Here is a 57671-nt window from a genome sequence, read left to right on the forward strand (position 1 = left end):
TCTTCGCCTCGAGGTCGGCGCCGAGGGACCGGGCGAGCTCGGCGTGGCGCTGGAGCGCCTTGGGGACGGTGGTCTGCGCGGCCCACAGGGCGACGCTCGGGGCCAGCTTGAGGATCTTGTCCTTGGACTGGTCCGGCACGTACCAGAGGGCGTCCTTCTCCCACATGGCGGTGACCAGCAGATCCGGCGCGAGCGCCGCGTACTTCTCTATGTTGAACTCGCCCCAGACGTTGCCGAGGATCTCGACCTTGGTGATGTCGAGATCTCCGGCCTGGACGTCGGGCTTGCCGTCGGTGGTCTTCGTCGGGCCGAAGACGCCCTTGACCTCGACGCCGTAGTCGAACAGAGCGGCGGCGGTACCGGTGAAGGCGACGATGTTCTTCGGGGTGGCCTTCGCCTCGGCCTTCTGGCTGCGGTCGTCCGTGAAGGACCAGGGGCCGGACTTCTTCCCGGCGTTCTTGTCCGCGGCATCGGTCCTGCTGTCGTCCTTGCCGCAGGCGGCGAGCGCGGCGCCCAGCCCGAGAGCGCCGCCTGCGGCGAGCAGACCGCGACGAGTGAGATGGGAAGCTCGGGCGTTGGGCATGATGATGTCCGCTTTCGTACGTGCCGATTCGGCCAGTGGGCAGGTTTGAAGGTAGGTTAGCCTAACCTCAGTAACTGTCCAGAGAGTGCCCGCGGGGACGGCCCCGGCCGCGGGACACGACCGGTACGTGAAGCCGGACACGCGACTGCGCGCGGCCCCGTCAGGATGCCGCGCGCAGTCTTGGTGCGTCTCAGCCGGTGAGGCCCAACTCCCGGGCGATCAGCATCCGCTGGACCTCGCTCGTGCCCTCGCCGATCTCCAGGATCTTGGAGTCCCGCCACATACGGGCCACCGGGTACTCGTTCATGAAGCCGTACCCGCCGTGGATCTGCGTGGCCTCACGGGCGTTGTCCACGGCCACGGTGGACGAGTACAGCTTGGCGAGCGCCGCCTCCTTCTTGAACGGCTCGCCCTGCACCAGCCGCGACGCCGCGTCACGCCAGCCGACGCGTGCCATGTGCGCCCGCATCTCCATGTCCGCGATCTTGAACTGGATGGCCTGGTTGGCACCGATCGGCCGCCCGAACGCATGCCGCTCATGGGCGTACTTCACCGACTCGTCCACACAGCCCTGGGCGAGACCGGTCGCCAGCGCCGAGATCGCGATCCGGCCCTCGTCCAGGATGCGCAGGAACTGGGCGTACCCACGGCCCTCCTCACCGAGCAGGTTCGCCACCGGAACGCGGACGTCGGAGAAGGACAGCTCACGGGTGTCCGACGCGTTCCACCCCACCTTGGAGTAGGGCGCGGCGACCGTGAAGCCGGGGGTGCCGGAGGGGACGATGATCGAGGAGATCAGCGGGCTGCCGTCGGCCGTGCGGCCGGTGACCGCGGTGACCGTGACCAGGCCCGTGATGTCCGTACCGGAGTTGGTGATGAAGCACTTGGAGCCGTTGATCACCCACTCGTCGCCGTCGCGGACGGCCGTCGTCCGCGTGCCGCCCGCGTCCGAGCCGGCGCCCGGCTCGGTCAGCCCGAAGGCGCCGAGCAGCTCGCCCGAGCACAGCCGGGGCAGCCACTCCCGCTTCTGCTCCTCGGTGCCGAAGCGGTAGACGGGCATCGCGCCGAGCGAGACACCCGCCTCCAGGGTGATGGCCACGGACGAGTCGACGCGGGCCAGCTCCTCGAGGGCGATACCGAGGGCGAGATAGTCGCCGCCCATACCGCCGTACTCCTCGGGGAAGGGCAGTCCGAACAGGCCCATGCGGCCCATCTCACGGACGATCTCGTACGGGAACTCATGGCGCTCGTAGAAGTCGCCGATCTTCGGGGCGATCACATCGTGCGCGAACTGCTCGACCGTACGGCGGAGTTCCTCGTGTTCGGCGGAGAGCCGGTGGTCCAGGGACATGGGAGTCACTCCTTGTGGGAGAGGGCACGGACGGTACGGGAGGGGCTGGGGCGCCCCAGCTGTTCGGCCATCCACGCGCTCGTGGCGGTGAGCCGGCCGAGGTCGACCCCTGTTTCGATGCCGAGGCCGTGGAGCATCCACACGAGGTCTTCGGTGGCGAGGTTTCCGGTCGCGCTCCTGGCATACGGGCAGCCGCCGAGGCCGCCCGCCGATGCGTCGACGACGCTCACTCCGTGCCGCAGCGCGGCAAGCGTGTTCGAGAGCGCCTGACCGTAGGTGTCGTGGAAATGCACGGCGATCGTGCGTGTCGGCACGCCCGCTTCGTTCAGTGCGGTGAGCAGGGCGGAGACATGACCGGGGGTGGCGACGCCGATCGTGTCGCCGAGGCTCAGCTCGTCACAGCCCATGTCCGCCAAGTGCTTGGTGACCCGGACGACCTGCTCGATCGGGACCGCGCCCTCCCAGGGGTCGCCGAAGCACATGCTCAGATAGCCGCGCACCCTCAGGCCCTGCTCGACCGCCCGTATGACGACCGGCTCGAACATGGCGAGCGCCTCGTCGACCGTGCGGTTGAGATTGGCCTTGGCGAACGACTCCGTGGCGCTGGCGAAGACGGCGACCTCGCGGGCGCCGAGCGCGAGGGCCCGGTCCAGGCCGCGCTCGTTCGGCACCAGGACGGGAAGCCGTACCCCGAGGTCCCGCACGAGCGGGAACAGCTGCTCCGCATCCGCCAGTTGGGGCACCCACTTGGGGTGCACGAAACTGGTCGCCTCGATGGTGGTCAGGCCGGCGTCGGCGAGGCGGCGGACGAACTCGGCCTTCACCTCGGTCGGCACGACCGACTTCTCGTTCTGCAGGCCGTCGCGGGCGCCGACCTCGTGGATGCGCACCCGGGCGGGCAGGCCGCTGTCGGGCACGACCATGGGCAGCGTCGTCACTTCTCCTCCTCGCTTTCGGCGGGGCCGTGGGCGGGGTCCTCGTCCGGGGTGACCACGGCGAGCACCTGGTCCATGGCGACCGTGGTGCCGGCGGTGACATCGAGCTCGGTGACGGTCCCGGCGTGCGGGGCGGAGATGACGTGCTCCATCTTCATCGCCTCCACGACCAGCAGACTCTGCCCGGCGGCCACCGCGTCGCCGACGGCCACCTTGACGACGGTCACCGTCCCCGGCATGGGCGCCGCGAGCGTGTCGACGCCCGAGCGCGCCGCCCCGCTCAGGGCGGCCTCGACCGGGTCGAAGTCCATGACGTGCCAGCTGTCGCCGTCCCGGCCCAGCCAGTGGCCGGCCCGGTGGAAGGTGTGGGTGACGCCGTGCAGCTCGACGCCGACCCGGTCGCCTGTGACCCGGGACGCCGCTCCCGGCCGTGCCGTGTGCGTCACGGGCTCGGCTCCCGGTACGCGCAACGAGAAGGAGGGCGGGGCCGCTTCGCCGCCCATCCGCCAGCCGCTCGGCACCGAGAACGGGTCCGTCCAGCCGCCGGAGCCGTCGGCCGGACGGGGCTCGAGCTCCGCCTGCCGGACCGCCGCCGCCGCCTCGTACACCTCGTCCGGCACGTCGGCGGGGACCAGTCCGTCGGCCTCCCGCTCGACCAGGCCCGTGTCCAGCTCACCCGAAACGACCGCCGGGTGGGCCAGCAGCCGGCGCAGGAAGCCCGCGTTGGTCGGGACGCCGAGCGTCACCGTGTCCGACAGTGCGGCGCGCAGTTTGCGCAGGGCGGTCGCGCGATCGGGGCCGTACGCGATGACCTTCGACAGCATCGGGTCGTACAGACTGCCGACCTCCGAGCCCTCGGTGAGGCCCGAGTCGGTGCGCACGCCGTCGCCCTGCGGCTCGTGGAGCCTGAGAACGGTGCCGCCGGAGGGGAGGAAGTGGCGGGACCCGTCTTTGACGAGCACAGTCTCGGCGCAGATACGGGCCTCGATCGCGTGACCCGTGAGCGTGATGTCGTCCTGGGCGAACGGCAGTTTCTCACCGGCCGCGACACGCAGCTGCCACTCCACCAGGTCCAGGCCCGTGATGAGCTCCGTGACCGGGTGCTCCACCTGGAGACGGGTGTTCATCTCCATGAAGAAGTACTGCGACGGGTCCGTGCCCGGGACGATGAACTCCACCGTGCCCGCACCGCGGTAGCCGCAGGAGCGCGCCGCCTGTACGGCCGCCTCGCCCATCGCCGCGCGCGTCGCGTCGTCCAGAAGGACGCTCGGCGCCTCCTCGATGATCTTCTGGTGGCGGCGCTGGAGCGAGCACTCGCGCTCGCCGAGATGGACCACATTGCCGTGGCCGTCGGCCAGTACCTGGATCTCGATGTGGCGGGGGCGGTCGATCCAGCGCTCGACGAGGAGCGTGTCGTCACCGAAGGACGCCCGGGCCTCGCGCCGCGCCGCCGCGATCTCCTCGAGCAGCGCGGACTCCAGGCGGGTCAGGCGCATGCCCTTGCCGCCGCCGCCCGCGGAGGGCTTCAGCAGCACCGGCATGCCGATCTCGCGGGCGGCCGCGGCCAGTTCGTCATCGGTGAGACCGCTGCCCGAGGAGCCGGGGACCACCGGGACACCGGCCGCCTGCACCGTCTCCTTGGCGCGGATCTTGTCGCCCATCAGCGCGATGGCGGAGGCGGGCGGACCGATGAAGACCAGGCCGGCCTCGGTGCACGCGTTCGCGAAGCCCGCGTTCTCCGCGAGGAAGCCGTAGCCGGGGTGCACGGCCTGGGCGCCGGTGCGCACCGCCGCGTCCAGCAGGCGCTCGACGGACAGATAGCTCTCGGCGGCCGGGGCGGGGCCGATCCGGACGGCCGTGTCCGCCTCGCGCACATGGCGGGCGTCGGCGTCCGCGTCACTGAACACGGCGACGGAGCGGACGCCCAGCGTCCGCAGGGTGCGGATGACCCGTACGGCGATCTCGCCACGGTTGGCGACAAGAACGGTGTCGAACATGGATTGAAGTCCCTCACATCCGGAAGACGCCGAAGCCGGGCTGTGTGTGATCCCTTTGGCCCAGCGGGGCATTGGCGCACGAGGTCAGGGCCAGACCCAGCACCTGGCGGGTCTCCAGCGGGTCGATCACGCCGTCGTCCCACAGCCGCGCCGTCGCGTAGTAGGCGTTGCCCTGGGTCTCGTACTGCGCGCGGATGGGGTCCTTGAACGCTTCCTCCGCCTCGGCGGGCCACTGCTCGCCGCGCCCCTCGAGCTGGTCACGCTTGACCGTGGCCAGCACGGACGCTGCCTGCTCGCCGCCCATCACCGAGATCTTGGCGTTCGGCCACATCCACAGGAAGCGGGGGCTGTAGGCGCGGCCGCACATGGAGTAGTTCCCCGCGCCGTACGAACCGCCGACGACCACCGTCAGCTTCGGCACCCGGGTGCAGGCCACCGCCGTGACCATCTTGGCGCCGTGCTTCGCGATGCCGCCGGCCTCGTAGTCCTTGCCGACCATGAAGCCCGAGATGTTCTGAAGGAACAGCAGCGGGATGCCACGCTGGTCGCACAACTCGATGAAGTGCGCGCCCTTCTGGGCGGATTCGGCGAACAGGATGCCGTTGTTGGCGACGATGCCGACCGGGTGGCCGTGGATCCGGGCGAAACCGGTGACCAGGGTCTGCCCGAACTCGGACTTGAACTCGGCGAACCGGGAGCCGTCGGTGATCCGGGCGATCACCTCCCGCACGTCGTACGGCGTGCGCGAGTCCACCGGCACCGCGCCGTACAGCCCGGCCGGGTCGACCTTGGGCTCCTCGGCAGGCTCGACGGACCAGGGCAGCGGACCGCGCTCGGGGAGGGTCGCGACGATGTTGCGCACGATGCGCAGGGCGTGGGCGTCGTTCTCCGCGAGGTGGTCGGTGACACCGGAGACACGGGAGTGGACCTCGCCGCCCCCGAGCTCCTCGGCGGTGACGACCTCGCCGGTCGCGGCCTTCACCAGGGGCGGCCCGCCGAGGAAGATCGTGCCCTGGTTGCGGACGATCACGGCCTCGTCGCTCATCGCCGGGACGTACGCGCCACCGGCGGTGCACGAGCCGAGTACCGCCGCGATCTGGGGGATACCGGCGCCTGACATCCGTGCCTGGTTGTAGAAGATCCGGCCGAAGTGCTCGCGGTCGGGGAAGACCTCGTCCTGCATGGGCAGGAAGGCGCCGCCGGAGTCGACGAGATAGACGCAGGGCAGGCGGTTCTCCAGGGCCACCTCCTGGGCGCGGAGGTGCTTCTTGACCGTCATCGGGTAGTAGGTGCCGCCCTTGACGGTGGCGTCGTTGGCGACGACGACCACTTCGCGGCCGCTGACCCGGCCGATACCGGCGATCACGCCGGCGGCCGGTGCCTGCCCCTCGTACATCCCCTCGGCCGCGAGGGGGGCGAGCTCGAGGAAGGGCGAACCGGGATCGAGAAGGGTGTCCACGCGCTCGCGCGGCAGAAGCTTCCCGCGCGCGGTGTGCCTGGCGCGGGCCTTCTCCCCACCGCCGAGGCGGGCCGCCGCGAGGCGGGATCGCAGGCCGTCGGCGAGCTCCTGATGTGCCGCCTCGTTGGCCTGCCAGGCCTGGGACGCCGGATCCGCGGCGCTCGCCAGTACTGGTGCCTGCTGCATCGCTCGAGCTCCCTTGCTCGGTTAATGAGCGTTAACGTGTTTCCCTTAGGTTAACGACCGCTAACAGCCCTGTCTAGAATGAATTCCCATGAGCACCAGGACCTCGGCCCCGACGCGCCGTGAGCAGATCCTCAGGGAGGCCGCGCGCCTCTTCGCCGAGCGCGGTTTCCACGGGGTGGGCGTCGACGAGATAGGCGCGGCGGTCGGCATCAGCGGCCCCGGCCTGTACCGCCACTTCGCGGGCAAGGACGCGATGCTCGCCGAACTGCTGGTGGGTATCAGCGAGCGGCTGCTGAGCGGCGGCCGGCTGCGGGTGGAGGAGGCGGCCACGGACCCCGAGGCGGTGCTGGCGTCCCTGATCGACGGCCACATCGACTTCGCGCTCGACGACCGTCCGCTGATCACGCTCCACGACCGGGAACTGGACCGGCTGCGGGACAGCGACCGCAAGCTGGTGCGTCAGCTGCAGCGGCAGTACGTGGAGCTGTGGGTCACGGTGGTGGGCGACCTTCATCCGGAGGTTCCCCAATCCGAGGCCCGCGCGGCGGTCCACGCGGTGTTCGGCCTCCTGAACTCGACCCCGCACCTGGGCACCACGGACGGCCTCCCGAGCCGGACGGCCGCCGAAACGCTGCTGCGCCGCCTGGCCCACGGGGCGTTCGCGTCCCTCACGCGCTGACCGGATCCCGTGGGGAGGCGGGCGCATTTCCGTCTCCCCGCTGCTGCCGGCACCCGGCGTGCTCCCCGACGATCAGGACCCGGGACCGCCGTCGTCCGCGCCACGCCGGCGCTGGTAAGGCGCGCTGCCCGGGCCCGGTTTCCGCACGATGACTTGCACCAGTCCGCCGGTCGACCTGCACCACCCCCTGCCCGACGGCTCCCGGCTCGAACAGCCCGGGCAGCCGGCCGAGCTGCTCGATGCACACCCCCGTGTCGTCGCCGTGCTCACCGGCGTCCTCGTCGTGCTCGGTGTCCGGACGGCCGCTGCATGACCGCCGAAGGTGCGGTCGGCCGGGGGAGCGGCGGGCGTGACGCGTCCCACCGTTCGGGAAGGTGCGTACTCTGCGCGCACCTGGCGGCACAATGGGCTCATGTCGATACCCAGCCGTGCCGCCCTTGTCGATCATCTCGTCCGCTCACGTATCGCCGGAGACGTCGCGACACCCCGCGACAACAACCTCTCCCACTACCGCAAGCTCGCCAACGGCGACCGCCACTACTGGCTGGGGCTGGAGCTCGGGGACCGGTGGACCGACGAGCAGGACGTACTGGCCGTGATGGCCGAGCGGTGCGGGGTCAGCGACGATCCCGAGCATCGGTACGGGCAGGACACGATCGACCCGGAGCTGACCGTCGACGCTCTGGAGCGGATGGCGGCGCGGCTGCGCAAGGCCGCCGCCGGGCAGGAGCGCGTGCTGTTCGCGACCGGGCATCCCGGGGGGCTGCTGGATGTGCACCGGCAGACCGCCGCCGCGCTGCGGGCCGCCGGGTGCGAGATCGTACGGATCCCGGGCGGGCTGACCGCCGACGAGGGCATGGTCTTCCAGTTCGCCGACGTCGCCGTGCTGGAGCGCGGCGCGACCTTGTGGCACACCCATTCGCCCGCGCCCATGGCCGCGATCCTGGACGGGCTGGAGCGTGAGGGCAGACCACAGCCGGATCTCGTCGTCGCCGACCACGGATGGGCCGGCTGCGCGGGGCAGCGCGGTCTGGATTCCGTCGGGTACGCGGACAGCAACGACCCCGCGCTGTTCATCGGCGAGGCCGAGGGGACCCTCCAGGTGACGGTCCCGCTCGACGACCATGTCACCGACCCGCGCTTCTACGACCCCATGACGGCCTACCTGCTGGACGCGGCGGGACTCAGCTCCTCCGAGTGACCCATGGGGGACGTCACTCGGAAGGGCTCACCCCCGCCGCATGGGCGGGCTTGCTCCTGACGGCGGTCCGCACGTCGGCCGGACCGCCCACTCGCCCTCTGCCGAGGCGGCGAGGGCTGAGCGACCGCGATGCCACCGCCACGGCCCGGTAGCGGCTCAGTAACGGCGACGGTCCCGGTGCTCTGTACGATTCCGGCGGGCCACACCGCCCGGGCGCAGACGGTGTGTCACCCGGGCGGCGGTCCGGGCCGCGTCGTATGCCGATTCATCGGTGTACGACGGTTCCTCCTCGGCCGGTGGCACCGCATACGAATCCCCTTCGCGGGCGAGCCCGGCGGCCCGTGCAGCGAAGTCCCGGAAGTTCGGTCGAGCCCCGGGTATCCCGGTGGGCGCTTGTGGCGTCCTAGGATCTGCATCCAGGCTCGCAGTCCCAGGCACCACATCGCTCACACCACAGGACGACCTTTGCTCTACGACTTGAGGCCGCCGGTGCGTGTGCTCGTCGTCGACGACGAGGAGCTCGTACGCGCCGCACTGCAGCGCATCCTCGACGCCGCCGACGCGATCACGGTCGTGGGGACCTGCGACGGCCCCGACGCGGTCGACGCGGTCCGGCGGCTCGCCCCCGACGTGGTGCTGCTGGACATCGACATGCCGTCCGTCGGCGGCCTGGACGTGCTGCGCCGCCTGCGCGCTCTTTCCCGGCCGCCCGTCGTGGCCATGCTCACCGCCCTCGACCGGGCCGACCACGTCGAGCGCACGCTGCGGGGCGGTGCCTCCGGGTTTCTGCTCAAGAGCACCGAGCCGCGGCTGTTCGTCGACGCCGTGCGGCTGCTCGCAGCAGGTGGCGTCATCTGCACACCGCCAGGCAGCGCGGCCGTCCTCGCCCGGTACGCCGGCTCGGCGCCGACGCCCGCCCCCGACGCGTCCGACGGGCTGGCAGGGCTCACCGACCGCGAACGCGAGGTGCTCGTTCTGATCGCGGCCGGACTGCCCAACACCGACATAGCCACCCACCTCGGCATGGGCGTGACCACGGTCAAGACCCACATCGGGGCGCTGAAGCGGAAGCTCGCCGTCACCAGTCGGGTGGGCCTGGCCACCGTGGTCCACCGATCCGCTGCCGGGCAAGGTTCAGGATGACCGCCCGCCGCTGGGCGGTCGAAGCGCTTGTCGTCGCCGTCGCCGCCGTCGAGGCACTGGCGACCCGGCACTGGCTGGAGGACCGGATGTTCGCCGGCGCGCTCGTCGTTGCGGTCGTCCTCGTCCTGCGCAGGCGCTTCCCCCGGACAGTTCTCGCTCTCACGCTGCCCACCCTCGCCACCGGCGTGCTGTGGCTGCCCGCGATGTGCGCGCTGCACGCACTCGCCGCCTCCGAGCGCCGTCGAGGCGAGGTGATCGCCGGGTCGGCCGCCGTCGCGGTCGTCGCCTTCGTCCCGTGGCGGGACCTCGGCGGATACGCCTGGACGCTCCCTGACACCACCCTCGGCGTCCTGCTGGCCGGGCTGCTCGCGGTCGCCCCCGCGGCGCTCGGCGCTCTCGGCCGGGCGCGCTCGGAACTCGCCGCCCGCCTCGCCGACCTGGCGCTCTCCCGGGAACGCGAGCGCCGGTACGCCGCTGAACAGGCCGCGCTGAGGGAGCGTGAACGGCTGGCCCGGGACGTCCACGACACCGCGGCCCACCACCTCAGCCTCATCAGCCTTCGCTGCACCGCACTCGCCGCGGCGGCGGAGAACTCCCCCGGCTTCCGCCTGGAGGCCGAGGCGCTTGGCGAGCTGAGCAGGCACGCATCGGCCGGCCTGCGCCAGGCGATCCGCCACGAGACACCGGGCCTGGCGCAGCTCCCCGAACTTGTCGTGGCCGCGGGCGACGGCGTACGCGCGGACCTCGCCCGAGTGGACCTCGCGGACTGCCCGCCGGAGATCCAGCACACCGCGTACCGCATCGTCCAGGAGGCACTGACGAACGTGCGCCGGCACGCGCCGGGTGCCCGGGCCGATGTCGCGGTGCGCTACACACCTGACGCCCTGCACATCTGCGTCCACAACGGGCCACCGTCCGTGCCCGGTCCACGCCCCGAACTCGGGGGCGGCCAGGGTCTTCCGGGGCTCAGGGTCCGCACGGCGGCCCTCGGCGGCACCCTCACCACGGCCCCGAGGCCGGACGGTGGCTTCACCCTCGAGGCGGTGCTGCCGTTGCCGACGCCGGCCTCCTGGTGATCAGCGCGCACCCGCTGCTGCCTGGTCTCGCGATGGCCTGTCAGCCGCGCCACCGGCCGCGCACGACGCAGTACGCGCCGCCCGCCAGGAGCCCGAACTCCGCGCAGCGCAGCGCGATCTGCGGCGCGTGGCCTCCGCGGCCCGCGACCTCCACCTGCTCGGTGACGAGCACGGCGAAGGTCGGACGGCGGCGCCGAGCACGCATGTCGGTTGCCCGAGCGTCAGGACGAGGCGTGCGGGACGCGGACCACGCCTTCCTGGATCACGGAGATCGCGAGCTGCCCGTCCTGGGTGTAGATCCGTGCCTGGCCCAGGCCCCGGCCGCCCGACGACGACGGCGACTCCTGGTCGTACAGCAGCCATTCGTCCGCCCGGAAGGGCCTGTGGAACCACATGGCGTGGTCCAGTGACGCGCCGACCACATCGCCGACCGTCCAGCCGCCCCGGCCGTGCGCGAGCAGCACCGAGTCCAGCAGGGTCATGTCGGAGACATAGGTCGCCAGACAGACGTGCAGCAGCGGGTCGTCGGCGAGCTTGCCCTGGGTGCGGAACCAGACCTGCGAGCGCGGCTCGCGCGGCGTGCCGAAGTCGCCGAACGGCGGGGTGTCCACATAGCGCAGATCGACCGCGGCCCGCGCCTCCAGCATCCGGTCCACCATGCGCGGGTCGGCGAAACGGTCGGCGTACCGCGGCAGGAGCTCGGCCGCCGTCGGCAGCGTCTCCGGGGCGGGCGCGGGCGGCATGTCCGCCTGGTGCTCGAGGCCTTCCTCGTACGTCTGGAAGGAAGCCGAGAGATGGAAGATCGGCGCACCGTGCTGCACGGCCACGACCCGGCGCGTGGTGAAGGAGCGGCCGTCCCGGATGCGGTCGACCGTGTAGACGATCGGCGCGCCCGGGTCGCCCATGCGCAGGAAGTACGCGTGCAGTGAGTGGGCCGTACGGTCCTCGGGGACGGTGCGGCCCGCGGCCACCAGTGCCTGGGCCGCCACCTGCCCGCCGAAGACCCGAGGGACGACGGCGGAGCGGGAGCGGCCCCGGAAGATGTTCTGCTCGATCTGCTCCAGGTCGAGCAGATCGAGCAGATCGTCAAGTGCTGTGCTCATGGAAGGAACGTACTGAGTTCCGCTTACAGGCCCATGTCCTTGGCGATGATCGACTTCATGACCTCGCTGGTGCCGCCGTAGATCCGGTTGACGCGGTTGTCGGCGTAGAGGCGGGCGATCGGGTACTCGTTCATGTAGCCGTAGCCGCCGTGCAGCTGCAGGCACCGGTCGATGACGCGGTGGGCGACCTCGGTGCAGAACAGCTTCGCGGACGCGGCCTCGGCAGGCGTCAGCTCACCGGCGTCCAGGGCCTCCAGCGCGCGGTCGGCCACGGCCTCGGCGGCGTCCACCTCGGCCTGGCAGGCGGCCAGCTCGAACTTGGTGTTCTGGAAGTGCGCGACCGGCTTGCCGAAGACCGTGCGGTCCTGCACGTACTGCTGGGCGAACCGGACGGCCGCCTTGGCCTGTGCGTACGCGCCGAACGCGATGCCCCAGCGCTCGGAGGGCAGGTTCGCGCCGAGGTAGTAGAAGCCCTTGTTCTCCTCGCCGAGCAGGTCCTCGACCGGGACCTTGACGTCGACGAAGGCCAGCTCGGCGGTGTCGGAGGTCTTCAGGCCGAGCTTGTCCAGCTTGCGGCCGACGGAGTAGCCCGCGGACTTGGTGTCCACGGCGAACAGGGAGATGCCGAAGCGGCGGTCGTCCTCGCGCGGCGCGGAGGTACGGGCACACACGACGACACGGTCGGCGTGCACACCGCCGGTGATGAAGGTCTTGGCGCCGTTGAGGACGTAGTGCGTGCCGTCGTCCGAGAGCTTGGCCGTGGTCTTCATGCCCGCGACGTCGGAGCCGGTGCCCGGCTCGGTCATCGCCAGCGCCCACATCTCCTCGCCGGTGACGAACTTGGGCAGGTAGCGCTTCTTCTGCTCGTCGTTGGCGAGCAGCTGGATGTAGGGCAGGCCCAGCAGCACGTGCACGCCGGAGCCGCCGAAGTTGACGCCCGCGCGGGCGGTCTCCTCGTACATCACGGCCTCGTACTTGTGCGACTCGATGCCGGCGCCGCCGAACTCCTCCTCGACCCGGATGCCGAAGACGCCCAGCTCACCGAGCTTGTAGTAGAAATCGCGGGGCGCCTGGCCGGCCGCGAACCACTCGTCGTAGACCGGAACGACCTCGGCCTCGATGAAGGCCCGGATGGTCTCCCGGAACGCCTCGTGGTCCTCGTTGAAAACGGTACGGCGCACGGACGCCTCCTCGTGACTGTGTGGATACGCTGCGATGTCTAAGCGCTTGCTCAGCAGAAGTTACCGGGTGGTCACCAGGGCTGTCCAGATTCCGATGCGGTCGCGCTCGTCACAGGCGACCCCTCGCGATCACTGCCCGCGCAGCGCGAGCGCTGTCCAGGGGTGACAAGGGGCACGCTCGTGGGCCCCGGTGGGAAGAAGTCGGGTGACCACCATCGCCGCTGACCGTGTCCCACAGGCCCTCGCGAGCGCGACCGGCTTGCCGTTCGGCGGCCTGGCGCTGAGTGTGCGTGTCAGTGCCCGCCACAAGTGCTTCGCGGGTGGGCCGGGACTGGGCGAGCGGCCGACGCCCGGGCACGCTGCGGGCTTCCGGCGGTTGCTGGGGCAGGCGCGCGGAGTGCCCCCATCGGCTGAGGCATGAGCCCAGGGCGGGCCTGAGGACGTTGGGTTCGGGTCAGGCCGTGATTGCCGGGGGCGGGGGTCCCTGTGGCTCGTCCGCCTCGTATGCGCCGAGCGCGGCCTGGCGGAGTTCCAGCAGGTCGGCGAGGTCCTCGGGACGCAGGTGGTCCTGGGACAGCTTCACAGTGGCCGCGCCCTCCAGCCGGGCCCATGCCGCGCGGGCGCGCTTGTTGCCCAGGCAGCGTCTGCCGCTGCGGAGGAAGCCCGCGCCCGCCCCGAAGCTCGCGGAGGCCAGGGCGATCAGGGCCGCGGGGATGCGGGCGTCGGCCGTGGCCAGGCCCGCGGCTCCGGCGATGCCGGCGAGGAGGGCGGCGGGGAAGCCCAGGGCTATGTCGGCCTTGGCCCAGAAGTCGGCCCGCCGGTGGGCAAGAGCGTGCATACGGGCCGCTTCTTCGCGCAGTCGCTTGATCTCGGCTCGCAGCAAGAGCGAGGGCTCATCCGTGGGGACGGGTGCGGAACCGTCGGCGATGGTGGCCATGCAGAGATTCAACACCCCTGATGGATGAGGGCACTTGTGGTCGCCGTGACAGTTTTCGGGAGCGGCGGTGGTGGAGTTCCTACGGATGGATGCACGTCCCGGTACTTCACCTGTACCGCAGCGCGAACCAGAGCTCCATCCGCGCGTCCGGGTCGTCCAGATCGTCGTCCAGGAGAGCCGCGCATCGGGCGATGCGCTGGCGCACCGTGTTGCGGTGGACCTCCAGCGCCGTGGCGGTGCGGTCCCAACTGCCGTGCAGGGACAGCCAGGTGTGCAGGGTCTCGATGAGCGCGGGGGAGTCGCGCAGGGGTGCGAGGCGCAGCCGCGCCTCGTCCGGGGAGGGCAGCCCGGTCAGGGTGGTCTCCCGGTGTCCGACCACATCGGCCCGGGTAGCGGCCGCCCGGCGCACCGCCCGCGCGGCCTGGGTGTCGGCGGCGGCCAGCTCGTCGGGCCCCGCGGGGGCGCTCACCCCCAGCGCCCAGCCCGGCTGCGCGGCCACGTCGCGGCCGGCCGGGAGCAGGATCCGTACGTCACCGTCCGCGTCCGGGTCGACGAGCGCGCTGCCGAGCGCGGCGCCGAGCGCCGCGGCGGCGAACGGGGTGCCGCGGCCGCCGCGCGCATGGACCACGGTCCACGGGCCGGGGCCGAGCAGCTCGGCGGCCTCGGCGGGGCTCGCGCCGAGCAGCAGCCGTACGAGCGCGGTGCTGCGGTCGGTGGCCTCGGTGCCCTGATGCGGGGCGGTGAGCAGGGAGAGAAGGACGACGGCGACCCCGGCGACGGTGTGATCCCCGGCTTCCCGCGCGGGTGCGGCGAGCCCGAGCACCAGCCCCTGGTTACCGCCGAGGGCGTACGCGGCGAGGTGGGTGACGGAGGGCGCCCCGGACCCGGTCGCGCCTGCGGTGGTCCGGGGCGGGGTCCCGGTGGAGGTCCCGGCGTTCCCGGCGTGGGACGCGGGCCCGGCGGACGGCTCGGTCCCCGACGCGGACCCCGTTGCGGCGCCCTCCGCCGGGGTCGACGTCCCGGCCGCTCCCGGCGAGGTCACCGTGTCCGTAGCCGACGACGGTGCCGGGCGGGGTGCCGGTCCCTGACCGGCCGGGGAGTCCGCCGACTGCGAGGGGTTCACCACCCGGGCCAGGCGAGCGATGCCCGCCACCGCCTCGGGGGTCTGCGCGCGGCCCGCCGCATGGAGCTGGGTGCCGTCCGGGCCGAGCAGGACCGCCCAGCCCTCCAGCCGTGCCGCCAGCTGGTGCAGCACCGCCGGGACCGGGTCCGGCCGGGCAGCCGCGGCGGCAAGGCCCTGCTGGGCCTGGGTCACCCGGCGCAGTTCGCGGTGCCGGGCCTCCGCCATCAGCCGCCACACTGCACGTGCGACCGCGGTGAACGTCGTCCGCGCCGGCACCTCGATCAGCGGCAGCCCATGCCGGTCGCACGCCTCGATCAGTTCGGCCGGCACCGTGTCGTGCACCGGCGCCACCCCGAAGCCGAGCGCCGCCGCACCCGCCTGCACGATGCGCGAAACGTAGCGGTCGGGGTCCTTCAGCAGGACGCCCGCGCTCAGCAGAAGCTCACCGCCGAGCAGATACGGATAGGGATCCGCCATTTCGGACGTATGCACCATATGGATGACCACTTCGTCCCCGTCCCGCGGGCCGGCGATCCGGCGCAGTCCGAGTTCCGGGCCGGCCAGCAGCGAAGCCAGCGGGATCGGTGGGGTGGGCGGGGCTGCTGTGGGCTCCGGCATGGACGATCCATCCATTGACGTGGTGAAGAGTAGATAAAACGTACACTTCTACGTCGCTTTCAGGCCACCTACCGTCGGTGCCCAACAGCAGTGCTCACGCACTGGTCCGAGGACCCGGGGGACGAGACGAAAGGAATGCCGATGGCTGTCGACTATGCAGTGATCGTCGTCTATCTGGCCGGCATGCTCGGCATGGGCTGGTGGGGCATGCGCCGCGCCAAGTCCAAGAGTGAGTTCCTGGTGGCGGGCCGCCGGCTCGGCCCCTGGATGTACTCCGGCACGATGGCCGCCATCGTCCTCGGCGGTGCATCCACCATCGGCGGCGTCGGCCTCGGCTACAAGTACGGCCTCTCCGGCGCCTGGATGGTCTTCACCATCGGTCTGGGCCTGCTCGCACTGAGCGTCTTCTTCTCCGCGCGCATCGCCCGGCTGAAGGTCTACACCGTCTCCGAGATGCTCGACCTGCGCTACGGCGGCAAGGCCGGACTGATCACCGGTGTCGTGATGTGGGCGTACACCCTGATGCTCGCGGTCACCTCGACCCTCGCGTACGCCACGATCTTCGACGTCCTCTTCGACATGCAGAAGCCCGTCGCGATCATCCTCGGCGGCTCGATCGTCGTCGCCTACTCCACGCTCGGCGGCATGTGGTCGATCACCATCACCGACATGGTGCAGTTCGTCGTCAAGACGGTCGGTGTGCTGCTCCTGCTGCTGCCCATCGCCGTGATCAAGGCCGGCGGCTTCGCCGAGATGAAGGCCCAGCTGCCCACCGAGTACTTCACCCCGCTCGGCATCGGCGGCGAGACGATCTTCACCTATGTCCTCATCTACACCTTCGGCATGCTGATCGGGCAGGACATCTGGCAGCGCGTGTTCACCGCGCGCAGCGACCGCACGGCCAAGTGGGGCGGCACCGTCGCCGGTACGTACTGCCTGGTGTACGCGCTCGCCGGCGCCGTCATCGGCACCGCGGCCAAGGTCCTCTACCCGAAGCTCCCCAACGCGGACGACGCCTTCGCCACCATCGTCAAGGACGAACTCCCCATGGGTGTCCGGGGCCTGGTCCTGGCCGCCGCGCTCGCCGCGGTGATGTCCACCTCCTCCGGCGCCCTGATCGCCTGCGCCACCGTCGCCAACAACGACATCTGGGCGCGCCTGCGCGGCGCCGTCACCCCCCGGGCCGACGGCCGGGAGCACGACGAGGTCAAGGGCAACCGGGCCTTCATCCTGCTGATGGGCATCGCCGTCATCTGCATCGCGATCGCGCTCAACAACGTGATCGAGGCGCTGACCGTCGCCTACAACCTGCTCGTCGGCGGACTGCTGGTCCCGATCCTCGGCGGACTGCTCTGGAAGCGCGGCACCGTGTACGGCGCGCTGTCCGCCGTCGTCGCCGGCGGCCTCGCGGTCATCGGCCTGATGTGGAAGTACGGCATCCTCGCCAACGAGCCTGTCTACTACGGCCTGCTCCTGTCCCTCGCCGCGTACGTGGTCGTCAGCCTGGCCACCCGCCCGACGGACGAGGCGGTCCTCGCCCACTGGCGCGAGCGCCTCGCGGGACGCGGCCATGAGGCGGACGCCGAGGACGAGGCCCGGCTCGAGGGCGCGGGCGAGCCCGCCGCCGTGCAGAGCTAAAGTCGTAAAACGCATCGAAGTGTAGGAAGAAGGAAATTCACATGAGCAGCAACGACACGCCGCGCGGTCCGATCGACTCGTCCCGTGTCCCGCGGTACGCCGGACCCGCGACGTTCGCCCGGCTGCCCAGGCTCGACGAGGTCGGCACCACCGACGTCGCCGTGGTCGGCGTTCCCTTCGACGCCGGGGTCTCCTACCGTCCCGGTGCGCGCTTCGGCGGCAATGCGATCCGCGAGGCGTCGAGGCTCCTGCGCCCGTACAACCCGGCGCAGGACGCCTCGCCCTTCGCACTCGCCCAGGTGGCGGACGCGGGCGACATCGCGGCCAACCCGTTCAACATCAATGAGGCCGTCGAGACCATCGAGGCCGCGGCCGACGATCTCCTCGGCACCGGCGCCCGGCTGATGACGCTCGGCGGCGACCACACCATCGCGCTGCCGCTGCTGCGCTCGGTCGCCAAGAAGCACGGCCCGGTCGCCCTGCTGCACTTCGACGCCCATCTCGACACCTGGGACACGTACTTCGGTGCCGAGTACACCCACGGCACGCCCTTCCGGCGCGCGGTGGAGGAGGGCATCCTCGACACCGAGGCGCTCTCCCACGTCGGTATCCGCGGGCCGCTCTACGGCAAGCAGGACCTGACCGACGACGAGAAGATGGGCTTCGGCATCGTGACCTCGGCGGACGTCTACCGCCGTGGCGCCGACGAGGTCGCCGACCAGCTGCGCCGGCGCATCGGCGACCGCCCCCTCTACATCTCCATCGACATCGACTGCCTCGACCCGGCCCACGCCCCGGGCACCGGTACCCCCGAGGCGGGCGGCATGACCTCCCGGGAGCTCCTGGAGATCCTGCGCGGTCTGGCCTCCTGCAACCTCGTCTCGGCGGACGTCGTCGAGGTCGCCCCGGCCTACGACCACGCGGAGATCACCTCGGTCGCCGCGTCCCACACGGCGTACGAGCTGACCACGATCATGTCCCGCCAGATCGCCGCGGCGCGTGAGACGGGCGGGGCCAAGTGACGCACGACCACGACCTCGTACTGCGCCCCACCGAGGCACAGACCGCGGCGGCACTCGCCCCGCCGGCCGGCCGCAACGGCGGCGACCTGGTCGTCGAGACCCTCGAAGGCCTCGGCGCGACCACCATCTTCGGCCTTCCCGGCCAGCACGCGCTCGGCATGTTCGACGCCCTGCGCCGCTCGCAGCTCGACTACGTCGGGCTGCGGGTCGAGAACAACGCGGGCTTCGCCGCCGACGCCTACGGGCGGATCACCGGCCAGGCCGCCCCGCTGCTGCTGTCCACCGGACCCGGTGCGCTCATGTCGCTGGCCGCGCTGCAGGAGGCGGCCGCCGCCTCCGCGCCCGTGCTCGCCATCGGCAGCCAGGTCCCCACCGCGGGGCTGGGCGGCGGCCGACACGGTTACCTGCACGAACTGCGCGACCAGCAGGCCTCGTTCCGCGACATCGTGAAGTCCGTGCACACCGTGCGCACCGCCTCCCAGATTCCCTCGGCGATCGCCGCGGCCTGGGAATCGGCGCTCACCGCCCCGCACGGGCCGGTCTGGATCGAGATCCCGCAGGACGTCCTGCTGGCCGAGACGACCCTGCCCGTCGTCACGGCCATGGACGCGACCCCGGACGAGGTCGTACCGCGCCCCGAACTGACCGCGGTCGCAGCCCATCTGCTGTCCAACGCCTCCCGGCCGGTGATCATCGCGGGCGGCGGGGTCGTACGCTCCGACGCGGCCGGCAAGCTGCTCGCGCTCGCCGAGAAGATCGACGCGCCGGTCGTCACCACCTTCGGCGGCAAGGGCGCGTTCCCCTGGGAGCACCCGCTGTCCCTCCAGTCCTGGCTGGAGGACCGTCACACCACGGACTTCCTCGAGGCGGCGGACGTGCTGCTCGTGGTCGGCTCGGGCCTGGGCGAACTGTCCTCGAACTACCACACGTTCGCCCCGCGCGGCCGGGTCGTCCAGATCGAGGCGGACCTCGGCAAGCTGGAGTCCAACCACGCGGGCCTCGGCATCCACGCCGACGCGCGCCTTGCGCTGTCGGCACTGCTGGAGACGGTCGAGGCACGCGAGGACGCGACGGCGGCCGATGCCGTACGTGACGTGCTCGCCAAGGTCCGGGACCGTATCCGGTCCCAGGACCTCACTCTGGAACAGCGGGTGCTGGCCTCGGTCCGCGAGGCCCTGCCGGACACGGCCCCCAGCTTCTGGGACATGACGATCCTGGCGTACTGGGCCTGGTCGGCGTTCGACGCCCGCCACCCGAACACGATGCACTCCGCCCAGGGCGCCGGTGGCCTCGGCTACGGCTTCCCGGCGGCGCTGGGCGCGGCCGCGGCCGACCGCACGCGTCCGGTGCTCGCGGTCTCCGGCGACGGCGGAGCGATGTACTCGATCGCCGAGCTCGCCACGGCCCGCCAGTACGACCTGCCGGTCACCTGGCTGATCGTGGACGACGGCGGCTACGGCATCCTGCGCGAGTACATGACGGACACGTTCGGCGAGGCGACGGCGACGGAACTGTCCCGCCCGGACTTCGTCGCGCTCGCCGAGTCCTTCGGCGTCCCGGCGACGCGCACGAGCGTCGAGACGCTGACGGAGGACCTGGAGAAGGCCTTCGCCGAGCCCGGCCCGTCGGTCGTCGTGCTCCCGGCGCTGCTGCGGATGTTCGCCCCGACGCATGTGTGACCCCCGGGGCGCTGTGACCACCTGACCGCCCGGCCCCGCCGTTTCTCCCCCGGGACGGCGGGGCCGGGCTCTTTTCAGCCGGGTCGGACGGCCTCCACGACGGTGGTATCGGCGAACGAGTGATGTTCGTGCGAGACGACCCATCGGCCCTGCTCCTTGCGCAGCCCGACGGTGAGCCGCAGGCGCTGCTCCGGGTGCTCGGCGAGCTCCTGCGGAGTCCCGCAGCGCAGCAGGGCATGGGCGAAAGCGATGTCGTCGCCCGCGGTGACCTCGAGGGACAGGATCTCGAACGAGGCACCCTGCGCCTGCCAAGCGAAGAAGGGCGGCCACGTCTCGCGGTAGGCGTCGCTGCCGCGGACACCCTCGTGGGGCGGCGGTACGTCGAACATCACGATGTCGTCGGCGTGATCCGCCAGGACCCCGTCCAGGTCGCCCTTGTGGACCGCTGTGGCCCACTGCTCGATCAAGGTCCGGATCTGTTCTTCGTCGCCGGCCATGGCTCCCACTCCCATCCTTGTCGGGTACAGGGGAGACTCCCTTCCCCACCGGAAGTCATCGCCGAACGGTCACCGGTCCCTCCACTCGCCCCCGATGTCGTCGGGATCCACCCCCCGCTGCGCGCGGCGAGCGCGGGCACGTCCCCGCCCTGCGCGGCCGGCCGGTCCTAGACCTGACTGTCCAGACGCCGGTCGACAGCAGGCAGGTGGGAGACGACATTCGCGTAGAAGCGGTCCACCGCGTCGTCGACACTGCGGATGAATCCCGATTCCGCGCTGCCGCGAGTCGCGCCCATGCCCTTGAGCAGGGAAAGCCGAAAGCCGGTGATGCGCGAACCGTCCCTCGGGAGCATGTCGGCCGGTTCGGGGCGCAGCCGCTCCAGGGTGCCGCGCGGTCCCCTGCCGTCCTCGACGAGAGTCTGCACATGAAGGTCCGCCGGTGCCTCGGCGAGCAGGCGGAGCAGGCGCTTGGCCGAGGTGAGGGGATAACTGCCCGCCGGAGCCTGGACGTCGACGGACGTGCGCAGTTTGCTGGTCCTCAGGTCGGCCACGATCCCGAGGACGCCGGGCGTGCCGTCGATGCGCAATTCCGCCGCCAGCCGGCCCTCCTCGCACAGCTGGTCGGCGAGCGCCACCCGACGGGTGTGCGGATCGGTGCCGCGCTTGGCGCGCTGTACCGGCAGGGCCTTCTGGCCGAGCTCGCCGCCCAGGCGAAGGCACACCTGCCGGATGAGCCTCTCCCAGCTTTCCACGACCTCCACCGCACGCCGGTCGCCCTGGCAGAGTGTCTCCGTCTCGATGCCGTTGCGTACCGGCACCCAGGCCGGGCCCATGTTCTGGAAACCGTGGCAGCCGGAGTTCTCGTGCTGGAGGTAGTGGAGGAGCTCCTGCAGAAGCCACGCATGGGCTGCGTTGCCGACGCCCTCGTGGCTGATCAGCATCTGTGCCTGATGGGTGACCTCGGCCCAGGACAGGTGCCACAGGCTGACCTTGTGCTTGCGCCGGCCGTCGGTCTTGACGTCGACCAGCGGACTGCCCTCGAGGGCAACGTCGTTGGAGAGCGTGATCACCACCTCGTAGCCGCGGCGGGCGGCGATGTCCATGTAGTTCTGGACCTGCTCAGGACGCAGCTGGTTTCCGTTGGTCTTCGTCTCGACCAGAGCGGTCCACAGCTTGCCCGCCCGCTCTACCCTGATCACACCGTCCGGACGCTTGGGGGAGTCTCCGTGCGGCAACGTGACCTCGACGAACGTCTGCATGCGTCCCGCGGGCGCCCCGAAGGCGGCTGTGAGCCGACGCCCGAACTCAGGCACCTCGGCCATCACGGAGAGCAGAACGGACGTGGCCCTGAGTTCCCTTTCCCTGTCGCTTTTGAGTGACGGCGCGGGAAAGAGCCGCGCAGGCCTCCAGGAATCGTTCTCCGCGAGAGACGGTCTGGCCGACCTGGGCAGCGTGATCTTCTTCTTCGCGGTACGAGGTCTGTGGGCCCGAGCCGGCGTCGTCTTCGGCGGCGGCTGGGCGGGGGCGGTCTGCGGGGACCGGACGGCCTGGGCGGGGACGGACACCGCAGACGGGACGGTGGAGGGACAGGTGGACTCCGCCTCGGGCGTCCGGTCCGGCCCGGCAGGTACCTGACCCGTCTCGGTCCCGGCTTCACCTTCGACTTCGGCCTCGCCTTCGTCGACGTCGATCCCGAAGTCCGTAGCCAGTCCCGCCAACCCGGTCTCGTAGCCCTGCCCGATCGCCCGGAACTTCCACTCGTCGGCCCGCCGGTACAGCTCGCCGAAGATGAAGGCGCTCTCCACACCCGCGTCGGTGATGGAGAACCCGAGCAGGGCCTCGCCCGTGCGATCGGTGACGGTGACCCGCAGGTCGTCCAACTGCCCGAAGGTGGAGCCGCCGTACTGACTCGCGGCCACGACGATGCGCTCGACATCCGACGGTACCGCGGTCAGATCGAGGCTGATGCGGTCCTCGTTGCCGCTGTCGGTCGGCTTCTTGCCCAGCAACTGCACGCTGCCGTCCGGCGCGGCGGGATGGTTGTAGAAGAAGAAGTCCGCGTCGCTGCGCACTTTGCCCTTGCCGTCCAGCAGAAGTACGGACACATCGGCGTCGCCGTCCCCTGCGGCGCTGCTCCAGCGCAGACTGACGATCACGGCACCGGCGTCATCACTCAGGGCCGCCAGGCCGACATTGGCACCCTTGGCCATTTCATGCATGCAGTCCCCCAGACATGCAGCCGTATCAGGGCACGCCAAAGCGGCCGCAACACGTCGATCTGTGACGTAGGTCGCACTCTGAGTGCGCACGAAGTGAACCGTAGCGCTCAAAGCCGGTGTCGGAGGAGGTGATGTGAAGACTCGGTTGAATAAGGGACGACAGTGCACTCGTCACTCGAACGTGCGCACGCTTCTCTCGGTCGTAGGACCCGAGACCCGTATTTGTTGCGGAGGGATGAAATCCGCATCCCGCGTGGTTGGTGCCTTCCGTAGATCAGAATCAACGGGGAGGCCCACGTGGTGGCGGCGGCAGAGCAAGGGTGGGCGCGACGGCTGTCCGGTTACGCCTGGCGGTACCGGCGCAATGTGGTGCTCGCGCTGGGGTCGTCCCTCGCCGGGATGGCCGTCATGGCACTCGTACCGCTGATCACCAAGGTCGTCATCGACGACGTCATCGGGGGCGGCTCCCAGCCGCTCGCCGTGTGGACCGGCCTGCTCATCGCGGGCGCCCTCGCCGTCTACGTCCTCACCTACGTGCGCCGCTACTACGGCGGACGTCTCGCGCTCGACGTCCAGCACGACCTGCGCACCGACATGTACCGCACCATCACCCGGCTCGACGGGCGGCGGCAGGACGAACTCTCCACCGGGCAGGTCGTCGGGCGGGCCACCAGCGATCTGCAGCTCATCCAGGGGCTGCTCTTCATGCTCCCGATGACCATCGGGAACGTCCTCCTCTTCCTCATCTCCCTTGCCATCATGGCGTGGCTGTCCCTGCCACTGACCCTGATCGCCCTCGCCGTCGCCCCCGCCCTCTGGTTCATCGCCAAGCACAGCCGCGTCCGGCTGCACCCCGCCACCTGGTACGCGCAGAGCCAGGCCGCCGCCGTGGCGAGCGTCGTCGACGGCGCCGTCGCCGGCGTGCGGGTGGTCAAGGGGTTCGGGCAGGAGGAGCAGGAGACCGGGAAGCTCAGGGAGGTCGGGCGCAAGCTGTTCGCGGGGCGGCTGCGGACCATTCGGCTCAACGCCAGGTACACCCCGGCCCTGCAGGCCGTACCCGCTCTCGGTCAGGTCGCCATGCTCGCGCTCGGCGGCTGGCTGGCCACCCGCGGACAGATCACCCTCGGTACGTTCGTCGCCTTCTCCACCTATCTCGCCCAGCTCGTCGGGCCGGTCCGGATGCTCGCCGTGGTGCTGACCGTCGGGCAGCAGGCCCGGGCGGGCGTGGAGCGGGTCCTGGAGCTCATCGACACCGAGCCGACCCTGCGGGAGGGGACCAAGGAGCTTCCCGCGGACGCCGAGGCGACCGTCGAGTTCGACGACGTGAGCTTCGCGTACGAGGACGGGCGGCCCGTCCTCGACGGGTTCTCGCTCGAGATCCGGCCCGGTGAGACCATCGCCGTCGTCGGGTCCTCCGGCAGCGGCAAGTCCACGGTCTCGCTGCTGCTGCCACGCTTCTACGACGTCACCCACGGTGCGGTCCTCGTCGGCGGCCACGATGTGCGCGAGCTGACCTTCGACTCGCTGCGGGCCGCCATCGGCCTCGTGCCGGAGGACAGCTTCCTGTTCTCCGACACCGTGCGCGCCAACATCGCGTACGGAAAGCCCGGCGCCACGCAGGACGAGATCGAGACCGCGGCCCGCGCCGCCCAGGCGGATCGTTTCATCGCCGAGCTGCCGGACGGCTACGACACCAAGGTGGGCGAGCACGGGCTCACCCTCTCCGGCGGCCAGCGCCAGCGCGTCGCCCTGGCCCGCGCGATCCTCACCGACCCCCGGCTGCTGCTCCTCGACGACGCGACCTCCGCCGTCGACGCCCGTGTCGAGCACGAGATCCACGAAGCCCTCAAGCAGGTGATGGCCGGCCGTACGACCCTGCTGATCGCCCACCGCCGCTCCACGCTCGGCCTCGCCGACCGCATCGCCGTCCTGGACGGCGGCCGGCTCGCCGACATCGGCACCCACGAGGAGCTGGAGCGCCGCTCCGCCCTGTACCGGAGGCTGCTGACCGACCCGGACGAGCTGGGCGGCGTATCGCCCGGCCACACCGTGGCGCGCTCCGCCCCCGAGCCGGACGAGGAGCGCACCGTACGGGAGGAGCTGGACGTCGAGTTCGACGTCGAGCGCGGCATCTCCCCGCGGTTGTGGGTACGGGACGAGGACGCGCGCGAGTCCGAGGCGCCCGGCGCCACCCCCGAACTGCTGGCCCAGGTCGAGGCGTTGCCTCCGGCCACCGACACCCCCGACATCGACGAGGCCCGCGCCCTGCGCGTCGACCACGACGGCGCGCACGGCGAAGGCGGACGCCTGCGCCGTCTGCTGCGCGGCTTCGGGCTGCCGCTGCTGGTCAGCCTGCTGCTCGTGGCGGTCGACGCGGGCATGGGGCTGCTGCTGCCCATACTGATCCGGCACGGCATCGACGACGGCGTCGAGCAGGCGGCGCTCGGCGCGGTGTGGGCGGCGTCCGCCCTCGCGCTGGTCACCGTCGTCGTCCAGTGGGCGGGACAGATCGGCGCGATGCGGATGACCGGCCGCACCGGTGAACGGGTCCTGTACTCCCTGCGCCTGAAGATCTTCGCGCAGCTCCAGCGGCTGGGGCTCGACTACTACGAGCGCGAGCTCACGGGCCGGATCATGACCCGGATGACGACGGACGTGGACGCCCTGTCGACATTCCTGCAGACGGGCCTGGTCACCGCGTTCGTCTCGGTCGTCACCTTCTTCGGCATCATGGTCGCCCTCGTCGTCATCGACGTACAGCTGGCGCTGGTGGTGTTCGCGACGCTGCCCGTCCTGATCGTGGGCACCTACTTCTTCCGCAAGCAGAGCGTGAAGGCGTACGAGCTGGCCCGCGAGCGCATCAGCGCCGTCAACGCCGACCTGCAGGAGTCCGTGTCCGGGCTGCTGATCGTGCAGGCGTTCCGCCGTGAGCGCGACGGCGTGGACCACTACGCCGCGGGGAGCGACAGCTACCGCCGGGCCCGGGTGCGCGGCCAGTGGCTGATCTCCGTCTACTTCCCCTTCGTCCAACTGCTGGCGTCGGTGGCCGCGGCGGCCGTGCTGATCGTCGGCGCGGGCCGTATCGAGGCGGGCACGCTGACCACCGGCGCGCTGGTCGCCTATCTCCTCTACATCGATCTGTTCTTCGCGCCCGTGCAGCAGCTCTCTCAGGTCTTCGACGGCTACCAGCAGGCGGCAGTCTCGCTGGGACGCGTCCAGGAACTCCTGCAGGAGCCCACGTCGACCGCCGCCGCGAAGCAGCCGCGCGAGGTGCGGAAACTGCGCGGAGAGATCGCCTTCGAGGACATCTCCTTCGCCTACGGGGCGGAGGAAGAGGCGCTCACCGGTATCGACCTGCACATCCCGGCCGGTCAGACCGTCGCCTTCGTCGGCGAGACCGGCGCGGGCAAGTCGACATTGGTGAAGCTGGTGGCCCGGTTCTACGACCCGACGAGCGGCCGGGTCACGGCCGACGGCACGGACCTGCGCGAGCTGGACCTCGCGGCCTACCGGCACCGGCTCGGCGTCGTTCCCCAGGAGGCGTACCTCTTCCCCGGACCGGTGCGCGACGCCATCGCCTACGGCCGGCCCGGCGCGAGCGACGCCGAGGTGGAGGCCGCGGCCCGCGCGGTCGGCGCGCACGACATGATCGCCACCCTCGACGGCGGCTACCTGCACGAGGTCTCCGAGCGCGGCCGCAACCTCTCGGCGGGCCAGCGCCAGCTGATCGCCCTGGCCCGGGCCGAGCTCGTCGATCCGGACATCCTGCTGCTCGACGAGGCGACCGCGGCGCTGGATCTCTCCACCGAGGCCCAGGTCAACCAGGCCACCGACCGGCTGACCGGCCGGCGCACCACGCTGGTCGTCGCACACCGGCTGACCACGGCCGCCCGCGCCGACCGGGTCGTGGTGATGGACCACGGCCGGGTGGTGGAGGACGGCACCCATGACGAGCTGCTGGAGCAGGGCGGCCGGTACGCCCTGCTGTGGCGCACGTTCATCGGGATAGGGGAGGACGAGCCGGCCGCGGTGTGACGGGCCGGCGTGGCGGGCGTGACGCCTGGGGCGTGAGCGGCGACTGCCGTACAACCATCCGAGCAGGGCGCGTGTCTCACGCGCGGAACCGGTTTCACCGGAGTTCGCCGTCCGTTCGCCGGCGCCTTACCTCGAGGGACCCACATGCCCCCCACCACTTCCGGCCGCCGCGTGCTTCGCAGGACCGTCGGCGCGGTCAGCGTCTTCGCCCTGCTCGGACTGGGCGGCACGCCGGCCCTCGCCGAAGAGGCCGGGCCGGATCTGGCCGTCGGGCGGATGACCGCGCCCACGGGAGTGAAGCCGGGCACCAGCTTCGACGTGCCGGTGACCTTCACGAACAAGGGCACCGGGGCGGCGGACGGGGTCTGGGTCTCCTTCGCCATGAGTCAGGGACTGGGCGGGGCGCGGAAGTACTCCAACTGCCTGTACTACGACGTGCCTTCGTTCGACGAGCAGCCGGAGTGGAGCGGGGTGCACTGCAGGTTCGACCAAGCGGTGGAGCCCGGCAAGGTGTACGCGCTCGCGGAGCCGCTGACGGTGGACGCCCTGAACAACGCCCTTGACGAATCGGTCGGCGTGACGGTCTCCGTCGAGAACCCCTTCAACCCCGACTGGGAAGGCCCTCATGTGCCGGGCAACGGGCCGGAGCTCAACCTGACCGAGCAGCAGGATGCAGCCCTCGCCGACCAGGCGAACGACCCTGACCATGCCACCTCGATGCGGGTGGACGTGGCGAACACGGCCGACTTCGGTGTCGAGGCGCCCCAGGTCCGCGCCCGTGTCGGGCAGACGGTCACCGCCGACGTGAAGTTCGCCAACGGGGGCCCGGCATGGGTACGGCAGGAGATCTCCGCGGGGCGGGTCGACGTGCGGTTCCCGGCCGGTACGACCGTGGTGTCCGCGCCCGGATCCTGCACGTCCGACGAGCCGCGGCACCACATCTGCGGTCCCTACGACGCCTGGGTCGACGAGCAAGGCAAGTGGTCCTACACGTTCCGCGTGAAGATCGACACGTTCGTGGCGGGCGCAGAGGGCAAGGCGTCGCTCATGGGAGCCCCGTGGCCGTTCGACAAGAACGCGGCGAACGACACGGCGAAGATCGTGTTCGAGAACTCCGCGGACACCACGGCGGGCGGCGGTTCGGGCTCAGCCTCCGGCGGTTCCGACGGCGAGACCTCGGGCGGGTCCGGCGGTGGCTCGGGCTCCCCGTCGACGGGCGGTTCGGGTTCGTCGTCGGCCGGTGGTGCAGGTTCGTCGACCGGCGGTACGGGTGCGGCGGCGGCCGGCGGCAACCTGGCCTCCACCGGCTCCGGCCCGGCCCTGCCGATCGCGGGTGCGGCGGCCACCGCAGTGGCCGTGGGCGGCGGCGTGGTTCTCGTGATGCGCAGGCGGCGGCCCCAGGGCTAGGCGAGCGTGGCGTTCTTCCCCCGGCGCGCTCGCGCCGCCGGGAAGAACGCAGCAGCCGTGCAACCTTTCGGCACCTGCAGATGTCTCCGTTCCGCAAGCGCTTTCCCGGACGGTTCCGTCCGTTTTCCCCGCGCCTCACAGAGGGATTCCTACATGCCCATCGCCCTGCCCGGCCGTCGCACCTCCCGCACTGCCGTCGGCGCCCTGAGCGCCGCGGCCCTGATTGCACTGGGAGCCGCGTCCACCGCTGTTGCCGAAGAGGCCGCCCCGGAGCCGGCCCTCGGGCAGATCGCTCCGATCGACGGCGTGAAGCCGGGCAGCAGCTTCGAGGTGCCGGTCACGGTCACGAACAAGGGCACGCAGGCCGCGGACAAGGTCTGGGTCGTCTACGGCGTCACCCAGGGACTCGACTACGCCGAACTTCCCTCCAACTGCCAGTCCCACCAAGTCCCTTCGTACGACGAGATGATGCCCAAGTGGAACGCGGTCTGCGTCTTCGACCAGGCGGTGGAGCCCGGTGTCGTCTACGCGCCCGAGAAGCCCCTGACGGTCAACGCCCTGGACCGTGCGCTCTACGACGATCTGCGCGTGACCGTCTGGGGCTACGACCCGCCGCTGGACGACGCCGCCACGACGCCCGTGCGGGGAACCGCACCGGCGGTGAAGCTGGTCGAGCGGCCCGGCGGGAGCGATGCCGCCAAGTCTGCCGTCGACGTGCCGGTCACCACCGTCAACACCGCCGATTTCCAGGTGACGGGAGCCCAGCTGAAGGGCCGCGTCGGCGACACGGTCACCCTGCAGGTGAAGTTCACCAACGCCGGTCCGGCCTGGGTGCTGCGCAAGTGGGAGGATCCGCGCCTGCGCGTCCTGATCACGCCTCCCGCCGGAACCTCGGTCGTGAAGTCCAACGAGTACTGCAACGACAAGGCCGAGCCCGGGACGTACAGCTGCGCTCCCAGCAGCCAGCTCTGGGTGAACGAGAACGAGCGTGCGACCTACACCTTCAAGCTGAAGATCGACAAGCGGGTTCCGGGTGCCAAGGGCTCGGTCACGTTCGGCGACGCGGCACGGCCGTTCGACACGGACAAGGCGAACGACCAGGCCGAGATCACGCTCGATGTGACGGACGACGGGGCGTCCACCGGTGGCTCGGGCGGATCCACGGGTGGTTCGGGCGGCTCCACCACCGGTGGTTCCGGGTCCACCGGTGCCTCGGGCTCCTCGTCGACCGGCGGTTCGGGTTCGTCCTCGACCGGTGGTGCGGGTTCGTCGACCGGCGGTACGGGTGCGGCGACGACCGGCGGCAACCTGGCCTCCACCGGTTCCGACTCGACTCTGCCGTTCGCGGGTGCGGCGGCCGCGGCGGTGGCCGCGGGTGCGGGTGCCGTCTTCGTGGTGCGCCGCCGTTCGGCCCAGCGGTAGAGGCGACGTGCACGGGGCGGGTGCCGGGCAGCTGCCACGGCACAGGCCCGTGCCGTGGCCCGGTGGTGGTGTGACCGCGACCGTTCCCGCTGGTGAAGCGCCCCGTCTGCCGTGTGCCCGTGCGTCCCCGTGGGGGGCGCGCGTGTGCGCCGATGTGATCCGCCCCGCACCGTCGCAACCATTCGCACGCCGGGCGCGTCGTACGCATGTACGGGAAGTGGCAGTAGCGTCGCGGTGGCAACGGGGGAGCAGGCGTGTTCGGTGGGGCGGGGAACACGGGGAAGGTGCGACCGGGCCGCGCGTGCGCGCGCCTGCTCGCCATGCTGACGGCGGTCGCCGCGTTCACCCTGGCCGGTCCCGGACTCCAGCAGGCCGACGCCGCCGCCCCCTGCGCGGGGAGGCTGGTGAAGACCGTCCGCTTCGCCACCGGCGAGCTGCGCGTCTACGAGAACGGCCAGTACGCCTGCGCCGTCACGTTCGCCAAGAACCCCGGCGCCAGGCGGCAGATGTCCATCTCCCTCCAGGCCCGCGGCGGCCGCCCGGCCGTCGACAGGGGGAGGTTCCGCCGCCAGGCCGGGCCCGTCACCGTGCACGCGCTCAACCGCTGTGTACGGGCCACGGGTTCCGTCTCCGGCACCTCGCGCTCGACCGGCTGGATCCTGTGCTGAGCCGGTGCTGAGCCTGCCCAGGACATACCCCGCAGCCAACTGGGTCTGGCGGTACGTGCATTGACCCCGCTAGGTTCGCCGCGGACCGCTTGATCTAGGGGAGGGTGAATGCGCAAGGCGCTCAGATGGCTGCTCGCGCTCGTGGTGCTCATAGGCACCGTCAGCGCAGCCGGGGCCACGGCAGGTGCGGCTACCGCCGCAGAGCCGACGACCGGCACGGACATCAAGGACCGGATCCTGGCAGTACCGGGCATGAGCCTCCTAGAGGAGAAGCCGTATCCGGGTTACCGATTCTTCGTCCTCAACTACACACAGCCGGTCGACCACCGGCACCCGGGCAAGGGAACGTTCCAGCAGCGGATCACCCTGCTGCACAAGGACACCAGCCGCCCCACCGTCTTCTTCACCTCCGGCTACAACGTGAGCACCACGCCGCGGCGCAGTGAGCCCACGACGATCATCGACGGCAACCAGGTCTCCCTGGAGTACCGTTTCTTCACGCCTTCCCGGCCCGCCCCCGCGGACTGGTCCAAGCTGGACATCTGGCAGGCCGCCAGCGACCAGCACCGGGTCTTCACGGCCCTGAAGACGATCTACGCCAAGAAGTGGCTCTCCACCGGAGGCTCCAAGGGCGGTATGACCGCCACGTACTTCGAGCGCTTCTACCCGCGTGACATGGACGGCGTCGTCGCGTACGTCGCGCCGAACGACGTGGTGAACAACGAGGACTCGGCGTACGACCGGTTCTTCGAGACCGTGGGAACCAAGGAGTGCCGCGACAAACTGAACGCGGTGCAGCGCGAGGCCCTGGTGCGCCGCGCGCCGCTGGAGGCCATGTACGAGAAGTACGTGGCGGACGGCGCCTACACCTTCAAGACGGTCGGCTCGCTCGACAGGGCGTACGAGGCTGTCGTCCTCGACTACGTCTGGGCCTTCTGGCAGTACAGCCTGGTCGCCGACTGCGACGCGATCCCCGCCGCCAAGACCGCGACGGACCAGGAGATCTGGGACAGCATCGACGCGATCTCCGGCTTCTCCTTCTACACGGACCAGGGTCTGGGGACGTACACGCCGTACTACTACCAGGCGGGTACCGAACTGGGATCACCCGACATCGAGCAGCCGCACCTCAAGGGGCTGAGCCGCTACGGGTACCAGCCGCCGCGGAACTTCGTGCCGCGTGACATCCCCATGCGCTTCAAGCCGTGGGTGATGAAGGACGTCGACAACTGGGTGCGCCACAACGCCGACCGGATGATGTTCGTCTACGGGCAGAACGACCCGTGGGGCGCCGAGCGCTTCCGCCTCGGCAAGGGCGTCCGCGACGCCTACGTCTACACCGCGCCCGGCGGCAACCACGGCGCGAACGTCAACGGACTGGCGGCCGACGAGAAGGCCAAGGCGACCGCCACGATCCTGAAGTGGGCGGGCGTGGCCCCGGCCGCCGTGCAGGACGACCCGGCGAAGGCGAAGCCGCTGGCCAGGTCCGACGCGAAGCTCGACAAGCGGGACCTCGAGCGCGAGCCGATGCTGCGCCCGTAACACCATCGGCAGTCCGCGCAGCGGGGGCTGGTCCCGCCGGTTCGCATCCGGCGGGTCCGGCCCCTCGCGCATGTGTCGGGATCCCGGCGCCAAGACCCCCTAGTACGACAGCCCGTGCCCGATCGGGTACAGCACCTGCGACGGGTCGTCCGCGCGCTGTACCGGCACCGGCAGCCGGCCCCGGGGAGCCGCGGCGCCCGAGATCACCCGGGCCGCGGCGCGCAGTTCGACATCGGTCCAGGAGTAGCTCGCCAGGGCCGCGCCGACGCCGCCGAGCCAGGCGATGTCGTACGGATTGCGGATCGCGAGCGCGACCACCGGCACCCCGGTCGCGACCAGCCGGTCCACCAGCGTGCGCTGGGAGCCGGCCGCCGAGACGTTGTACGTGCCGACGACCACCACGTCCTTGCCCCTCGCCGCGGCTACCGCCTCCTCGATCTTCGCGCCGGTCGGCGCGGTGCCGGTGGACAGCGCGGACGCGGTGAAGCCCAGTTCGGCGAACGCGGTCGCAAGGACTGTGGTCGGCGGGCCGGTCGTACCGGTGGGCGAGGCCGGGTCGGCGCCGACGACCAGGAGGTCGGTCCGGCTGCGGCGGCTGAGCGGCAGCAGCCCGTCGGGGTTGGTCAGCAGCGTCGTCGTCCCCTCGGCGATCCGGTCCGCGGCGGCGAGATGGGCGCGGGCGCCGACCGTGCGCTCCACTCCCCGGTGCGAGACGAACGGGTCGCGGAACAGCCCGAGTTTCTCCTTGAGGATCAGGATGCGCAGGATCGATTCGTCGATGCGCGCCGTGCTCAGCTCACCGCTCTTGACCGCGTCGAGCACCCCGTTCCAGGCGACGGGCAGGTCGGGCGGGTTGAGCAGTTGGTCCACGCCTGCCAGCAGGGCCAGAACCGGCACCCGGTGGTCGCCGTACTTGTCCCGTACGCCCTGCATGTTGAGAGCGTCGGTGACGACCACCCCGTCGTAGCCCAACTCCTCGCGCAGAATCCCGGTGAGGATCGGGCGGGAGAGCGTGGCCGGGTCGTTGCTCGGATCCAGCGCCGGGAACTGGATGTGCGCCGTCATGATCGAGTCGACTCCGGCGGCGATCGCGGCCCGGAACGGCGGCGCGTCGATCTCCTCCCACTGTGCCCGGGTGTGGGTGATCACCGGGATGCCGGTGTGGCTGTCGACGGTGGTGTCGCCATGCCCGGGGAAATGCTTGGAGGTCGCCGCGATACCGGCGCACTGATACCCCTTGACCTGGGCGGCGACCATCCGGGCGACGGCGTTCGGGTCGGCGCCGAAGGACCGTACGCCGATGACCGGGTTGGCCGGGTTCACGTTGACGTCGGCGACCGGGGCGTAGTTCTGCACGATGCCCATCGCGGCCAGCTCGGCGCCGGCGAGCTGCGCCGCCATCCGGGCCGCGGAACGGGACGCGCCCGCGCCCAGCGCCATCGCGCCGGGTACCAGGGTGGCGGGTCTGCCGACGCGGGCGACGATGCCGTGCTCCTGATCGGTGGAGATCAGCAGCGGTACGGGGGTGGGCTGGGTGAGCCCGGCCCGCTGGATGCCGTTGGACAGATCGGCGATCTGGTGCGGGTCACGGGTGTTGTGCGCCCAGGCGAAGTAGATGATGCCGCCGACGTGGTACTCAGAGACGAGTTCGGCCGCGGTGCGGACGCCCATCTCCTTGAGGTTCAGATCGGCGTCCGCCTGGTCCGGGTCGGTGGCGGAGTGCCCGTACACCCGCATCACGAAGAGCTGGCCGACCTTCTCCTCCGGGCTCATCCGGGAGATGAGCCGCAGGAGCCGTTCGCGCTGGGCGGGGCGGGCGGAGAGGGCGGCTGCGGGCGATGCCGCGGCGACCGCGCCTGCGGCGACGGCGGTCGCGCCGAGGAGGGTGCGTCTGGAGAGGTTCCGGTCGTGCACTGGTGCTCCTTCCGGCCTTGCTCGACAAGGGAATTGAAGGAAACTTCCAAAGTCACACGGATATCCGGAAAGTAACTGCCAGGTCAAGGGTGTGGCACCGAAATGGGGCCCTGGCGCGCAGAAACGTCACTGGGACGGCGGGGGTACCCCTCGGGGGCGTGGTGTCGGTCCGGCGGCGTCGGTGCGCGGCGGCACTGCTGGTGCCGGGTGGTACCGGCGTCATTGCCGGGGCGGCCGCACGGCGGGGACAGTACGGCCGCGGGAGGCGGCGGCAGTGGCCCGGACCTGACGTTCTAGGGTTGGTCCTCCGGCTGACCAACGGGGGAGTCATCGTGTCCACGCCGCCCATGGAGCACGTCTGGCACGCGCCGACCGAAGTCGAACAGCGGCTGTACGACGCCAGGATGCGGGGGGACTGGGCCGCGTACTTCGACGTGCTCGCGGGCACCTACCTCTACCACGCCCTTCCGCGCGACGTGGCGGACGCGGGCAAGTCCGAGCATGCTCCCTACTGGAGCCCCGTGACCGGCACCTGGTGCTTCGCCTACTTCACGCAGGGTGTGCTGCCGGTGCCACAGCCCGATCCCGTCTTCCGCTGCGTCACGTTCGAACGTGTCGTCGAGGAGTGGGGCAACGACAGCCGCTGGCTGGCGGTCAACCCCGGCACGCCGTGCGAGGCGTACTTCCCGGCAACCCCGCAGACCCTGCATCTGTGGAGACAGCACGCGCAGCGCATCTCGTCCTCCCAGGCCGGGGCGCTGCGTACGCTGCGGGTGGGAGGGCCGCTCCAGGGACCTGTTGCCCGGGGACTCGCCTGCGGCGCGCAACTCGCCGTCTTCAGAGGTGATCTGTGGAACGAGCTCGCTCATCACGGACGCGGCTTTGTGCGAATGCGGCACATGGTGGCCGAGTCATGGGGTATCGAAAACGTCGAGGACTGGAAGCGGATCCAGGAGGCCATGCTGGGCGGCCGGTGCGTGAGCCGTGTCTGGGAGTTCGTGCTGTCCGTCCGCCAGGCGATGGCGCGCGAGTACGGAGGGACGGTCGATCCGGCCCACTGGCGTGAGACCGCGGCGCACGTCATGCGCCGCAACGCCGAACCGGGGACCGTACCCGACGCCGGTATCAACGGGGTGCAGCAGCTCATCGGGCGCATCACCCGCTACGAGGCCCGGTTCCGCGCGGACGGGATCCTCGCCGAGGGGCGCCAGGTCCGCTCGGTGCTGGCCTGGGACTACGGCCGCGCGGTCAACATGGCCCGCTGGGGCGTGGCCGCCCGGTTCTGCGAGGTGGCCGAGGCCGAACGTGCCGTGGTCCGTGCAGGCGAGGTCAGCCAGGTCACCTACCGCTCGTGGGAGGACTTCGGCGCAGGCTACGCGCTCGGCCGGTGTCTCCACTTCGACGAGGAGGAGTTCGGGATCTGGTACACGGAGATGGTCGACATCCACAGGATCCTGACCACGGACCCGGAGAGCCCCTGGCTCACGGTCCCGTGGCGCTAGCGGGGCCCGTCAGACGAGCCCGAGCAGATGCTCCCGGCCCGCCACCAGCAGGCCCGGCAGCTCGGCCGCCTCCGGGTGCCAGCGCTTCTCGTACTCCCAGCAGACCCAGCTGTCCTCGTCCAGGAGCCCGAGACACGGGGCGAGAGGCAGCGCCCCCTCCCCGAGCGGCAACGGCGTGAGGTCCTCGTGTGACGCCACGTCCTTGACCTGTACGTATCCCAGGTACGGGCCCAGCGCCGCCCGCGTCACCGCGGGTTCCTCGTCGCCGAGCCAGGTGTGCAGCACGTCCCACAGTCCACCCAGATGCTTGTGGCCGACCGTGCCGAGGATGCGCGAGACATCCGCGCCGGTGCGGTGCGAGTCGTGTGTCTCCACCAGCAGCTGTACGCCGAATTCCGCCGCGGTCTCCGCGGCCACCCCGAGCCGGCGGGCCGCGATCGCATCGGCGTCGGCCGGATCCTGGTTCCCGCCGCCGGGAAAGACACGGACGTAGGACGCCCCCACGTCGCGTGCCAGCCGCAGCAGTTCGTCGAGCTCCGCCTCCACCGGGCCGTCGTCGCCCGCCGCCGCGGCCCGCGTGCACCCGGCGACCGAGAGGATCTCGATTCCCGCGCGCTCGAACTCCATCGCCACCGCGGCTCGTTCACGCATGCCGAGGAGCGGGTGTAGGGGCTCCTCCGGATGTGCTCGCAGCTCCACGCCCTCGTATCCGGTGTCCGCCGCGAGCGCGGCCACCTCTGCGACGGGCATGGCGGGTACACCCAGCGTCGAGAACGCCAACCTCACGTGACCGTTCCTTCCTGGAGGGGAAGCCGCCAGTCCTGGCCGACCAGATCCACTCCGTAGGAGCGGTGCGGCTTCTCGGCGACGAGCGTGAACCCGGCCCGCTCGTAGATGCGGCGGGCCCCGGCCAGTACGTCATTGGTCCACAGCACCATGTCCCGGTACCCCGCATCGCGCGCGAAATCCACGGCGGTGCGCACCAGCCGGTCGCCGAGGCCGTGCCCGCGTGCCTCCGGCTCGACGAGCAGCAGCCGCAGCCGCGCGGTGGCGGGTGCGTCGTCACGTACGCATATGACCGAGCCCACCGCCCGCCCGTCCAGCTCGGCGATCCAGGCCCGCTCAAGATGCGGGTCGTGGTCCTGGGCGAAGTCCGCAACGATCCGGGCGACGAGGCCCTCGAAGTCGGCGTTCCACCCGTATTCGGCGGCGTACAACGCGCCGTGCCGCTGCACGATCCACCCCAGGTCCCCGGCTGCGGGCTCACGCAGCACAGGCTCTTCGCGGCGCGCCGCCGGCCGGTACTCGGTGAGAACCTCACGGACCGTACGCAGCGCCGCGGTGAGCCGCTCCCGCTCGCCGTCCGGCACCCCGTCCAGCAGGGTGCCGACCGCCTGCCGCGACCGCTCGTCCAGCAGCGCCGCGGCCTCCCGTCCCTGTGCGGTGAGTGTGATCCGCTGCCGTCGCGGGTCCACTTGCGACGGCGCCCGCTCCACCAGCCCCTCCCGTTCGAACTTGGCGAGCAGCCGGCTGAGGTACCCGGCGTCGAGCGACAACTCGGTCCGCAGATCGGCGGCGTCGGTACGGGGGCTGTGGGCGAGTTCGTACAGGACCCGGGACTCGGTGAGGGTGTACGGGGTGTAGAGGTGCTTGCCGTAGTCGAGCGCGCCGATGAGGTTGGTGTAGAAGCGGTTGAAGGCGCGGATCTCATGGATGGGCATGATGGGCTCCGAGCGGTTCCTCTGACTGAGTCAACGCTATGGCGCTCGATGCCGTGGGGCAAGGGCAAGGGCAAGGGCAGCGGCCCGACGCCCACGGACCTCGATCGGACCGAGCCCGGGAAAGGCCGCACCCCGGGGCTTTGCGCCCCGGCCGGGGCGCGAGCAGCGCGAGGCCGAGTGGCGGGCACGCCGCGTACACCGGCCGGGGCCGCCCGGGGGACATGCCCGTGGGGGTCAGTGAACCCGCGGTGGGGCCGTCGATTCGCGGGACATCAGTTCCGCGGGGATCGTCGCGAAGCCCCCCGGCGGCGGTGCCTCGTTGCCCATCGCCAGGCGCCCGGCCCGGGCGCCCGCTTCGAACAGGGGGAGGCGGACCGTCGTCAGGGACGGGACCGCGTCGAGTGAGAAGGGCAGATCGTCGAAGCCGGCCACCGAGACGTCGGCGGGGATGCGCAGGCCCTGGTCGCGCAGCGCCGCGCACGCGCCGAGCGCGACCGTGTCGTTGGCGGCGGCGATCGCCGTCAGTCCCGGGTCCCGGCGCAGCAGTTCCAGGGTGGCCTCGTAGCCGGAGCGGCGGTCGTAGGGGCCGTGCACCGTCAGCCGTTCCTGGCCGGCGTCGCCGCCCGGGCCCGCCGCGGCCATCGCAGCCCGGTGGCCCTCCAGCCGGTGCCGGGTCGTGGTGCGCTCCGCGGGGCCGGCGATGTATCCGATCCTGCGGTGGCCGAGCGCGATCAGGTGCTCGGTCAGCCGCCGTCCGCCGCCCCGGTTGTCGAAGGCGATCGTGGCGACGATCGCGTCGCCGGCCGGCAGCGGCGGCCGCCCGCACAGCACCACCCGCGTGCCCGCGGCCGCGAGCTTCGACAGTTTCGCGCTCATCGTCGCGATGTGGTCCGGGTCCTCGACCGCGCCGCCGGTCAGTACCACGGCCGCGGCGCGCTGGCGCTGCAGCAGCGTGAGGTAGTTCAGTTCGCGCCTCGGCGAGCCCCCGGTGTTGCAGACGACGGCCAGCTTCTCGCCGCGAGCCCGCCCGGTCCCCTCGTACCTGCCGATCTCGGTCTGCGCGGCCCCGGCCACGATCCCGAAAAAGGGGTCGGCGATGTCGTTGACGAGGATGCCGACCAGGTCGGAGGTGGCCGCGGCCAGCGAGCTCGCCGGGCCGTTCAGTACGTAGTCGAGCTCGTCCACCGCCTGCAGGACCCGCTCGCGGGTCGATGCGGCGACCGGGTAGTTGCCGTTCAGCACGCGGGAGACGGTGGCCGGGGACACCCGGGCGCGGGCGGCCACATCCGCCAGGGTGACTGTCATCGCTTTCCTCCGCGGGAGATGAAAACCGGCCAGTGCTCCGGGTCGCTGTCGGCAGGCTAGCCTCCTACCGGGCGGAAAGCGCCTTCTACCCCCAAATCGCTGGAACTCGGGCGCCGGGACGCCGTCGGCCAGGCGGCTCTCTCGCGGGGCCGGAGCGACGGGCTGCATCCATGCGCTCCAACTGGCCGACCGGACCACGCCGTTGCCCTCCGGCGTGCTCAACGGGCCCCGGCCGATGAAAAAAATTACTTCCCGAAGTCGTGCAACCCTTTCCGGGTGACGGGAGTCGTATGTGTCATCAAGGCCCTGGGGGAGATCTGGGGGGATCTGAAAGGGCCTTGAGGGTGGGGGATGCGTGGGGCCCGGTCATCGACCGGGCCCCCATTGCACGCGGGCCTTGTCCTCGGACGAGGCGTCCCCCGGTCCACCGACGAGGTGCCCCGGCGCGGTTGCCCGGTTGTGCGGTTGTCCACAGGTGCTCCGCGCTGTCGGACCCCGGCGGTAGCGTCGGGTCATGTCCAATCTGGCGGTCCTCGAAGGCGTTCTCGAGCGGATCACGTACGCCAACGAGGAGAACGGGTACACGGTCGCGCGCGTCGACACCGGTCGCGGCAGCGATCTGCTGACCGTGGTCGGCGCGCTGCTCGGTGCCCAGGTGGGCGAGTCGCTGCGCATGGAGGGCCGTTGGGGCTCCCACCCGCAGTACGGCAAGCAGTTCACGGTGGAGAACTACACGACGGTGCTGCCCGCCACCATCCAGGGCATCCGCCGCTATCTCGGCTCCGGACTGATCAAGGGTATCGGCCCGAAGATCGCCGAGCGGATCGTGGATCACTTCGGCATCGACACCCTCGACATCATCGAGCAGCAGCCGAAGAAGCTCGTCGAGGTGCCCGGTCTCGGCCCCAAGCGGACCAGGATGATCGGCGCCGCGTGGGAGGAGCAGAAGGCCATCAAGGAGGTCATGATCTTCCTCCAGGGCGTCGGTGTCTCCACCTCCATCGCGGTGCGCATCTACAAGAAGTACGAGGACGCCTCCATCTCGGTGGTCAAGAACCAGCCGTACCGCCTGGCCGCCGATGTGTGGGGCATCGGATTCCTGACCGCCGACAAGATCGCCCAGGCGGTCGGCATACCGCACGACAGCCCCGAGCGGGTCAAGGCGGGCCTGCAGTACGCCTTGTCGCAGTCCACCGACCAGGGGCACTGCTTCCTGCCCGAGGAGCAGCTGATCGCGGATGCGGTGAAGCTGCTCCAGGTGGACACCGGCCTTGTCATCGAGTGCCTTGCCGAGCTCGCGGGCGAGGAGGAGGGCGTCGTACGGGAGAGTGTTCCGGGCCCGGACGGTGGGGAGCCGGTCACGGCCGTCTATCTGGTGCCGTTCCACCGTGCGGAGATCTCGCTCGCCGGCCAGCTGCGCAGGCTGCTGCGGGCGGACGAGGACCGGATGCCGGCCTTCCATGACGTCGCCTGGGACAAGGCCTTGGCCTGGCTGGCCGAGCGTACGGGCGCGAAGCTCGCGCCCGAGCAGGAGGCGGCGGTCCGCCTTGCGCTCACCACCAAGGTCGCCGTGCTCACCGGAGGGCCGGGCTGCGGCAAGTCGTTCACGGTCCGCTCGATCGTGGAGCTGGCGCACGCCAAGAAGGCCAAGGTGGTGCTCGCGGCCCCGACCGGCCGTGCGGCCAAGCGGCTGGCCGAGCTGACCGGGGCCGAGGCCTCCACGGTGCACCGGCTGCTGGAACTGAAGCCGGGAGGTGACGCGGCCTTCGACCGGGACCGGCCGCTGGAAGCCGACCTGGTCGTGGTCGACGAGGCGTCCATGCTCGACCTTCTGCTGGCGAACAAACTGGTGAAAGCCGTGGCACCCGGCGCGCACCTGCTGCTGGTGGGGGATGTGGACCAGCTGCCGAGCGTCGGCGCGGGTGAGGTGCTGCGGGATCTGCTCGCGGACGGCGGGCCGGTGCCCAGCGTCCGGCTGACCCGTATCTTCCGCCAGGCCCAGCAGTCCGGCGTGGTGACCAATGCCCACCGGATCAACTCCGGCCTGCAGCCGATCACTTCGGGCCTCGCCGACTTCTTCCACTTCGTGGAGGAGGAGACCGAGGACGCGGGAGTGCTCACGGTGGACGTCGCGGCCCGTCGTATTCCGGCGAAATTCGGGCTGGACCCGCGGCGCGATGTGCAGGTGCTCGCCCCCATGCACCGCGGCCCGGCCGGCGCCGGCACGCTCAACGGGCTGCTCCAGCAGGCGATCACGCCTGCGCGACCCGACCTGCCCGAGAAGCGGGTCGGCGGCCGTGTCTTTCGCGTAGGCGACAAGGTCACCCAGATCCGCAACAACTATGACAAGGGGCGCAACGGCGTCTTCAACGGCACGGTCGGCGTCGTCACCTCGCTCCAGCCGGACGACCAGCGGCTGACGGTGCTCACCGACGAGGACGAGGAGGTGCCGTACGACTTCGACGAGCTGGACGAGCTGGCCCATGCGTACGCCGTGACGATCCACCGTTCCCAGGGCAGCGAGTATCCGGCCGTGGTGATCCCTGTCACCACCGGGGCCTGGATGATGCTCCAGCGCAACCTCCTCTACACGGCCGTGACACGGGCGAAGAAACTGGTCGTGCTGGTGGGCTCCCGCAAGGCGATAGGCCAGGCGGTGCGCACCGTTTCCGCAGGCAGACGCTTTACCGCCCTTGATCACCGGCTCGGCGGGTGACGCCGTCATGTCCTCCGGCAGCCGGATTCCCCCGGCCGCGGGACCATGGAGGAACCGCCTCTCACCGGGCCGTGGATGATCACGGCAGTGACCCTTGGCGGTTGCTCTGAGTGGCGGGTTTCCATCGGCCGGGTGGGAAACCGGACCCCGGCTTCCAGAACCTGGGCGAAGGGGGCAAGATGAGCAGGTTGGCGGCACTGAGTGCCGCCAATAGGCCCAATGGTCGACCCCGAGTGCACTCTCCTGAGCCAAATGGGGGATGGTAGAGACAGTCAGGGCACCTCGAAGTAGAGGCACTACGTCGGTGAGGGATGACGTGAGCGACAACTCTGTAGTACTGCGGTACGCGGACGGTGAATACACCTACCCGGTGGTCGACAGCACCGTCGGTGACAAGGGCTTCGACATCGGGAAGCTCCGAGCCCAGACCGGTCTGGTGACCCTGGACAGTGGTTACGGCAACACCGCCGCCTATAAATCCGCGATCACCTACCTCGACGGCGAGCAGGGCATTCTGCGCTACCGCGGCTACCCGATCGAGCAGCTGGCCGAGCATTCCACCTTCCTCGAGGTGGCGTATCTGCTGATCAACGGCGAGCTTCCGACGGTCGACGAGCTTGCGGCCTTCAAGGGTGAGATCACCCAGCACACCCTGCTGCACGAGGACGTCAAGCGGTTCTTCGGCGGCTTCCCGCGCGACGCGCACCCGATGGCCATGCTGTCCTCGGTGGTCAGCGCGCTGTCGACCTTCTACCAGGACAGCCACAACCCGTTCGACGAGAAGCAGCGCCACCTCTCCACGGTCCGGCTGCTCGCCAAGCTTCCGACGATCGCGGCGTACGCGTACAAGAAGTCGATCGGCCACCCCTTCGTCTACCCGCGCAACGACCTCGGGTACGTCGAGAACTTCCTGCGGATGACCTTCTCGGTCCCGGCGCAGGAGTACGAGCTGGACCCGGTGGTGGTCTCGGCGCTCGACAAGCTGCTGATCCTGCACGCGGACCACGAGCAGAACTGCTCGACCTCCACCGTGCGTCTGGTCGGCTCCTCCCAGGCGAACATGTTCGCCTCGATCTCGGCCGGCATCAGCGCCCTGTGGGGCCCGCTGCACGGTGGCGCCAACCAGTCGGTGCTGGAGATGCTCGAGGGCATCCAGGCCAACGGCGGCGACGTGGACTCCTTCATCCGCAAGGTGAAGAACAAGGAGGACGGCGTCCGTCTGATGGGCTTCGGCCACCGCGTCTACAAGAGCTTCGACCCGCGGGCGAAGATCATCAAGGCGGCGGCGCACGATGTCCTCTCGGCGCTCGGCAAGTCCGACGAGCTGCTCGACATCGCGCTCAAGCTGGAGGAGCACGCGCTCTCCGACGACTACTTCGTCTCGCGCAACCTCTACCCGAACGTGGACTTCTACACGGGTCTCATCTACCGCGCCATGGGCTTCCCGACCGAGATGTTCACCGTGCTGTTCGCTCTCGGCCGCCTCCCGGGCTGGATCGCCCAGTGGCACGAGATGATCAAGGAGCCGGGGTCCCGTATCGGCCGCCCGCGCCAGATCTACACCGGCGAGGTCCTGCGCGACTTCGTCCCGGTCGAGGCCCGCTGACCTCGTCCGTCCCGGCTCGCCGATACGGCGTACCGAACTCGCTGCCTCGGCCGGTTCCCGGCCGGGGCTCGCTGTTCGCGGACATCGCGTCCGAGGAGCCTCCACAGCGGAAAGCGCCCCGCTGCCGATCCCCCCACGGGTCGGCGGGCGGGGCGCTTCCCATTTCCCCGGAGCGGATTCCCCCCACGGGATCCGGCCGGGCGTCTGCTGGGCTGCAGAAGCTCCTCACGCGGTCTGCCGGGGTACGTACGTACGGGAGGGCCGCTCAAAGCTCCCCGGGCACGTGCCCCGGCCAACGCTTGCCTGGGACGTCCCCCAAGACATCCCATGAACGTCCCCCAAGACGTTCTGGCATCGCCCACTTAGACTCGCGAGGAGCCTTAATGGTTACCCCTAAATATCTGTGATCTAGGTCTCCTTGTGAAGGTCTTGTGACCTATCTGTAGTCACAAAAAGGAGCGGACGTGCAGGCCGTTCGACACCACAAATGCGGACGAAAAGGCTCTGGTCAATCCGGTGATCATGGGGTTGAGCAGGCATGATGCCGCCAGAGGCAGTGCGGCGACGTTGTAGCCGAACGCCCAGAAAAGATTGCCCTTGATCGTGGCCGGAGTCCGCTGTGCGAGACGGATCGCGTCGGCGGCGACCCTCGGATCACCTCGCACGAGCGTCGGATCACCCGCTTCGGTGGCCGCATCCGTGCCCCGTACCCATGGCCGGACCAGGTCCGCGGCGGCCGGTGCGACCGCGTCGTTCACATCATCACCGATCATGGCGACGCTGCGGCCATCGGCCTGCAGGCGCCGGACGGCGACGAGGGGGCCGGGCCGTACGGAACCGGTATCGGAGCGGTCGTGCACGGCACGGCCCGGGTTCCCGGAGCCCGCGGTGTTCAGACGGGGGAGACCAGCTCGTACCCGGCCTCGTCGACGGCGGCGCGCACTTCGGCCTCGTCGAGGGGGGCGTCGGAGACCACGGTCACCAGACCGGTCGCGGCCACGGCCTCGACCGAGGTGACGCCGGAGATTTCGGAGATCTCGCTGCCGACGGCGCCTTCGCAGTGGCCGCAGGTCATGCCGGTCACCTGATAGACGGTGGTGATGCCGCCGGTCTGCACGTCGGCGGCGCTGTCGTGGCAGGAGCCGTTGGACGAGCAGCAGGAGCCGGTCGCATCCACGGTCTCGGTCTCGATCTTCGTCTCGGCGGTCATCGCGCTCTCCTCGGCTTCTGCAGGACGTACGAAGTCATGGTGCATCAGTGAGCCGTGGGAGCGCCGCGGCCTTATACCCCTAGGGGGTATCAATGGGAGAAGGGATGCGGGGCCGTGCGCGCGGAGGGGTGCGAGGAGGGAGCCAGAACGTCGCAGAGGACCGGGTCCAGGTAGCGGAACATGACCTGCTTCAGCTCCCGGATGTACGCCTCCCGCTCGGCGCCCTCATGGGCGAGGATCACGTCGAGGCCGGCCTTGAAGATCGTGAAGATCATGGTCGACACCCGGGTGATCTCGTCGGGCGGCGCGTCGGGCAGGTAGCCCGCGAGGAGCGTCTCGATCCGCTCGAGCATTCCCAGGTGGACGGTCGTGAACTCCTCGGTGATCTGGCCCGGGATGTCGGGGCCGTGCATCAGGACGGCGAAGGCCGGGTTCTCCTCGTTGAAGGCGATCAGCGGGTCGAGTACGGCGTCCAGCAGCTGTTCGAGCGGGAGCTCGAGGCCGGCGGCGGCCAGGGCCGCGCCGTGGGACTCGCGCCACTGGTCGAGCAGGCGGCCGCCGAGCTCGACGGCGATGGCCTCCTTGTTCGGGAAGAACTGGTAGAGCGTGCCGGGGGAGACCCCGGCCTCGCGGGCGATGGCGTTGGTGCTGGCCGAGGTGTAGCCGGACGTGCAGAAGACGTTGGCGGCGGCGGCGAGGAGCTGTGCGATGCGGCGCTCGCCGCGGGCCTGACGGCGGCGCGGCCTGGCGGGGGCGGCGGCGCCCTCGACGGGCTCGGCGCGCTTGGTGCTGCGGCGGTTCGCGGTGGGCTCCGGCTTCGTGGGCTCCGGCTTCGTGGGCTCCGGCACGTGAATTCCCCAGCTTCCTGGCGCGGTTGACAAACACGAGTGGTCGCTCGCATTCTGGGTCAATGCGAGTGATGGCTCGTGTTTGCCAGTCTATGGCAATGGTCGGCCCATGCTGCCTGCCGGAAGTCGGCGCATGGACCACGGTGAAGGGGACGCCGCACCATGTCCGAAGTCAACACCCCCTCCCGACTGGGGGGGTGGACCCGTTTCGTCACCGCGCGGCCGCGTCTTGCGCTGCTGACCGCCCTGGTCCTCACCGCGCTCGCCGTGTTCGCCGGAAGCGGGGTGGCCGACCGGATGGGCAGTGGCGGCTGGGAGGATCCGGCGGCCGAGTCGTCCTATGCCACGGAGGCGCTGGAGCGGGAGTTCCCTGCCTCCCAGCCGAACCTGCTGCTCCTGGTGGACAGCGGCCGGGCGGGTGTGGACGACCCGGCGGTCGCCGCCGAGGCCGGCCGTCTGGTCAAGCGCCTCTCCGCCGAGAAGGGCGTGACGGGCGTCGGGTCGTACTGGCAGACCAAAGCGCCCACCCTGCGCGCACAGGACGGGCAGCAGGCGCTGATCGCGGCCCGTATCGAGGGTGACGAGAAGACCGCCGCCCGGACGCTGGAGCGGATGGCGCCCGACTACCGGGGTGCCCATGGACCGCTCGAGGTCTCTCTGGGCGGCCCGGTCGCCGTACAGCACGAAATGCAGACAATCATCCAGGAAGACCTGCTGAGGGCGGAGCTGATCGCCCTGCCCGTGACGCTGGTGCTGCTGGTCATGGTCTTCGGCAGCGCGGTCGCCGCCCTGCTTCCGCTGGGCGTCGGCATCGTCGCCATCCTGGGGACGAATGCCGTGCTGCGCGGCATCACCGAGTTCGCCGATGTCTCGGTCTTCGCACCGAACCTCACCACCGCGCTGGGGCTCGGACTCGCCATCGACTACGCCCTGTTCATCGTGCGCAGGTTCCGCGAGGAGCTCACGGAGGGGACCGGTGTACGCGATGCCGTCGGTGCGACGCTGCGCACGGCCGGCCGCACCGTCCTCTTCTCGGCCCTGACGGTGGCCGTGTCGCTCGCCGCGATGCTGGTCTTCCCACAGTACTTCCTGCGCTCGTTCGCCTACGCGGGCATCGCCGTGGTGCTGCTGGCCGCCGCGGCCGCGCTCATCCTGCTGCCGGCGGCACTGATGCTGCTGGGCCATCGGGTCAACGCGTTCGATCTGCGTCGGCTGCTGCGGCGCGGACGGGGACGTCAGGCGGCCGGCGGTGACAAGGCGGCGGTGAAGGCGGAATCGGGGGCCGGCTGGGCCCGCGTCGCCGCACTGGTGATGCGCCGCGCCCCGCTCTTCGCCATCGGCACCGTCGCCGGGCTGGTACTGCTCGGACTGCCCTTCCTTGGTGTCAAGTTCGGCACCCCCGACGACCGTCAGCTGCCGTCCACCGCCGAGTCCCACGTGGTCCAGCAGGAGATACGGGAGGGCTTCCCCGGCAGTCCCACCGGCGGACTCGAAGTGATCACCGAGCCTTCCGAGGCCTCCGGGGCTGCCGGGCCGACGCCCGCCCAGTACGCCGAGTACCGCGAGCGCATCTCCGCCCTCCCAGGAGTGCTGCGCGTCGACGGTCCTCTCGTCTCGGACACCTCCGGGTACTTCACGGTGCTGCCCAAGGGCGAGGCCGTGGGGGAGGGGGCTCAGCGACTCGTCCATGAACTGCGCGATGTGCCCGCTCCGTTCAAGACCTCGGTGACCGGCAGGGCCGCCGTGCTCGAGGACTCCAAGAGCGCCATTGCGGACCGGCTGCCGCTGGCGCTGGGGATCATCGTCGTGGTGACGCTGCTGCTGGTCTTCCTGCTGAGCGGCAGTGTGCTGATCCCCCTCCAGGCGGTGGTGCTCAACGCTCTGAGTCTGACGGCGATGTTCGGTGCGGTCGTCTGGGTCTTCCAGGACGGCAATCTCTCCGGACTGCTCTCCTTCACCTCCACCGGCGACATAGAGACCACCCTGCCCGTACTGATGTTCTGCATCGCCTTCGGCCTGTCGATGGACTACGGCGTCTTCCTGCTCTCCCGCATCAAGGAGGAGTACGACCGCTCCGGAGACCACGAGCACGCCGTACGGTTCGGGCTGCAGCGCACGGGAGGGCTGATCACCGCGGCTGCCGTGATCCTCGCGGTGGTCATGGTCGGCATAGGCACCTCACGGGTGACCAACACCAAGATGCTGGGCCTCGGGATCGCGCTGGCCGTCCTGATGGACGCCATGGTGGTGCGCAGCCTGCTGGTTCCGTCGGTGATGAAGCTGATGGGTGCCTCGACCTGGTGGGCACCGCGGCCGCTGCGTCGCTTCCACGAGCGGTTCGGGCTGAGCGAGGGGGAGACGGCCCCGCCCAGGCCGCTGTCCGGCTCGGGGTCGGGCACGGACAAGGAGTCGGACGCCGAGTCCGGCGGGGAGCCCGGTCAGGGTCCCGGTTCCGCGGCCGAACGGGACAGGGCCGGGGTCTGACCGGGGTCCGCAGGGGGCAGGGATGGCCCCGCACCGCGGAGTGCGGGGCCCATGGGCTCATTCACGGCGGCCTCTGTTGCCGGGACGGTTGGCCACCCAGATACGGATGGTGTCCGCGTACCAATAGGGCTTCCCGGCCTCCACATGGTCGGGCGGCGGAAGGAGACCGTGCTTGCGGTACGAGCGGACCGTGTCCGGCTGGACCTTGATGTGCGCGGCGATGTCCTTGTAAGACCAGAGCTTTCTGTCCGTCATCTTGTGGCACCTCCCTGCGGGCACGGCAGCGGCGGGCGGGATGCCGTCGGGGGAGCTGCCGCGTGACCGCTGGCGATCACTGAGCCTGTGCCCGGTGAACGACGAGGAGTGGTGGCAGGCGCAGCCTGTTGAACGCCTGTGACGGAAAGCCCGCGTAATGGAGACATCCGTGATGAGGAGGCGACAACAGTGACAGACGTGATGCGGATATCTCAGTCGCCGTGGATGCCTCAGACGCCGCAAGAGCGCAGGAATCCGCGCGTACGTTCGGCGATCGGGAACGGCTTGTCCGGCGCGCAGGGGTACATGTCCTGTTCCACGATGGCGAAGAGCTCGACGCCGAGCCGCTGAGCCGCGGTCAGTACGGGCTCCAGCGCGGGCACTCCGGCCGGTGGCTCACACATCACTCCACGTCCGACTGCAGGTCCGAACGGCACCTGGTTCGCGACGACTTCGGCGAGGATCCGCGGGTCGACCTGCTTGAGATGGAGGTAGCCGATCCGCTCTCCATAGGTCTCGATCAGCTTGACGCTGTCGCCGCCGCAGTATGCGTAGTGGCCCGTGTCCAGACAGAGCGAGACCAGGTCGGAGTCGGTGGCGTCGAGGAACCGGGTGACGTTTTCCTCGCTGTCGATATGGGTGTCCGCGTGCGGATGGACGACGATCTTCAGCCCGTGGCGCTCCCGCACCTCGCGGCCGAGACGTTCGGTCTGAGCGGTGAGATCGTGCCACTGGGCGGCAGTGAGCGTGCGGTCCTCCAGCATCCGGCCGGTCCTGTCGTCACGCCAGAAGGAGGGGATCACCACGAGATGCTCCGCGCCCATCGCCTGTGTGAGCGCCGCGATGTCCGATACATGCGCCCAGGTCTCGTCCCACACGGCTGCTCCGTGGTGCAGCCCGGTGAAGACCGTCCCGGCCGAGACCTTCAGCCCGCGCCGTGCGGTCTCTTCGGCGAGGCGCGCCGGGTCGCTCGGCAGATAGCCGTACGGGCCGAGCTCGATCCACTCGTAGCCGGCCTGCGCAACCTCGTCGAGGAAGCGCTGCCAGGGGACTTGCCGGTGATCGTCGGGAAACCACACCCCCCAGGAGTCGGGGGCCGAGCCGACCCGGATGCGGTTCAGGGCGGGGGCGGAGGAGGTCATGCCGGTCAGCTTTCCGGCCGTCGAAGAAAGGTGTCAAGGCTTGGTCCGAATGTCAGGACAAAATGTTGACAGGGTTCCGCGGGGAGGGCTAGACCTGGGGGCAGCCGGCGTCGAACCGAAGGGACGCGCATGCCTGAGCCGTACGACGTGATCACGATGGGCCGGATCGGCGTGGATCTCTATCCGCTGCGCACCGGGGTCCCGTTGGCGCAGGTCGACACCTTCGGAAAGTTCCTCGGCGGCTCCGCCGCGAACGTCGCCGTCGCGGCGGCCAGGCTGGGTCGGCGGACGGCGGTGATCACCCGCACCGGGCAGGACGCGTTCGGTGAGTATCTCCACCAGGCACTCGGGGAGTTCGGGGTCGACGACCGGTGGGTGACGGCCGTGCCGGCGTACCCGACCCCGGTCACCTTCTGCGAGATCTTCCCGCCCGACGACTTCCCGCTCTACTTCTACCGGCAGCCCAAGGCGCCCGATCTCGAGATCCGTGAAGACGAGTTGGACCTGGCCGAGGTGCGTGCGGCGCGGGTCTTCTGGGTGACCGGAACCGGACTGTGCGCCGAGCCGAGCCGCTCGGCGACACTGGCCGCGCTGTTCCACCGGGCGCGGGCCGGCGTCACCGTGTTCGACCTCGACTGGCGGCCGATGTTCTGGGCGGACCCGCAGGCGGCGCGCCCGTACTACGCGGCGGCGCTGGCGCAGGCGACAGTCGCCGTCGGCAACCTCGAGGAGTGCGAGATCGCCACCGGTGAGCGCGAGCCGCACGCCGCCGCGCGGGCGCTGCTGGCAGCGGGCGTGGAGCTCGCCGTCGTCAAACAGGGCCCCAAGGGCGTCCTTGCCGTCCACCGCGACGGCACCCGGGCCGAGGTCCCGCCCGTCCCGGTCGAGGTCGTCAACGGGCTGGGCGCCGGGGACGCGTTCGGCGGGGCGCTGTGCCACGGGCTGCTCGCGGGCTGGGAGTTGGAGCACGTGATGCGCCATGCGAACGCGGCGGGCGCGATCGTGGCGGCGCGGCTGGCGTGCTCGTCGGCGATGCCGTACGCGCAGGAGGTCGAGACGGTCCTCATGGGCGCCCCCATCCCCCCGGACCCGAGCCTGCCCGGGTCCGCGGCGCCGGCCCGGGATCCGGACGCCGCCCCGACACCGGCCGCAGAGCCGACACGGGAAACCGACCCGGTGCCGGGCACACGCCCCGGCCCCGGGGTGCCTGCCGGGGGAGCGGGGTCGTGAGCCGCGTCGACATCGCCGAGCTCGTCGGGATCCGGACCAGACATCCCGAGGCCGTCGCCGAGGCCGCCGGGCGGCGGCGCAGGCGTTCCGGGCTCGTCGGGGACAGCGGGCGGCTGATGATCGTCGCCGCCGACCATCCCGCCCGTGGCGCGCTCGGCGTCGGTGACCGCCCGCTCGCCATGGCCAACCGCCTCGATCTGCTGGAGCGGCTCTGTCTCGCGCTCTCCCGCCCCGGCGTGGACGGCGTCCTCGCCACCGCCGACATCCTCGACGACCTGCTCCTGCTCGGCGCCCTCGAGAGCAAGGTCGTCATGGGCTCGATGAACCGCGGCGGCCTCGCCGGCGCCGCCTTCGAGCTCGACGACCGCTTCACCGGGCACCGCGCCCGCGACCTGGAGCGGCTCGGGTTCGACGCCGGCAAGCTCCTGCTGCGCATCGACTACGAGGACCCGGCCTCCCTCGACACCCTGGGCGCCGCGGCCCGGGCCGTCGACGAGATGGCCGAGCGTCAGCTCCCCGTCTTCGTCGAGCCGTTCATCTGTCACCGTATCGACGGACGGCTGCGGAACGATCTCGGCGCCGAGGCCGTCACCCGGTCCATCGCCATCGCCTCGGGGCTGGCCGGCACCTCCGCGTACACCTGGCTGAAAGTACCTGTGACCGATGATCCGGACGATATGCAGGCGGTCATGGCGACGTCGACCCTCCCCGCGGTCCTCCTCGGGGGCGACATAGGGGACGACCAGGACGGTGCCTACGAGAAATGGCGCGGCGCGCTGCAACTGCCCACGGTCCAGGGACTGGTGGTGGGCCGCTCGTTGCTCTATCCGGTCGACGGGGACGTCGCCGCAGCCGTCGATACGGCCGTCGGACTGCTGTGAGGAGGTACGCAGAAGGCATGAGCGACAACAAGCGGCAGGATCTCCACCTTCCCTCCGGCAGTGCGGCTGACGGTCCGTACGCCCTGCACATCGCCCCCGGGCAGGCCGGCTGGGGCTACTCCAGCCTGCGTGTGCTGAACCTCGAGCCGGGTGGATCACATCTGTTGACCGCAGGGGACAGCGAATGGATCGTGCTTCCCCTGAGCGGCGGTTGCACCGTCGATACGCAAGACGGAATCTTTGAACTGCACGGCAGAGAAAGCGTGTTCAGCGGAGTGAGCGACTTCGCGTATGTACCGCGCGATGCCCGTGCCCAGATCGCCTCCGGCGTGGGAGGCCGCTTCGCCCTGGCAGGAGCGAGGTGCGAGCGCCGACTCCCCGCTCGCTACGGCCCCGCGCCGGAGGTTCCCGTCGAGGCCCGCGGCAGCGGCAGCCAGGCGCGCGAGGTGCACAACTTCGCCGCCGCGGACTCCTTCGACTGCGACCGGCTCATCGCCGTCGAGGTCCTCACCCCCGGCGGCAACTGGTCCTCCTATCCGCCGCACAAGCATGACGAGCACCGCCCCGGCGAGGAGTCCGAGCTGGAGGAGATCTATTACTTCGAGATCGACCGCGCCGGGGTGGGGTACCAGCGCATCTCCCCGTCCCGGCCCGGCGGCGCCGACCTGCTCGCCGAGGTCCGCACCGGCGACGCCGTCCTCGTCCCCGACGGCTGGCACGGCCCCTCCATCGCCGAACCCGGCCACACCATGTACTACCTCAACGTGATGGCGGGGCCGGGCGCCGAACGCGAGTGGCTCATCCGCTTCCACCCCGATCACACGGAGGGCTACCGATGAGCACGCCCCTGTCCGCGCGCACCCGCCGCCTGACCACGGCCCAGGCCCTCGTCGCCTTCCTCACCCGTCAGCACACCGAGCGCGACGGCCGCCGCCACCGCCTGATCGCCGCCACCTGGGGCATCTTCGGCCACGGCAATGTGGCCGGTATCGGCCAGGCGCTGCTGGAGTCCGGCACGACCGCGCCGTCCGAGGGGACAGCCCCCGGCCCCCGTCCCCGGATGCCCTTCGTCCAGGGCCGCAACGAACAGGCCATGGTCCACGCCGCCGTCGGCCACGCCCGCCAGTCCCGTCGGCTGTCCGCGCACGCCGTCACCACGTCCATCGGACCGGGCGCCACCAACCTGGTCACCGGCGCGGCCCTCGCCACCATCAACCGGCTGCCGGTCCTGCTGCTGCCGGGCGATGTGTTCGCGACCCGGCCCGCCGACCCGGTCCTGCAGCAGTTGGAGGTGCCGTACGCGGGCGATGTGTCGGTCAATGACGCACTGCGCCCGGTCTCCCGCTACTTCGACCGCGTCACCCGCCCCGAGTCGCTGATCCCGGCCGCGTTGCAGGCGATGCGGGTGCTCACCGACCCCGCCGAGACGGGCGCGGTCACGCTCGCCCTCCCGCAGGACGTCCAGGCCGAGGCGTACGACTGGCCCGAGGAGTTCTTCGCCGACCGTGTCTGGCAGGTGCGCCGGCCGCGGGCCGATACGGACGCGCTCGCCGAGGCCGCCGCTGCGCTACGGGCCGCCCGCCGCCCCCTGCTGGTGGCGGGTGGCGGCGTCCACCACAGCGAGGCCGAGCAGGCGCTGCGCGACTTCGCCGACGCGACCGGCATCCCCGTGGCCTCCACACAGGCCGGCAAGGGGTCGCTGCCCCACGACCACCCGTGCGACGTCGGCGGCATCGGCCACACCGGCACCGCCGTCGCCGACGAGCTGGCCCGCACGGCGGACCTGGTGATCGGCGTCGGCACCCGCTGGTCCGACTTCACCACCGCCTCGGCGACGCTCTTCGCCGACCCGGCCGTCCGTTTCGTCAACCTCAACATCGCGGCCTTCGACGCCCACAAGATGTCCGGCCTCGGTGTGGTCGCGGACGCCCGCACCGCGCTGGAAGAGCTCACCGCGGCCCTCGGCGGCGCACACCGGGTCGGGCCCGCGTACGCGGCGGAGTACCGGGACGGCAAGGAACGCTGGGAGCGCCGCGTAGCCGCCGCGTACGCGAGTGGAGACCCCCAGGCCCGTCCCACCCAGACCCAGGTTCTCGGCGCCCTCGACAGTCTGGTCACCGGCGACGACATCCTCATCAATGCCGCCGGCTCCCTTCCCGGTGACCTGCACAAACTCTGGCGCGCCCGCTCGGAGGACCAGTACCACGTCGAGTACGGGTACTCCTGCATGGGCTACGAGATCCCCGCGGCCATCGGGGTCGCCATGGCCGCACCGGGCCGTCCCGTCTGGGCCCTGGTCGGCGACGGTACGTATCTGATGAACCCCACCGAGATCGTCACCGCCGTCCAGGAAAACCTCCCCATCAAGGTGGTGATCCTGCAGAACCACGGGTACGCCTCCATCGGGGGCCTGTCCGAGTCGGTGGGCGCGGAGCGCTTCGGCACCGCGTACCGCCACAGGGCGGCCGACAGTTCGTACACCGGAGCCCCGCTGCCCATCGATCTGGCGGCCAACGCCGCCTCCCTCGGAATGCGGGTCATCCGCGCCAAGACCATGCGTGACCTGCGAGAAGCGCTCACCCAGGCCCGTGCGGCCGACGTGGCCACATGTGTCTACGTCGAGACCGAAACGGCAGACACAGTGTCGGGCGCGCCCGAGGCACAGGCGTGGTGGGATGTTCCGGTGGCCGAGACCGCGACCCGACCGTCGGCGGTCAAGGCCCGCGAGGATTACGACCGACAGGTCGCAGCCCGACGCCGCCATCTGTGAAGGAGCACGTAATGAAGACCGTCAACCACTGGATCGGTGGAAAGACCGTCGAGGGTGCGTCGGGTAACTGGGGCCCGGTCACCGACCCGGCGACCGGTGAGGTCACCACTCAGGTCGCGCTCGCCTCGGCCGCCGAGGTCGACGAGGCCGTCGCGGCGGCGAAGGAGGCGTACGGGACCTGGGGCCAGTCCTCACTCGCGCAGCGCACCGCCGTCCTGTTCCGCTACCGCGCACTGCTGGACGCCCGCCGCGACGACATCGCCGCCCTGATCACGGCCGAGCACGGCAAGGTGCACTCCGACGCGCTCGGCGAGGTCGCCCGCGGTCTGGAGATCGTGGAGCTGGCCTGCGGTATCACCACGCAGCTGAAGGGCGAGCTGTCCACCCAGGTCTCCAACCGGGTCGACGTCTCCTCGATCCGTCAGCCGCTCGGCGTCGTCGCGGGCATCACCCCGTTCAACTTCCCGGCGATGGTGCCGATGTGGATGTTCCCGCTGGCCGTCGCCTGCGGTAACACCTTTGTGCTCAAGCCGAGCGAGAAGGACCCCTCCGCCGCGAACCTGCTGGCCGAGCTGGCCACCGAGGCCGGGCTGCCCGCCGGTGTGCTCAACGTCGTGCACGGCGACAAGGTCGCCGTCGACGCACTGCTCGCCCACCCGGACATCGCCGCGGTCTCCTTCGTCGGCTCGACCCCGATCGCCCGCTACATCCACACCACCGCATCCGCGAACGGCAAGCGGGTGCAGGCACTGGGCGGCGCGAAGAACCACATGCTGGTCCTGCCCGACGCGGACCTGGACGCGGCCGCGGACGCGGCGGTCTCGGCGGCGTACGGCTCGGCGGGCGAGCGCTGCATGGCGATCTCCGCCGTCGTCGCGGTCGGCGCCATCGCCGACGAGCTGGTCGAGAAGATCCGCGAGCGCGCCGAGAAGATCAAGATCGGCCCGGGCAACGACCCGACGTCCGAGATGGGCCCCCTGATCACCAAGGCGCACCGCGAAAAGGTCGCCTCGTACGTAGCGGGCGCGGCGGCCCAGGGCGCGGAGGTCGTCCTGGACGGCACGGGCTACACCGTCGGCGGCTTCGAGGACGGCCACTGGATCGGCCTGTCGCTGCTCGACAACGTCTCCACCGACTCGGACGCGTACCGCGACGAGATCTTCGGCCCGGTGCTGTGCGTGCTGCGCACGGAGACCTACGACGAGGGCGTGGAGCTCATCAACGCCTCGCCGTTCGGCAACGGCACGGCCATCTTCACCCGCGACGGCGGCGCGGCCCGCCGCTTCCAGATGGAGGTCCAGGCCGGCATGGTCGGCGTGAACGTGCCGATCCCGGTGCCGGTGGGCTACCACTCCTTCGGAGGCTGGAAGGACTCGCTCTTCGGCGACCACCACATCTACGGCAACGACGGCGTGCACTTCTACACCCGCGGCAAGGTCGTCACGACCCGCTGGCCGGACCCGTCCGAGGCGCCGACGGGCGTGGACCTGGGCTTCCCCCGCAATCACTGATGCCCCACCCCTTCGTCGGACGGCCCGCACGGAAACCTCCCGTGCGGGCCGTCCGCATGTCGGGTACCGGCATCAGGAACCGCCGCGCGACGCCAAGGGCGAATCGAGGGCCCCGCAACGGAGTTTGTGCGCACTGTCCCTCATGCCCGACGAACCGAAGTACCGCATCCGCGCCCACCACACCGCGGACACCGTCACCGTCCACCAGGCGTATCACCCGGCGATCGGCGGCCCGGCCGCGCGCAGCGGCCGGTTCCCGGTGTCCTGGAAGCGGGACCGGATGACGTGGATCAAGCCGCGTTCGGACCACCTGCGCACCCGCAGCCAGACGTGCCTCTGCCGCGCCCTTGGCCAGGGCCACCGCCGCCTCGCGGCTCTCCGTCGCTGTGTACACCTGCACGTACTCAGTCATGGGCGAGAGCCTAGGCCTGACCACGCCCCGCCAACCAGGGACCGCAATGCCCGCAGCTCCCGGAATTCCGCGCCGGCGTGCGGCGGATGGCCGAGGACCAAGCGGTCGAGCAGGCCCGAAGCGGCACCACGGGCCCGTGTCGCGACCTTGCCGCAGTGGTCCGTCGGGGGCCAGGGACCGGACGGACAGAAGCCGAAGGGGTCGACCCGGGCGCGCGACGCCCTGTCCGGCCAGACCCCGGGAGGGCCTGGCCGGAACGGGGACTAGAACAGCGAGTGCAGCAGCTTGTTCGGGGAGCCCGTGCGCGGGTCCACGACCTTGCCGCTGGTCGCGTTGTTCACCAGCGCGTTCCTGACCTGGGCCGGGGTCGCCGAGGGGTGGGTCGACAAGTACAGCGCCGCGACGCCCGCCGTGTGCGGCGTGGCCATCGAGGTGCCGGAGATCGTGTTCGTCGCCGTGTCGTTGTCCTTCCATGCCGAGGCGACGTTCACCCCCGGTGCGAACAGGTCGAGACACGTGCCGTAGTTGGAGAACGACGCGCGGCGGTCATTGCTGTCCGTGGCGCCGACCGTGATCGCCTCGGGGACGCGGGCCGGCGAGGAGTTGCAGGCATTCACGGGCCAGCCCAGGATGTTGCCGTTGCCCGCCGCGATGGCGTAACTGACGCCTGACGCGATGGACTTCTTCACCGCGTTGTCCAGGGTCGTGTTCGCGCTGCCGCCGAGGCTCATGTTGGCCACGGCCGGCTTCTTGGCGTTGGCGGTCACCCAGTCGACGCCCGCGATGACCCCGGCCGTCGTACCGGAGCCCTGGCAGTCGAGGACGCGTACGGCGACCAGGTGGACGTTCTTGGCCACGCCGTACGTCTTGCCGCCGACCGTGCCCGCGACGTGCGTGCCGTGACCCTGGCAGTCCTGGCCGTTCTGTCCGCCGCCCACCGTGTCCGTGCCGACGCTCGCGCGCCCGCCGAACTCGCTGTGGGAGGTGCGGATTCCGGTGTCGATGATGTACGCGTTCACATTCGACGCGGACGTGTTGTAGGTGTACGTCTTCGACAGCGGCAGATCCCGCTGGTCGATACGGTCGATGCCCCAGGTGGCATTGGTCTGGGTCGCGGTGAGCCGGACCGTGGCGTTCTGCTCCACGTACGCCACACGGGGATCGGCCGCGAGACCCCGGGCCTTCTTCGCCGACATGGACGCGGCGAAGCCGGTGAGGGCCGTGCGGTAGGTGTGTTTCGGTGTGACGCCCAGATCGGCGGCGCGTGTGCTGCCGTCCTTGAGGACGACGATCCAGCTGTTGGGTATCGCGGTTGCAGTGGGGGCGAGACGAAGATCGCCGAGGGTCGCGCTGTGCGCGGTGGGGGAGACGGCGAACTGGAGACCGGCCGCAAGGACGACTGCGGGTATCAGCGTCCCGATGCGGCGGGCAGAGACTCTCATCTCGTGCACCTGACCTTTCGTTGACCGATCACGGACAAGGAGCGTGCATCGTGCCAGGTGGTGCCATCAGGCCGAACAGAGGCTCGTGCTGTGACCTGTGCCACAAGTTAGGTGCATGACAAAGGAATCGATGAGCGGCGGAACAATAACTCCCCTTGATTCAGGGGGAGTTCGGTACTCGGACAGGCCCCCTCAGTCGGCCGTCAGATCCCATGTGCGCATCGTGAAGATTCCGTCGTCCCCCGCCCCCGCCGAGCGGTACGTCGCCAGGGCCGGTTCATTGTCCGTGTCGACGCCGACCCACATGTCGTAACAGCCCCGTTCCCGCGCGACCTCCCGCAGTGCCTCGGTCAGTGCCCGGCCGATGCCTCGCCTGCGGAAACCCTCGTGGACGGACAGCTCGTACAGACACATCTCCGTGCCCTTGTCCGGATGCCGCATCTCGACGCCCGAGACCATCCCGGCCGGTGCGCCGCCGACATACGCGATCAGCATCAGATGCCCGTCCGCGGCGAGGAACCGCTGGGCCCACTCGGGCCTGGCCGGTCCGTCGTACAGGTGCTCCGCCGCGATCAGCTCGTCCACCGTCGTCGCGCGCCGGATGTCCATACCGGTCCCTTCCCCGGGGCGGCGCATCCCGGGCGGTCCGTCCCGGGCGGTGCATACCGCGTCTGGTGTACGGCGACGGTACTGCGTACTACTCGAGGAGGCTCCTGAGTTCCCCCTGGCGGCAGCCGAGGCAGGGCGGGGGTCCGCTTAGGGTTTCAGTCATGCAGATCCGACTTCCCCGGCCGCGCGGCCGATGGCTCACGGGCGTCGCCGCCTTCGCCGTCCTCGCCGGCGCAGGCACCTGGACGGCGGTCGCCGACGACGGCGCACCCGCCGTGCACCGCGAGGACCGGGTGCACGACATGCCCGGGGCGAAGATCGACACCTCGTACTTCACCACGGGCGGCCCTGAGCGCCGGCCGGCCGTGCTGATCGGGCACGGCTTCGGCGGCAGCAAGGACGACGTACGCGA

General features: G+C 70.7%; 45 protein-coding genes and 2 pseudogenes (2 of these 47 cut by a window edge). 24 read left to right on the plus strand and 23 right to left on the minus strand.

What is annotated here, in order from left to right:
* From ACFYWI_RS28875 to ACFYWI_RS28895, 5 genes are all read right to left on the minus strand, one after another.
* Positions 1-583, minus strand: the 5' portion of a protein-coding gene (locus tag ACFYWI_RS28875; protein WP_389238059.1) for an ABC transporter substrate-binding protein. The gene continues 455 nt to the left of window position 1, outside the view; only the first 583 of its 1038 coding nucleotides appear in the window; its start codon is at positions 581-583; the stop codon falls past the left edge of the window.
* Between the two features lie 190 nt (positions 584-773).
* Positions 774-1934 carry an acyl-CoA dehydrogenase family protein gene (locus tag ACFYWI_RS28880; RefSeq protein ID WP_389238061.1) on the minus strand — a complete coding sequence of 387 codons (1161 nt, stop codon included), beginning with the start codon at positions 1932-1934 and terminating at the stop codon, positions 774-776.
* 5 nt (positions 1935-1939) lie between these two features.
* Complete coding sequence (locus tag ACFYWI_RS28885; RefSeq protein ID WP_389238180.1) at positions 1940-2857, minus strand: hydroxymethylglutaryl-CoA lyase; 918 nt, start codon at positions 2855-2857, stop codon at positions 1940-1942.
* 11 nt (positions 2858-2868) lie between these two features.
* Positions 2869-4866 carry a biotin carboxylase N-terminal domain-containing protein gene (locus tag ACFYWI_RS28890; protein ID WP_389238063.1) on the minus strand — a complete coding sequence of 666 codons (1998 nt, stop codon included), beginning with the start codon at positions 4864-4866 and terminating at the stop codon, positions 2869-2871.
* Between the two features lie 13 nt (positions 4867-4879).
* A complete protein-coding gene (locus tag ACFYWI_RS28895; protein ID WP_389238065.1) occupies positions 4880-6511 on the minus strand; it encodes a carboxyl transferase domain-containing protein in 1632 nt (543 codons plus the stop codon).
* A gap of 88 nt (positions 6512-6599) precedes the next feature.
* On the opposite strand from ACFYWI_RS28895, the gene ACFYWI_RS28900 reads away from it, so the two are divergent.
* The 5 genes from ACFYWI_RS28900 (at position 6600) to ACFYWI_RS28920 (ending at position 10610) form a co-directional block, all read left to right on the plus strand.
* The gene (locus ACFYWI_RS28900; RefSeq protein WP_389238067.1) at positions 6600-7190 is read left to right on the plus strand and encodes a TetR/AcrR family transcriptional regulator; all 591 of its coding nucleotides are present in this window, start codon (positions 6600-6602) and stop codon (positions 7188-7190) included.
* A gap of 148 nt (positions 7191-7338) precedes the next feature.
* Positions 7339-7503 carry a hypothetical protein gene (locus ACFYWI_RS28905; RefSeq protein ID WP_389238069.1) on the plus strand — a complete coding sequence of 55 codons (165 nt, stop codon included), beginning with the start codon at positions 7339-7341 and terminating at the stop codon, positions 7501-7503.
* Positions 7504-7602: 99 nt separating this feature from the next.
* Positions 7603-8391: a phosphatase gene (locus ACFYWI_RS28910; protein ID WP_389238071.1), complete on the plus strand. Its 789-nt coding sequence runs from the start codon at positions 7603-7605 to the stop codon at positions 8389-8391.
* A gap of 465 nt (positions 8392-8856) precedes the next feature.
* On the plus strand, positions 8857-9534 hold the full coding sequence (locus ACFYWI_RS28915) for a response regulator (protein ID WP_389238073.1): 678 nt from the start codon (positions 8857-8859) through the stop codon (positions 9532-9534).
* Entirely contained in the window at positions 9531-10610 is a 1080-nt protein-coding gene (locus tag ACFYWI_RS28920) for a sensor histidine kinase (RefSeq protein WP_389238075.1), read from the plus strand. Before ACFYWI_RS28915 ends, ACFYWI_RS28920 begins: the two co-directional genes overlap by 4 nt.
* Before the next feature lie 40 nt (positions 10611-10650).
* Here ACFYWI_RS28920 and ACFYWI_RS28925 read toward each other — a convergent pair whose 3' ends face one another.
* From ACFYWI_RS28925 to ACFYWI_RS28945, 5 genes are all read right to left on the minus strand, one after another.
* Positions 10651-10815: a hypothetical protein gene (locus ACFYWI_RS28925; protein WP_389238077.1), complete on the minus strand. Its 165-nt coding sequence runs from the start codon at positions 10813-10815 to the stop codon at positions 10651-10653.
* Positions 10816-10831: 16 nt separating this feature from the next.
* Positions 10832-11713: an acyl-CoA thioesterase II gene (gene tesB, locus ACFYWI_RS28930; RefSeq protein WP_389238079.1), complete on the minus strand. Its 882-nt coding sequence runs from the start codon at positions 11711-11713 to the stop codon at positions 10832-10834.
* A 23-nt stretch (positions 11714-11736) separates the two neighbouring features.
* On the minus strand, positions 11737-12894 hold the full coding sequence (locus tag ACFYWI_RS28935; RefSeq protein WP_389238081.1) for an acyl-CoA dehydrogenase family protein: 1158 nt from the start codon (positions 12892-12894) through the stop codon (positions 11737-11739).
* A 454-nt stretch (positions 12895-13348) separates the two neighbouring features.
* Positions 13349-13831 carry a hypothetical protein gene (locus ACFYWI_RS28940; RefSeq protein ID WP_389238083.1) on the minus strand — a complete coding sequence of 161 codons (483 nt, stop codon included), beginning with the start codon at positions 13829-13831 and terminating at the stop codon, positions 13349-13351.
* Positions 13832-13937: 106 nt separating this feature from the next.
* Complete coding sequence (locus tag ACFYWI_RS28945) at positions 13938-15572, minus strand: PucR family transcriptional regulator ligand-binding domain-containing protein (RefSeq protein WP_389238085.1); 1635 nt, start codon at positions 15570-15572, stop codon at positions 13938-13940.
* 141 nt (positions 15573-15713) lie between these two features.
* Between ACFYWI_RS28945 and ACFYWI_RS28950 the strand changes: the two genes are divergently transcribed.
* The 3 genes from ACFYWI_RS28950 to ACFYWI_RS28960 are packed head-to-tail and all read left to right on the plus strand — an operon-like array spanning position 15714 to position 19911.
* Positions 15714-17210, plus strand: coding sequence for a sodium:solute symporter (locus ACFYWI_RS28950; protein ID WP_389238087.1), 1497 nt, complete (start codon positions 15714-15716; stop codon positions 17208-17210).
* A 41-nt stretch (positions 17211-17251) separates the two neighbouring features.
* Positions 17252-18232 (plus strand): agmatinase, encoded by a 981-nt coding sequence (gene speB / locus ACFYWI_RS28955; protein ID WP_389238089.1) that lies wholly within the window; start codon positions 17252-17254, stop codon positions 18230-18232.
* Positions 18229-19911: a thiamine pyrophosphate-binding protein gene (locus tag ACFYWI_RS28960; RefSeq protein WP_389238091.1), complete on the plus strand. Its 1683-nt coding sequence runs from the start codon at positions 18229-18231 to the stop codon at positions 19909-19911. Before speB ends, ACFYWI_RS28960 begins: the two co-directional genes overlap by 4 nt.
* A 74-nt stretch (positions 19912-19985) precedes the next feature.
* Here the strand turns inward: ACFYWI_RS28960 and ACFYWI_RS28965 are convergent, their stop codons facing one another.
* Both ACFYWI_RS28965 and ACFYWI_RS28970 read right to left on the minus strand, forming a co-directional pair.
* Positions 19986-20408 (minus strand): nuclear transport factor 2 family protein, encoded by a 423-nt coding sequence (locus tag ACFYWI_RS28965; protein ID WP_389238093.1) that lies wholly within the window; start codon positions 20406-20408, stop codon positions 19986-19988.
* Between the two features lie 167 nt (positions 20409-20575).
* Positions 20576-22627, minus strand: coding sequence for a TerD family protein (locus ACFYWI_RS28970; protein WP_389238095.1), 2052 nt, complete (start codon positions 22625-22627; stop codon positions 20576-20578).
* Positions 22628-22927: 300 nt separating this feature from the next.
* Between ACFYWI_RS28970 and ACFYWI_RS28975 the strand changes: the two genes are divergently transcribed.
* The 5 genes from ACFYWI_RS28975 to ACFYWI_RS28995 all read left to right on the plus strand — a co-directional run bounded on the left by ACFYWI_RS28975 (position 22928) and on the right by ACFYWI_RS28995 (position 31701).
* Positions 22928-26662, plus strand: a complete 3735-nt coding sequence (locus tag ACFYWI_RS28975) for an ABC transporter ATP-binding protein (protein WP_389238183.1) — start codon at positions 22928-22930, stop codon at positions 26660-26662.
* Positions 26663-26806: 144 nt separating this feature from the next.
* A complete protein-coding gene (locus tag ACFYWI_RS28980; RefSeq protein WP_389238097.1) occupies positions 26807-28069 on the plus strand; it encodes a peptidase in 1263 nt (420 codons plus the stop codon).
* Between the two features lie 153 nt (positions 28070-28222).
* Positions 28223-29491 (plus strand): LAETG motif-containing sortase-dependent surface protein, encoded by a 1269-nt coding sequence (locus tag ACFYWI_RS28985; protein WP_389238099.1) that lies wholly within the window; start codon positions 28223-28225, stop codon positions 29489-29491.
* Between the two features lie 254 nt (positions 29492-29745).
* Positions 29746-30159 (plus strand): hypothetical protein, encoded by a 414-nt coding sequence (locus ACFYWI_RS28990; protein ID WP_389238101.1) that lies wholly within the window; start codon positions 29746-29748, stop codon positions 30157-30159.
* A gap of 108 nt (positions 30160-30267) precedes the next feature.
* Positions 30268-31701, plus strand: a complete 1434-nt coding sequence (locus ACFYWI_RS28995) for a S28 family serine protease (protein ID WP_389238103.1) — start codon at positions 30268-30270, stop codon at positions 31699-31701.
* Positions 31702-31800: 99 nt separating this feature from the next.
* Here the strand turns inward: ACFYWI_RS28995 and ACFYWI_RS29000 are convergent, their stop codons facing one another.
* On the minus strand, positions 31801-33615 hold the full coding sequence (locus ACFYWI_RS29000) for a glycoside hydrolase family 3 protein (RefSeq protein ID WP_389238105.1): 1815 nt from the start codon (positions 33613-33615) through the stop codon (positions 31801-31803).
* Positions 33616-33947: 332 nt separating this feature from the next.
* Here ACFYWI_RS29000 and ACFYWI_RS29005 point away from each other — a divergent pair, with 332 nt between their 5' ends.
* Entirely contained in the window at positions 33948-35117 is a 1170-nt protein-coding gene (locus tag ACFYWI_RS29005) for a DUF1266 domain-containing protein (RefSeq protein WP_389238107.1), read from the plus strand.
* A 9-nt stretch (positions 35118-35126) separates the two neighbouring features.
* On the opposite strand, the gene ACFYWI_RS29010 is transcribed toward ACFYWI_RS29005, so the two are convergent.
* The 3 genes from ACFYWI_RS29010 to ACFYWI_RS29020 form a co-directional block, all read right to left on the minus strand.
* Positions 35127-35903, minus strand: a complete 777-nt coding sequence (locus tag ACFYWI_RS29010; protein ID WP_389238109.1) for a sugar phosphate isomerase/epimerase family protein — start codon at positions 35901-35903, stop codon at positions 35127-35129.
* Positions 35900-36838, minus strand: a complete 939-nt coding sequence (locus ACFYWI_RS29015; RefSeq protein ID WP_389238111.1) for a GNAT family N-acetyltransferase — start codon at positions 36836-36838, stop codon at positions 35900-35902. The genes ACFYWI_RS29010 and ACFYWI_RS29015 overlap by 4 nt, the downstream gene beginning before the upstream one ends.
* 234 nt (positions 36839-37072) lie before the next feature.
* A complete protein-coding gene (locus ACFYWI_RS29020; RefSeq protein ID WP_389238113.1) occupies positions 37073-38143 on the minus strand; it encodes a LacI family DNA-binding transcriptional regulator in 1071 nt (356 codons plus the stop codon).
* Between the two features lie 514 nt (positions 38144-38657).
* On the opposite strand from ACFYWI_RS29020, the gene ACFYWI_RS29025 reads away from it, so the two are divergent.
* Complete coding sequence (locus ACFYWI_RS29025; protein WP_389238115.1) at positions 38658-40859, plus strand: ATP-dependent RecD-like DNA helicase; 2202 nt, start codon at positions 38658-38660, stop codon at positions 40857-40859.
* 316 nt (positions 40860-41175) lie between these two features.
* Positions 41176-42465 carry a citrate synthase gene (locus ACFYWI_RS29030; protein ID WP_389238117.1) on the plus strand — a complete coding sequence of 430 codons (1290 nt, stop codon included), beginning with the start codon at positions 41176-41178 and terminating at the stop codon, positions 42463-42465.
* 446 nt (positions 42466-42911) lie between these two features.
* Here ACFYWI_RS29030 and ACFYWI_RS29035 read toward each other — a convergent pair.
* From ACFYWI_RS29035 to ACFYWI_RS29045, 3 genes and pseudogenes are all read right to left on the minus strand, one after another.
* A pseudogene (locus ACFYWI_RS29035) lies at positions 42912-43274 on the minus strand (heavy metal translocating P-type ATPase); the annotation flags it as partial.
* Between the two features lie 83 nt (positions 43275-43357).
* Positions 43358-43675, minus strand: a complete 318-nt coding sequence (locus tag ACFYWI_RS29040) for a heavy-metal-associated domain-containing protein (protein WP_389238119.1) — start codon at positions 43673-43675, stop codon at positions 43358-43360.
* Positions 43676-43764: 89 nt separating this feature from the next.
* On the minus strand, positions 43765-44523 hold the full coding sequence (locus ACFYWI_RS29045) for a TetR/AcrR family transcriptional regulator (protein ID WP_389238121.1): 759 nt from the start codon (positions 44521-44523) through the stop codon (positions 43765-43767).
* 162 nt (positions 44524-44685) lie between these two features.
* On the opposite strand from ACFYWI_RS29045, the gene ACFYWI_RS29050 reads away from it, so the two are divergent.
* Positions 44686-47007 carry an MMPL family transporter gene (locus ACFYWI_RS29050; RefSeq protein WP_389238123.1) on the plus strand — a complete coding sequence of 774 codons (2322 nt, stop codon included), beginning with the start codon at positions 44686-44688 and terminating at the stop codon, positions 47005-47007.
* 57 nt (positions 47008-47064) lie between these two features.
* On the opposite strand, the gene ACFYWI_RS29055 is transcribed toward ACFYWI_RS29050, so the two are convergent.
* Together ACFYWI_RS29055 and ACFYWI_RS29060 are read right to left on the minus strand one after the other, a co-directional pair.
* Positions 47065-47262 (minus strand): helix-turn-helix transcriptional regulator, encoded by a 198-nt coding sequence (locus ACFYWI_RS29055; protein ID WP_389238125.1) that lies wholly within the window; start codon positions 47260-47262, stop codon positions 47065-47067.
* A gap of 230 nt (positions 47263-47492) precedes the next feature.
* Positions 47493-48404 carry a sugar phosphate isomerase/epimerase family protein gene (locus ACFYWI_RS29060; protein WP_389238127.1) on the minus strand — a complete coding sequence of 304 codons (912 nt, stop codon included), beginning with the start codon at positions 48402-48404 and terminating at the stop codon, positions 47493-47495.
* Between the two features lie 129 nt (positions 48405-48533).
* Between ACFYWI_RS29060 and iolC the strand changes: the two genes are divergently transcribed.
* From iolC to ACFYWI_RS29090, 6 genes and pseudogenes are all read left to right on the plus strand, one after another.
* The gene (iolC, locus tag ACFYWI_RS29065; RefSeq protein ID WP_389238129.1) at positions 48534-49634 is read left to right on the plus strand and encodes a 5-dehydro-2-deoxygluconokinase; all 1101 of its coding nucleotides are present in this window, start codon (positions 48534-48536) and stop codon (positions 49632-49634) included.
* On the plus strand, positions 49631-50515 hold the full coding sequence (locus ACFYWI_RS29070) for a deoxyribose-phosphate aldolase (RefSeq protein WP_389238131.1): 885 nt from the start codon (positions 49631-49633) through the stop codon (positions 50513-50515). The genes iolC and ACFYWI_RS29070 overlap by 4 nt, the downstream gene beginning before the upstream one ends.
* A 17-nt stretch (positions 50516-50532) precedes the next feature.
* Positions 50533-51354, plus strand: a complete 822-nt coding sequence (gene iolB / locus ACFYWI_RS29075) for a 5-deoxy-glucuronate isomerase (protein ID WP_389238133.1) — start codon at positions 50533-50535, stop codon at positions 51352-51354.
* Positions 51351-53285: a 3D-(3,5/4)-trihydroxycyclohexane-1,2-dione acylhydrolase (decyclizing) gene (iolD, locus tag ACFYWI_RS29080; protein ID WP_389238135.1), complete on the plus strand. Its 1935-nt coding sequence runs from the start codon at positions 51351-51353 to the stop codon at positions 53283-53285. The genes iolB and iolD overlap by 4 nt, the downstream gene beginning before the upstream one ends.
* Positions 53286-53296: 11 nt before the next feature.
* Complete coding sequence (locus ACFYWI_RS29085) at positions 53297-54796, plus strand: CoA-acylating methylmalonate-semialdehyde dehydrogenase (RefSeq protein ID WP_389238137.1); 1500 nt, start codon at positions 53297-53299, stop codon at positions 54794-54796.
* 142 nt (positions 54797-54938) lie between these two features.
* Positions 54939-55094: pseudogene (locus tag ACFYWI_RS29090) on the plus strand (DUF4291 family protein); the annotation flags it as partial.
* Positions 55095-55471: 377 nt separating this feature from the next.
* Here the strand turns inward: ACFYWI_RS29090 and ACFYWI_RS29095 are convergent.
* Both ACFYWI_RS29095 and ACFYWI_RS29100 read right to left on the minus strand, forming a co-directional pair.
* Entirely contained in the window at positions 55472-56650 is a 1179-nt protein-coding gene (locus tag ACFYWI_RS29095) for a S8 family peptidase (RefSeq protein WP_389238139.1), read from the minus strand.
* A 192-nt stretch (positions 56651-56842) separates the two neighbouring features.
* Positions 56843-57259, minus strand: a complete 417-nt coding sequence (locus ACFYWI_RS29100) for a GNAT family N-acetyltransferase (protein WP_389238141.1) — start codon at positions 57257-57259, stop codon at positions 56843-56845.
* 161 nt (positions 57260-57420) lie between these two features.
* On the opposite strand from ACFYWI_RS29100, the gene ACFYWI_RS29105 reads away from it, so the two are divergent.
* Positions 57421-57671, plus strand: partial view of an alpha/beta fold hydrolase gene (locus tag ACFYWI_RS29105; RefSeq protein WP_389238143.1) — the start only. 2491 nt of this gene lie beyond the right edge of the window; the window shows 251 of its 2742 coding nt (coding positions 1-251); its start codon is at positions 57421-57423; the stop codon falls past the right edge of the window.

The sequence above is a fragment of the Streptomyces sp. NPDC002889 genome, from assembly GCF_042888425.1.
Classification (GTDB): domain Bacteria; phylum Actinomycetota; class Actinomycetes; order Streptomycetales; family Streptomycetaceae; genus Streptomyces.

Coding starts and splice junctions, on each gene's coding strand:
- ACFYWI_RS28880 (WP_389238061.1), bottom strand. CDS start 1,934: ATGTCCCTGGACCACCGGCTCTCCGCCGAACACGAGGAACTCCGCCGT.
- ACFYWI_RS28885 (WP_389238180.1), bottom strand. CDS start 2,857: ATGGTCGTGCCCGACAGCGGCCTGCCCGCCCGGGTGCGCATCCACGAG.
- ACFYWI_RS28890 (WP_389238063.1), bottom strand. CDS start 4,866: ATGTTCGACACCGTTCTTGTCGCCAACCGTGGCGAGATCGCCGTACGG.
- ACFYWI_RS28895 (WP_389238065.1), bottom strand. CDS start 6,511: ATGCAGCAGGCACCAGTACTGGCGAGCGCCGCGGATCCGGCGTCCCAG.
- ACFYWI_RS28900 (WP_389238067.1), top strand. CDS start 6,600: ATGAGCACCAGGACCTCGGCCCCGACGCGCCGTGAGCAGATCCTCAGG.
- ACFYWI_RS28905 (WP_389238069.1), top strand. CDS start 7,339: ATGACTTGCACCAGTCCGCCGGTCGACCTGCACCACCCCCTGCCCGAC.
- ACFYWI_RS28910 (WP_389238071.1), top strand. CDS start 7,603: ATGTCGATACCCAGCCGTGCCGCCCTTGTCGATCATCTCGTCCGCTCA.
- ACFYWI_RS28920 (WP_389238075.1), top strand. CDS start 9,531: ATGACCGCCCGCCGCTGGGCGGTCGAAGCGCTTGTCGTCGCCGTCGCC.
- ACFYWI_RS28925 (WP_389238077.1), bottom strand. CDS start 10,815: ATGCGTGCTCGGCGCCGCCGTCCGACCTTCGCCGTGCTCGTCACCGAG.
- tesB (WP_389238079.1), bottom strand. CDS start 11,713: ATGAGCACAGCACTTGACGATCTGCTCGATCTGCTCGACCTGGAGCAG.
- ACFYWI_RS28940 (WP_389238083.1), bottom strand. CDS start 13,831: ATGGCCACCATCGCCGACGGTTCCGCACCCGTCCCCACGGATGAGCCC.
- ACFYWI_RS28945 (WP_389238085.1), bottom strand. CDS start 15,572: ATGCCGGAGCCCACAGCAGCCCCGCCCACCCCACCGATCCCGCTGGCT.
- ACFYWI_RS28950 (WP_389238087.1), top strand. CDS start 15,714: ATGGCTGTCGACTATGCAGTGATCGTCGTCTATCTGGCCGGCATGCTC.
- speB (WP_389238089.1), top strand. CDS start 17,252: ATGAGCAGCAACGACACGCCGCGCGGTCCGATCGACTCGTCCCGTGTC.
- ACFYWI_RS28965 (WP_389238093.1), bottom strand. CDS start 20,408: ATGGCCGGCGACGAAGAACAGATCCGGACCTTGATCGAGCAGTGGGCC.
- ACFYWI_RS28970 (WP_389238095.1), bottom strand. CDS start 22,627: ATGCATGAAATGGCCAAGGGTGCCAATGTCGGCCTGGCGGCCCTGAGT.
- ACFYWI_RS28980 (WP_389238097.1), top strand. CDS start 26,807: ATGCCCCCCACCACTTCCGGCCGCCGCGTGCTTCGCAGGACCGTCGGC.
- ACFYWI_RS28985 (WP_389238099.1), top strand. CDS start 28,223: ATGCCCATCGCCCTGCCCGGCCGTCGCACCTCCCGCACTGCCGTCGGC.
- ACFYWI_RS28995 (WP_389238103.1), top strand. CDS start 30,268: ATGCGCAAGGCGCTCAGATGGCTGCTCGCGCTCGTGGTGCTCATAGGC.
- ACFYWI_RS29015 (WP_389238111.1), bottom strand. CDS start 36,838: ATGCCCATCCATGAGATCCGCGCCTTCAACCGCTTCTACACCAACCTC.
- ACFYWI_RS29020 (WP_389238113.1), bottom strand. CDS start 38,143: ATGACAGTCACCCTGGCGGATGTGGCCGCCCGCGCCCGGGTGTCCCCG.
- ACFYWI_RS29025 (WP_389238115.1), top strand. CDS start 38,658: ATGTCCAATCTGGCGGTCCTCGAAGGCGTTCTCGAGCGGATCACGTAC.
- ACFYWI_RS29040 (WP_389238119.1), bottom strand. CDS start 43,675: ATGACCGCCGAGACGAAGATCGAGACCGAGACCGTGGATGCGACCGGC.
- ACFYWI_RS29050 (WP_389238123.1), top strand. CDS start 44,686: ATGTCCGAAGTCAACACCCCCTCCCGACTGGGGGGGTGGACCCGTTTC.
- ACFYWI_RS29055 (WP_389238125.1), bottom strand. CDS start 47,262: ATGACGGACAGAAAGCTCTGGTCTTACAAGGACATCGCCGCGCACATC.
- ACFYWI_RS29060 (WP_389238127.1), bottom strand. CDS start 48,404: ATGACCTCCTCCGCCCCCGCCCTGAACCGCATCCGGGTCGGCTCGGCC.
- iolC (WP_389238129.1), top strand. CDS start 48,534: ATGCCTGAGCCGTACGACGTGATCACGATGGGCCGGATCGGCGTGGAT.
- iolB (WP_389238133.1), top strand. CDS start 50,533: ATGAGCGACAACAAGCGGCAGGATCTCCACCTTCCCTCCGGCAGTGCG.
- iolD (WP_389238135.1), top strand. CDS start 51,351: ATGAGCACGCCCCTGTCCGCGCGCACCCGCCGCCTGACCACGGCCCAG.
- ACFYWI_RS29085 (WP_389238137.1), top strand. CDS start 53,297: ATGAAGACCGTCAACCACTGGATCGGTGGAAAGACCGTCGAGGGTGCG.
- ACFYWI_RS29095 (WP_389238139.1), bottom strand. CDS start 56,650: ATGAGAGTCTCTGCCCGCCGCATCGGGACGCTGATACCCGCAGTCGTC.
- ACFYWI_RS29100 (WP_389238141.1), bottom strand. CDS start 57,259: ATGGACATCCGGCGCGCGACGACGGTGGACGAGCTGATCGCGGCGGAG.